Source organism: Moraxella sp. K1664 (assembly GCF_039693965.1).
Lineage (GTDB): Bacteria > Pseudomonadota > Gammaproteobacteria > Pseudomonadales > Moraxellaceae > Moraxella.
The window spans coordinates 2,016,468-2,074,138 of sequence record NZ_CP155576.1; the positions used below are offsets into that span (position 1 = coordinate 2,016,468).

Below are 57,671 nucleotides of genomic sequence, written 5' to 3' on the forward strand. Positions count from 1 at the left end.
GGGTAAAGACGTGGCAGGCTGTGAAGGCACGCCAATCATCGGTCTTGACGTGTGGGAACACGCTTATTACCTAAAATACCAAAACAAACGCCCAGACTACATCAAGGCATTTTGGAATGTGGTAAACTGGGACAAAGCCCAAGAAAACTTTGATAAGGCATAATTTATAAACATGATTATTTTTAAATAATTATTGCTTTAAAAATAAAAACAAGCTCAAATTGGGCTTGTTTTTTATTGGTAATTAATATTATTGATTAATGATGTCTTTGAGTGAAGTTGTAGGGGTGTGCTGTGCATGCCCTGAATATCAACGTATCATCAAGGGTGTGTGCAACACACCCCTACGAGTCCTGTGGTAAGATAAACACTTGGGCGAATCTGAACCGACCCCCAAATCTTAGACATAAGATTAAAGGTTAGGTTGTTGCAAGTGGTTGTATTAACCCTAATTGGACTAAGTTTCTGTACTTAACAGGACTTAGTCCTTTTAATTTGCTCTTTATTCTATCATGATTGTAGTAGTGTATGTACTCATCAATCACTTGTTTAAGTTCATCTGTTGATGTAAATGTGGTTGTCTCATAAAATATCTCTTGTTTTAGCGTACCAAAGAAGCTCTCTATCACAGCATTATCCAAACAATTGCCTTTTCTTGACATGCTTTGGGTTAAGCCTTGTTCTTTTAGGGTTTGTTGATACTGGTGCATTTGATAGTGCCAGCCTTGGTCTGAATGAATGATGGGTTTGTCATCCATCTTTTCTTGGCTTAGCTTGGATAGGGCATCATTTAACATCTCTTTGACCAACTCATACGTTGGTCTGTCCTTCATCGTATAACTGACAATCTCACCATTAAACAAGTCGATGATGGGCGATAGGTAGAGTTTTCTTTGAATGACACTGCCATCATTTGCCTTGTCTTGTACTTTAAACTCTGTGATGTCTGTTGCCCACTTTTGATTGGGTTTGTCTGCTTTAAAGTCTCTTTTGAGTATATTGTCCTGAATGGTATCTTTGCCCATTGTGCCTTTGTAAGTATTAAACTTACGTTGACGACGAACCAATGCTTTGAGTCCAAGTTTAGCCATCAGTCGTTGCACTCGTTTATGATTAATGACCATGCCTTTTTGGGCAAGCTGATTGTTAAGCTCTGATGTGATTCTACGATAACCATACCTGCCCTTGTGTTGGTGGTAGATGTGGTTAATGTGTTCTTTTAAGTCAAGGTCTTTGTCAGGCTTTGTACTTTGACGAATGTGGTAATAAAACACACTTCTTGGCAAGTTTGACACTGCCAATAAGTCAGCAAGTTTGTGCTTATGCCTTAATTCTTGGATGATCAGGACTTGTTCTTTGTTTGTACTGATTGTTCCTTTTGACGAATTAAGGCATCTAGCTTTTTTAGATAGTCATTCTCTGCTCTAAGATAGGCAAGTTCATCAAGCAAATCATCCACACTTTTTTCGTGGTCTTGTTTGGTTTTCCAAGTTGATTTGGTTTTATTAGCGTTGTGTTTGTTTGACATTGCTTTTTTGCCTTTGGGTTTGGGTATTAGTCCCATTATACCAAAGGCTTGGTAGGACTTTAACCAAGTTGACAGTAAAGAAGGTTGTGGCAGATTAAGCTCTATGGCAAGTTGTGTAAGCGATTTGCCCTGTTGTATGGCTTGAACGGCATTAAGCTTAAAATCTGTGTCATAGACAGCCTTTGTGTGTCGTCTTTTTATGCCATCAATGCCATGTGCTTGATAGAGTTTAACCCATAGCTCTACGGTTGTGTGGTTTAGATTAAAGTGTTTGGCGGTTTGTTTGTAGCCATGATGATTAAGATAATACCCAATCACAGACAGTTTAAAGTCGGTTGTGTATTTTGCCATAAAAAGCACCCCAAAGGTTAGTGTGTCTAACTTTTGGGGTGCGGTTCAGATTTGCCCTTAAAATTATTTAAAAGTTTATTGATCAACAATTAACAATCAACAATCACTTTTTATAAACCTTATGGCAACTGCCACAGTTTTCTGCCATGGCTCCAAAGGCGGTGTGAACATCATCAGCACTTTGGGCAGTGGCAGCGACTGCCACAAGGTTTTGGGTGGCAGCATCAAACTCGTCTTTTTTGGTTTGAAAGCCTGCCGCATCTGACCATACAGCGTCCTGAGAGTCGCCTTTGGCATTGGCATCATTAAAGTGCGTCCACATTTGGACGGTGCTACCACTGATGAATTCAGCTTGCTCTTTAAAGGTGGCGGCATCAAAATTGGCAGGGTTTTCCATCATGCCTTTTAAGATATCATTGGCAGCACGCCAGTCTTGCATTAGGTCTTGGCGGGCTTTGACATCGGGTGATGTTGCTGAGCTAGCACCAGCAGGGGCTTTGTCGCCACAAGCAGTCAGGGCAAGGGCGGTTAGGGCGATGAGACCAAAAGATTTTACCGATTGCAATTTTAGAGATTTCAATTTTGCTGATTTCATGGGGCTTTCTATCAAGGTGGCTTGGTATTTGACAAAAAAGAATTGGCAAAAACCAATTCTTTTTTATTATTCATGAGTTTATACAAACTAATATAAATATATCACAAGCCTTTGATGATTTCAAACGTCATTGCATAAAAGTACACAAAGTTACATTTGATAACAAAGCGGGCGTTTATGATTTACCCATCAAACCAAGCCAATCTCTGGGCTTTAAATAAAAGTCGGTCAGTTCAAACTCTGGCGTGCCTGCCACGGGTTCGTAGCGATATGCCCAGCTTGCCAAAGGGGGCATGGACACCAAAATAGACTCGGTGCGACCATTGGACTGCAAGCCAAACAGCGTGCCACGGTCATAGACAAGGTTGTACTCAACGTACCGCCCACGGCGATACAGCTGAAAGGCACGTTCATCGGCGGTGTAGGGTCGGTGTTTGTTATTTTCAAAAATAGGAATGATGCCATCGATGTAACCTTGTCCCACTGCTTGCATAAAGGCAAAGCATTTTTCAAAATCCCAGCCTTGGGTAGTGGTGTTTAGGTCGTCATAAAACAGTCCACCCACGCCACGGCATTCGCCACGATGTTTTAGGTAAAAATAGTCATCGCACCACGCTTTAAAAGTCGGATAAACATCATCGCCAAAAGGCTGGCACAGCTTGTGAGCGATGGTGTGCCAATGTACGACATCATTCATTATAGGGTAAAAGGGGGTTAAATCAAATCCGCCCCCAAACCACCAAATCGGCTTACCACCATCGGCAGGCGTGGCGACAAACAAGCGAACGTTGGCATGACTGGTTGGGACGTGGGGGTTTTTGGGGTGGACGACCAAAGACACGCCCATCGCCTGTGCGGTCGCTCCTGCCAGTTGGGGGTGGCGTTCACTGGCAGATGGGGGCAGGTTGCGGATGTGAATGTGGCTAAACATCACGCCCGCCTTTTCGATGACCACGCCATCAGAGAGTACGTTTGAGCGACCGCCACCGCCATCGGGGCGTTCCCAGACATCACTGATGAATCTGGCAGAGCTTGCCCCATCAACACCACCTGCGTGTTCTTGGGCTTCTAGGGCTTGACAGATGTTGTCTTGTAAGGTTAATAAAAATCGGCGGACGGCTAGGATTTTATCGTCATCGATGTGTTCGCTCATGATGTTCTCGTGGTTTGTAAATGATGGATAAATAGTAAGGCTTTATTTTAAAAATTCAACAAAAAACTAGGGCGTGCCTACCATTGATAACATTTTTAAAAATAAGATGAAATTTAACACTTTAATTCATTTTTGCATGAAAAATGGCTAAATCTGGTTTTTCATCGTCAAAAGCTCGTTTGATAGAATAACCATCAAACTTCACTTTTTCCTTGAAAAACGGGCGATTTTTCTCATTTTTCATGGCAAATATCAAAGGCGGGCACGCCCTAATACCAAGATTGGGTTTGGTTTGCCATCAACGTCCGTGCATGCGGTTTAACTGATTAAACAGCTCATTAAGATAAGCACGCTCTTCGGAGCTTAGAGAGCGACTGCCTTGTTGGCTGTTTTGGCGGTTGTTGCCACGACTGGGGCGTTCGCCGACGGTGATGGTAAGCTCATGCTCATCGTCACCACGCTTGACTACAGCATCAAGTGTGCTGTCGGGAGCCTTGGCAGAGACGATACCGATGAGTGTGTTGGCGTTGTCAATGGTTTTGCCATCAAGTGACAGCACCACATCGCCTGCCTGTAGACCTGCCTTGCCTGCTGGGCTATCTGTCATGACATTGGCGATGACCACGCCTTCGTGAGTGGTGAGATTGGTGGGGTTCTCCCTGACAGGGGCAATCTCCACGCCAAGCCAGCCACGGCTGACCCTGCCAGTGCTAATTAGCCCGTTCATGACCTGCTCAACAATGGTGGTGGGAATGGCAAAGCCGATCCCCATCGAACCGCCAGAGCGAGAGTAGATGACGGTGTTAATGCCAACCAATGCCCCATTGGCGTCCACCAAGGCACCGCCTGAGTTACCAGGATTGATGGCGGCGTCGGTCTGAATGAAGTCTTCAAAGGTGGTCAGACCCAGTCCAGAGCGACCTGTGGCAGAGATGATACCTTGGGTGACGGTCTGACCCACGCCAAAGGGATTGCCAATGGCAAGTGCAACATCGCCCACACGAATGGGTTCACGGCGAAAAGCGAGTGGAACTAGGTTGTCCATCTCAACCTTAATCACCGCCAAATCACTCTCCACGTCCGCCCCCACGATGGTCGCCCGTGCCTTACGCCCGTCATTTAAGGCGACGGTAATCTCATCGGCTTGTTCGATGACGTGGGCGTTGGTGACGATATAGCCGTCTTTGGAGACAATCACGCCCGAACCCAGACTGCTCGCCCCCCTGTCAATCTCTTGCCCTTGCCCATAGTATTCAAAAAACTGCTCTAACACAGGGTCGCCCATATAAGGGTTTTGCACTCTTTGGGTGGTGTAGATATTGACCACGGACAGGCTGGCTTGGGTGACCGCGTCATGATAAGAATCTACCGTGGGGGCGGTGTCGGGGTTGTTGTGGGCTTTGGGCGTGGCAAGGGTGGGTTGCCATACCTGCTCGCTTGATTGCGTGTTTGGGGCGATTTGTTCGGCTTTGGGAGCTTGGCTTTGGGTGGTTAGGGGCGTGGCGTTGTGCTTGGCGACCAATAGCACCAAAGCTGTGGCTAAGGCTAGGGCAATCAGCCATGGCAGAATAACCCAAATGCTTGCCCCTGTTTGACGGTGAGTGTTGTTCATGATTTTCCTAAAATTGTTTTGATAAAATAAAGTATATGTCAATCTCAACTTAAAATGATAACTTATTGATTGCCCTATAATTATTGTTGGGTTGTAGGGGCGAATTGCAATTCGCCCTTGATAAATCAATCACTTATAAAAAGTTGAGAATGAAGTAAAGTAGGATAATTTTACCAAAATAAACTTCAACAAGTTTTACAAAATCGGATGAATTTTAGGCATTTTTTTAACAATGGTTGCTAGAATATGGCAAATTTTACACCAAGTTTATCCCAAGCTTATTCCAAGGTCTTTTCTAACAAACCAATCAGCCTATTGGTCAAAATCACCGTATCATCATGACTAATATTTAAGGTAGGTAGCAGACGAATGACATTACCGCCTGTAACGTTTAAAATCAGATAAAACTCATCACGAGCCATGTCCACAATGTGCGTACAGTCCACGCCATCAGGCAAACCAAAGCCTATCATCATGCCACGCCCACGCACGTCTATTTGTGGGAAATGCTCACGCACGCTTTGGCGGATAAAATCGCTCTCACGCATGGCATTTTTCATCACTTCATCGGTCAGCTCATCATAGACGGCACAGACCACCCGACAGCCAAAGGGCGTACCGCCAAACGTAGAGCCGTGTGAACCCGCTCCGAACAGGTCTTTGGCTCGCCCTGACACCATACACGCCCCCACAGGAAAGCCGTTGCCCAGTCCTTTGGCGGTGGTCAGTACGTCTGGCTTGACATTGCTATATTGATAAGCAAAATATTTGCCCGTGCGACCGTTACCTGTTTGTACTTCATCAAGCATAAACAGCCAGTCGTTGGTATGGCAGATATTTTGTAGTTTTTCTAAATAATCATCGCTTGGGGTGTGTAGTCCACCTTCGCCCTGAATAGGTTCTACAAATACTGCACAAATGTCTTTGTCATCTATCAAGGCTTCTACGGCAGAGACATCATTAAATGGTACACGGATAAAGTCATCATCCAAGGTAAAAAAGCCTGTCCGAGCCTTAGGATTGGCGGTGGCGGTTACGGTGAGTAGGGTGCGACCGTGAAAGGCGTGTTCCATGACGATGACTTTGGGGTGAGATTTGCTTTGGTTGTGGGCATATAGGCGAGCCAGTTTTAAGGCACATTCGTTGGCTTCGGCTCCCGAGTTGGCAAAAAATACTTTGTCCATGCCCGCCTTTTGACAGAGTATTTCGCCTGCTTTTTCTTGCCAGTCAATTTGGTATAAATTACTGGTGTGAATGAGCGTGTCGGCTTGCTCTTTCATGGCATGGCTGATGGCAGGGTGGCAATGACCAAGCCCACACACGGCGATACCTGTCAGAGCATCCAGATACGCCGTGCCGTCTGCGGTGTACAGATATGAGCCTTGCCCACGCACAAAAGAAATGGGCTGACGGGCGTAGGTTGGCATAAGATAAGACATAAAAAGTCCTTAAATTTTTCTAAATAATAAAATCAAAAATTGTCAAATGAATGGCGTGTAAAATTTGATAAAATTCTCAAAATTTGGGTAAATCACGCTTTGGACAATTCATCGCTAAATGGCGTATCATCGGTTGCCACACGATATGATTCATCCGCCCACGCTCCTAAATCAATGAGTTTACAGCGTTCACTACAAAACGGGCGGTTCGGGTTGTCAGACCAACTGGTCGGTTTTTGACATTGGGGGCAGGGGTAAGTGGTCGGTGTGGTCATGTGATGGTCTTTGATGTGATTGTTTTGTGATAGGGATTTATTTTAACAAATTTTTACCATTTACACAAAACGAGTTTGTGTTACTAGGGCGTGCCCGCCTTTGGTATTTGCAATGAAAAACAAGATTTAGCCATTTTTCATGCAAAAATGGATTAAAGCATTAAAATTTTCATCTTATTTCATAAAAATGTTATCAATGGTAGGTACGCCCTAGGTGTAATGGGTTTTAATATCATTAAAAATTAGCAACTTAGCAAATATTTCATAATTTTTTACAAATAAAACATGACAGTCACAAAAAAGAAAGTTATAATCAGCACCGCACTCTTACTAGTACGATTGATTTATTAAATTATTGTTATAAAATAACTTATATGACGTTTGTGGTATTTGTAGAAATAATTAATGAATCGGTGGGATGGTAAGGTTGCTTGGTGTTTTAAAAAGTGTTTTTTGGCATTGTATGAGCATGCAGATGAATGCAAGACTTAGACAAATGAAAAAACAAGGATTTTAAAACGCACTTTTCTCACAGTGATAGGAGGTATTTGTGAGTGATGTTCAATCTGATTTAACCGAAGAGCAAATCCGAGAATACACAACCAAAAGCTATGAAGAGCTTCATAAGCCTTCATCTGCCTTTGAGTCTCGTGACGCTTATCTAAGACACGAATTGCAAATCATGAAACCCAAAAGATGGGGCGTGAACTTGCCATTTCGTGATTATCGTTTTGAGTTTGAAGATACCATTCCTGCGATGGCGGGGATGATTGGTAAAATCGTCATGGTGGGAGCGATGGCAGCTGCCTTTGCCGCACCGCTTGGTTTGGGCGAAGATTTTGTCTTGCAAAACGTCCGCTATGAGATGATTATTGCTGCAATCTTTGTACTTATTTTCTCAGCATTTTTCCTACCAACGTCCAACTTACCTGGCACACACGGACCGCTCATTCCGCTCATTCCTATTGTGGTGGCGGCAGGGGGGCACCCACTTGCTTTTGGTGTGCTCATCGGGGTATTTGGACTGATTATGGCGGTCTTAAAAGGCGGTAGCCTGATGTCCAAGCTCACCAGTAACGGGGTGGCAGGCGGGCTACTACTCTATCTGGGTTTTGTAGGGCTGATGGCTCAGGTCAAAAACATGATAGCCTGGGCGGATAAAATTGGTCTGCCACACATCGCCTTTATCATCATTTTATCAACCATTGTTATGTATGCCTTGCTAGAACACTGGCAAAAACGTTGGCTTGCGGTGCCTGTCGGCTGTGCGTTGGCGGGCTTTTTGGCATTTATCTTGGGAGCTCCCTTTGAGTTTAAGACCGAGCCAGGGCTGCCGCCACTTAGCCCCACTTACTGGTGGGGTGAGAATACAGGTTGGACGCTAGGTCTGCCCGACGCCAAAGCCTTTATTGTGGTATTTCCTTTTGCGGTGTTGGCGGTTGCCATGTGGCCACCAGATTTCTTGGGACACAAAGTATTCCAGCAAATCAGCTATCCTAAGCACTCTGAACGTACACACATGAATATTGATGACACGACCATTGCGTGCTCTATCCGTCAAATGGTGGGCTCGGCACTGGGTGGGGCGAACTTCACATCATCATGGGGTACATACATCGTGCCTGCATCCATCGCCAAACGTCCGATTCCTGCTGGTGCTGTCTTGACCGCAGTATTTTGTATCGTCGCAGCCATTTGGGGTTATCCCATGGACTTGGCGGTATGGCAACCTGTGCTCTCCACAGCTCTTATTGTGGCGGTATTTGTACCGCTACTAGAAGCAGGTATGGAAATGACTCGTGCAGGTAAGACAACTCAGTCAGCCGCCATCGTGGTGTTCTCATCAGCATTGGTGAACCCTGTGTTTGGTTGGTCGCTAACCATGATGTTGGATAACCTAGGTCTTATCGGTGATAAAAAACGCAGTGTTGAGCTGGGTCTGATGGGGCGTGTGATTATCCCTGTGGCAAGTTTTGTGATTCTATGTATTGCCATGGGCTTGGTGGGTATGTTCCCTGGTGTACCTGCATTACTACCGCAGTTTAGAGTTTAATGGTTTTATAAAACAAAAATCGCTCAATGGATATTGGACGATTTTTTTATTGGGGTGTGTTTGTTTTTTTGTGTTTTTCATTAAAAATGGGGAAAGTTGCCTATTTTTTATGAAAATAATTTAGGGCGTGCCTACCATTGATAACATTTTTATAAAATACACCCGAGAAACTTTAAAATTACCACAAACATAAAGAAGTTTGGGTGTAGGGGCATGCTGTGCACGCCTATAAAAATTGGCATGTTATCAAAGGATGTGCGGAGCCAGTCCCTACAAAGCCTGTGGTAAATATTAAGTTTGTTAGGTGTAAGATGAAAAATTGACAATTTCAATCAATTTTTGCATGAAAAATGGCTATCCAACCACTTAAATTTAAAAATTGAGTGAAACTCTTAAAATTTACCCAGTTAAGTGGTCGGATTGTTTTTTATAATAAAAACTTGTCTGATAAAAAACTCACAGCCTTTGTTTTTTTCTTGAAAAACGGGCGGTTCCCCTGCTTTTTTAACAGGTATTTTTCATTGCAAATACCAAAGGCAGGCACGCCCTAATAAAGTTCAACACGCCCTAATAAAAAATAAATGGATTTCATGGATAGACCTTGCTTTTCATACCAATTTTTTGGGATATAGGGTGTGTCAAAAGTTCGCACATCGGACTAAAAATAAAGATCAAGAATTTTAATTTGAATCAATTAGGATTACAACACCAATCTAACTTTCAAGATTTTATTAAAAAGATGTCAATCTTTCATTTATTTAAATCAAACCTAAACCAACATCACACCTTTTTCGTCTCCCCCACCTTATTCCCCACCAAAAATGCAAGAAGTCCAATCACCAACGCAGGCACGACAGCGTGCAAATCCCATAAAGCGATTTTAAAATAGGCAATGATGACATAGCTTGTCAGACCTGCCACCATAGACCATATCGCCCCTGTGGCATTGGCTTTTTTGTAATACAGCCCAAAGACCAGCACCCACAAAAAAGTCGACTCTAACCCACCAAAGGACAATAAGTTTAGCCAAATCAGCATATCAGGCGGATTTAGCATGGCAACGACCGCCAAAATCACAGTAAAACCAAGCGTGAGCGTGGTGGAGTAGCGTTTGATTTTGGCTTCGTTGTGGATAGCGTCAGGCTTGATAGACAGATACAAATCCTTAATGAGCGTACTTGACGACTGTATCAGCATCGAGTCAATGGACGACATAATCGCCGCCATGGGAGCTGCCAAAAATATCCCCGCCACAAAGGGCGGTAGCACCGTCATCATCAGCGTGGGAATGACTTTATCAGGCACATCAAGCTCAGGCACGACCGCACGAGCCAGCACCCCTGCTAGGTGCATACCCAAGACCAGCACCGTCATCACCACCGTCCCGACAAGTATCCCCCGATGTAGCGAGCGACTGTCCTTATACGCCATCGCCCGCACCGCCGTATGGGGCAGACCAATCAAGCCAAAGCACACCAGCACCCAAAACGACAGCATAAACGTTGCCGACAGCTTATCATCAACGCCTGTGGGGGTCAGTAGACGTGGGTCAATGGCATGCAGGGTTGTCATGGCGTTGTCCATACCCCCTGTGGCGACAAGCGTTGCCCCAAGTAGGAGCATCGTGCCGATGAGCATGACAAGCCCTTGCACCGTATCGGTCAAAACCACCGCCCGAAAGCCACCGATAAAGGTATAAAGCCCAATCACAAGGGCAAACACGCCAATTGACCACTCATAAGGCAGACCCAATGTCGTTTCAAGCAGACGACCCGCCCCAATAAACTGCACCACCATCATGCCAAAAAACGCAAGCAGGAGCGAGACGCACGCAAGCCATACCACGACTTTATTTTGATAACGGGCAAATAGCAGGTCGTTAATGGTAATGCTACCTGTTTGACGGGCGAACATGGCAAATTTTTTGCCGAGTGTACCAAGCGTGAGCCAAATTGCAGGCACTTGTATCATGGATAACAGCACCCAGCCCAAGCCAAATTTGTACGCCGCCCCCGGCCCTCCGATGAATGAGCTTGCCGAGACATAAGTCGCAACTGTCGTCATGGCAAGCACAAATCCGCCCATGGAGCGAGAGCCGACATAGTATTCATTTAAAAATCCGCCCGTTTTGCGTTTTTGATAAGCGTACCACGCCACCCCAAACACAAAAAACAGATACAGGACAAGGGGGATTAAAATTTGGATATTTAGATTCATTAATTTTCCCCTTGTTTGTCATTGTGATTTAACTCGTTGCTTAATTCACCGTCTAAATCCATTTCCTGATAAACCGCCTTTAACACCGCCATGCTGATTAAAATAAAAATCAATGGCAAAAACACACAGCTTAGCTCAAACCACAACGGCAAGCCCAAAACCCCCGTCCCCGTTGGCATAAAATAGGCAAAAACCACCCAACCTGCCATGTACAGGAGCGTAAGATACACCGCCCATTTGGCTTCACGGTTGAGTTGATGGGTAAGTGGGGTGGATGTTGGGGATTGGCTTGGGGTGGGGTGGTTGGCTTGGGGTGGGGTATCTGACATGGTGCGTCCTTACAAATTCTTATAAAACCCTTTAAATAAGAGCAGGATAAAAGCAAAATAAAGGCGAAAAAACGCACAAATTTTAACACAAAATCTGCCACTTTAAAATAAAAAAGACCTTAATCAATATTAAGGTCTTTTTAAGTCTGTTACCAAAACTGGTATGAGTGCCGATTAAGCTTTTAGGGCTTTGATAGCTTTGTTTAGACGGCTCTTATGGCGAGCAGCTTTGTTTTTGTGAATGATGCCTTTGTCAGCCATGCGGTCAATCACAGGAACGGCTTTGGCGTAGGCTTCGGTTGCTAGGTCATAAGACTTAGATTCGATGGCAGATACCACACGTTTGATGTAGGTACGAACCATAGAACGTTGAGATGCGTTTTGGGCACGGCGTTTGACGTTTTGGCGTGCACGTTTACGAGCTTGGGCTGAGTTTGCCATGATAATTTTCCTTACAAAAAGTAAAAATGGATAAAAGTAACTTAGTGTAGGCGATAATTCAGGCAGCCACCGAATTACCCAATAAAATAAAGGAGACACGTTGCCTAACACAATAAAGCCGATATATTAGCAAATTTTTGGGATTTATTCAAGTGCCTTATTAGGTTTTTAAAAATTCTAAAAAACCGCCAAACGGTAAAGTTTTAACATATTGATTTTTAATAATTTTTTAAAATAAAAAGCTCGTATTTTATGGCGTAAAATTCGCCATTTTTGCCATTTTGTGCTATAATGTCGCCTTTATGTGTGTTCCTTGGAAAAATTATGACCGATAGCGTAACCCCCGTTGGGATTGTTGATGAATTAAAGCAGTCCTACCTTGACTATGCGATGAGCGTCATCGTCTCTCGTGCCTTGCCTGATGTGCGAGACGGCTTAAAGCCTGTTCACCGCCGTGTGATGTACGCCATGCACGAGCTGTCCAACGATTATAACAAACCCTACAAAAAATCCGCCCGTGTCGTGGGCGATGTTATCGGTAAATATCACCCCCACGGCGACACTGCCGTGTATGATGCCATTGTACGTCTTGCCCAGCCGTTTTCTATGCGGTATATGATGGTGGACGGACAGGGCAACTTCGGCTCGGTGGACGGCGACCCACCTGCCGCCATGCGTTATACCGAAGTGCGTATGCAAAAACTCACGCACCAAATGCTTGCCGACCTTGACAAAGACACGGTGGACTGGGAGGACAACTATGACGGCTCCGAAAAAATGCCGTCTGTGCTACCTGCTCGTGTGCCAAACCTGCTTGTCAATGGGGCAACGGGCATTGCAGTCGGCATGGCGACCAACATGGCACCGCACAACTTGACCGAAGTTGTGAACGCTTGTCTTGCCTATGCCGATAACCCCATGATTACAGGCGATGAGCTGGCAAGCCACATCAGCGGGCCCGATTTTCCCACAGGTGGTATCATCTATGGGCGGAGCGGGATTTCGGACGCTTATCGCACAGGTAAGGGGCGACTGCACATTCGTGGGCGTTATGTCATTGAAAACATGGAAGGTAACTCAAAAGACCGTGAACGCATTGTCTTTACTGAGATTCCTTATCAAGTCAATAAAGCCAAACTCATTGAGCAAATCGCCCAACTTGTCAATGACAAAAAATTGGACGGTATCACAGGCGTGCGTGATGAGTCCGACAAAGAGGGTATGCGGATTGCCATTGACCTAAGACGTGGCGAAAATGCCGAAGTCGTGGTAAATAATTTATTCCTGCAAACGCCCTTAGAATCCAGTTTTAGCATTAACATGGTTGCCCTTGACAACGGACAGCCACGCCTTATGACCTTGCACGACCTAATCGCCAGTTTTATCCGTCATCGCCAAGAGGTTGTTACACGCCGTACCATTTTTGAGCTGAATAAAGCCAAAGCTCGTGGGCATTTGTTAGAGGGCTTGACCATTGCCCTTGCCAATATTGATGACATCATTGAGACCATTAAAAAGTCCGCCAACCGCTCTGAGGCTCGTGAAAACTTGCTTGGGCATATCTGGCAGGCGGGCAATGTGGTTGCCATGCTAAAAAATGCAGGGGCAACGTCTATCCGCCCCGACATCATCGAGGGCGAGGATTTAAACGCACCGTTTGGGCTTATCAATGACGACAAAGAATACCGCCTATCGCCCGACCAAGTGAACGCCATTTTGGATATGCAACTGCACCGCTTGACAGGATTGGAGCAGGACAAATTGTCCAAAGAATACCAAGAGATTTTGGGCGAGATTGCACGTTTGCAGATGATTTTGGCGGATTTTGACAAACTTATGGGCGTGATTAAGGCGGAGCTTATCCAAATCCGTGATGATTTTGGCGATGAGCGTAAAACCGACATCGTGGACGCACGAGCCGATTTTAGCCGTGAAGACCTAATCCCAGAGCAGACGGTGGTCATGACCGTGTCGCATACAGGCTATGCCAAAACCCAAGCCGTGAGCGACTACCAAGCCCAAAAACGTGGCGGAAAAGGCAAATCAGCGACCGCCATGAAAGAAGATGACGTGATTGAGCATTTATTGGTTACCAGTACGCACGCCCATATTTTGTGTTTTACCAACACAGGGCGAGTGTTTGGCTTGCGTGGTTTTGAAGTGCCGATTGCGTCTCGTGGCTCAAAGGGCAGACCGCTTGTCAATCTGATTAACATTGACCCAAGCGAGAGCGTAACCGCCATTTTGCCTGTGGAGAGTCTAGCCGATGACGGTAAATTTGTGTTTTTTGCCACGGCAAGCGGTACGGTTAAACGTGTGGCGTTGTCGCAATTTGCCAATTTGCGTGCCAACGGACTAAGAGCCATTGACCTTGTGGACGGTGATACCTTGATTGGTGTGGCGATTACGGACGGCGAGCAAGAGATTATGCTGTTCTCCAACGAAGGTAAAGCCATTCGCTTTAAAGAATCCGCCATTCGTGCCATGGGACGTACCGCCAAGGGCGTGCGTGGTATTCGTGTCAATCTCTTAGCTAGTCTTGGCTTAGACGATGACGAGCCGACCGATGACGATACCGATGATAGTGATAATGACAGCGTGGTGTCGGTCAGTCGTGTGGTGTCGCTCGTGGTTGCCCCACAGGCAGGCGAGATTTTGACAGCGTGCGAAAACGGCTATGGCAAACGTACTCCGATTGATGACTATCCGACCAAAGGGCGTGGCGGTCAAGGCGTGATTGCCATTAAGACATCAGAGCGTAACGGTCAGCTTGTCAAGGCGGTGGCAGTAACAGGCGATGAAGACGTGATTTTGATTTCCGACAAAGGCACGCTTGTCCGCACACCTGTCGCCCAAATCGCAACCGCAGGACGTAACGCCCAAGGGGTTAAGCTCATTCGCATTGGCGAGAGCGAAACGCTGGTGGGACTTGCATGCGTGGAGCATGAAGAGCCAAGCGATGATGACAGCGACAGCGAACATGGCGAGATGATAGAAACAAGCCAAGATGGCGAATGATAAAAAAGGCGGATTGATGTCCGCCTTTTTTGTTGGGGTGGGGTTATTGTTTTTTGAATTAATCCACTATCTTATTTTTTAGAAAAAACAAGATAGTATTTTTGGTATTTTGTTTTTATAATGCCGGCAGAATAGCAAACCGTTAAGAGATGACATGAATTTTAGTAATTATATTGTTTATGTAGATGAAAGTGGCGACCATAATTTGGATAACATCAATTCAAAATACCCTATTTTTGTTTTGGCATTTTGTATTTTTAATAAAAGATACTATAACAACCATACTGTTAAAGACATTCAAAACCTAAAATTTAATTATTTTGGGCATGACATGATTATTTTACATGAGCGAGATATTCTAAAACGTAAGGGGGTGTTTAATCAGCCCAATGAGATACACCAAGCATTTTTAAATGATATTAGCGAATTGATGAAAAATAATAAATTTGTTGTCATCGCTTGTGTTATCCGCAAAGATGAACTACCCAAAGCCGATATGGCGGACAACCCTTATCATTTGGCAATGTCAATGGGGCTTGAACGCTTGTATGATTTTTTGGGTGAAAAAAGACAACAGGATACCCAAACTTTTGTGGTATTTGAACAACGTGGATTGAATGAAGATAAGTTGTTAAAAGCTGAATTTGAGCGTGTTTGCCAAGATAAATGTTATACTCAATTCATATCAAAACCATACAAAAAACCGTTCGCCCTGAGCTTGTCGAAGGGTAACGGTTTTTCCTTATCATGGTTCGACAAGCTCACCACGAACGAAAAAACCTTTGTTGTGTTTTGAATAGAATTCACTATATCCATTTCAACTGATTTTGGCATCAAAATACGCCAACTCATCAGGTATGCAACTGGCGGATTTAATTGCACGACCCATTGGTAATCATGTATTAAGACCTGCTCAGACTAACCGAGCCTTTGATGTTATTAAACATAAATTTTATTGCAAGCATGGAGCAAATCATACAGGGCATGAGTATGAAGATTTGGGGTTGAGAATTTATCCCTAAAACAAAAGCCCCAAATTTCTTTGGAGCTTTTGCCGACTAGGAATTACGCTTACGCTACCCTGTCCATAGTTATATCTTACCTTTATTTGTGCATAAGGTCAATGAAAATTACAAAAAAATGTGCATAAAATTGTAAAAATATTTGCATAAAGTAAAAATGTGTGTTAAATCAGTTCCGTAGAGTGCATCCCATGCACCTTTTAAAAGAAAAAGCATAGTGGTGCTTGAACCCCCGCCACTTTAAATATAAATGCGTAGGAAAAACACAACACCCAAAAATCATACCTTATCATCAGACAAATTGCAATTTATCCCCACAAATCCACCAAAGACAAACACCCAAAACCACAACATTTCCCCAACCTGAATTTTTTTCAACTTTTTTTAAAAATATATCAGTTTTTTTCATCAAAAAAATGTGGTTTAATAGGGCGTGTTGAATCTTTGTATTTGCGATGAAAAATGAGAAAAATCGCACGTTTTTCAAGGAAAAAGTGAAGTTTGATAGTCGCTCTATCAAACGAGCTTTTGACGCAGAAAAACAAGATTTAGCCATTTTTCATGCAAAAACATTGTTCATACCTAAAATTTTTTAAAATGTAAAATGTGTTATAAAGGTTCAACACGCCCTACACACATTCCAAAAACAACCCCGCAAGGTGAAAAAATGACCGTACAATTTCAATGCCGAGTGCATACCCAGCGTTTTGATGAAAACTATGAGCCAGCCAGTAGCACCCGTTTGACCACCAACTTTGCTAACCTAGCTCGTGGCGAAAACCGCAAACAAAACCTACAAAACGCCATTAGAATGATTAACAACCGCTTTAATGACCTAGCGACTTGGGACAACCCAACAAACGACCGCTATTCGGTGCTGATTGACATTGTGTCTATTGACATTGACGTGGCAGGCAAGGGCGAATTTTTCTCAGGATTGGAATGGCTAAAAACGTCTGTGGTTGACCACAAAACAGGCAAAACCATTGACGGTATCATCGGCAACAGCTTTTCATCGTTTGTCCGTGATTATGATTTTAGCGTGCTACTTCGTGAGTACAACAAAGACAAGCCTGAATTTACTGTACCAGAAGGTTATGGCGATTTGCATGGCAAATTGTTCAAATTCATGGTTGCGTCCGAAGAGTACAAAGCTCAATCCAAAAAACCGCCTGTCCTGTGCCTAAGCGTTGCGACCACTCGCACCTATCACAGAACCACCAACACGCACCCGATTTTGGGCGTGGAATATGTGCAAAACGACTATTCATTGACTGATGAATATTTTGCCAAAATGGGCTTAAAAGTGCGTTACTTTATGCCACCAAAATCGGTTGCTCCGTATGCGTTTTATTTCGATGAAAATGCCGATTTGTTGAACGATTACACCAACTTAGAGCTGATTAGCACCATTGCGACCATGGAAGCGTTCCAGCGTATCTACCGCCCAGAGATTTATAGTGCCAACTCGGTTGCAGGGCAAGTGTACAAAGGCAGTCTAACTTATGAAGATTATGCCGTGCCAAAAGTGGATTATGACCGTGTGGAGCGTAACGATTTGGCGGTAAAACAAGGCAAACTTGCCGAAGAGCAGTTTATCAAGCCCTACAAAGAGATTTTGGACGCTTGGCTTGCTGAAAAATAAGAGATGAATTTCAATCAGCCGATAAATTTTGGTCGGCTGATTTGAATTTTTTGGTATAATGGAGTTTGGTGATAAATGGTTTTCCGTTCGCCCTTGTATCAACCCAACACCAAACCTAGATTATCTGCTAGAATGTTGTTGGGTTATACAAGCAAAGAGAACACGGGTTCGCCCTTAGTGTCTTAACACTGGTGCTCAGATGGTGTCCTTTGCTTGTCATCTTAACTCTGAATGGTATCTAAGTGCGTTTATTAAAACAGACACTGCATAAACAAGGCAAGAGACAGATGATACACTATATTGGCATAGACATCAGCAAAGCAAAGTTTGATGTTGCATTTATAAACCCAAGCACAAATAAAGTAAAAACCAAGGTTTTTAACAACAACAAAGCAGGCTTTGATTTACTGCTTGCTTGGTTAAAAACCAATGTCAGCAATCATCTTGATGAGCTACACATCATCCTAGAAGCAACAGGGGTTTATCATGAACACCTAAGTGAGTTTCTTGATGATAATAATATCAAGCAAAGCATTGTCAATCCTAACTATGTCCGCAAATTTGCAGACAGTTTGGGGGTAATCCATAAAACTGATAAAAAAGACAGCATTATTTTATCAAGGTATGGTTATAGCCACAAGCCTGAGGTTTGGGTAGCACCTAGCATTGAAGCCAAACAGCTAAAAGCTCTATTGGCTCGCTTAGAAGCACTCAAAGAAGATTTGCAACGAGAGCAAAACCGACAAGAGTTGCTCTTATCACCCAATCTGCCCGATTTGGTTAAAGCATCCATGCAAACAGTCATCAGTGTCCTTCAAGAGGAAATTGCCAAACTCACCAAAGACATTGATGACTTTGTTGACAAACAACCAAGTTTAAAGCAAGACAAAACCTTACTTGAAACCATTGACGGCATTGGTTCTGTTATTGCCAAAGAAGTGGTATGCTTAATACATACCAAACAATTTAAAAAAGCCTCACAGATGGCTTCGTTTTTAGGCTTAATACCCAAACAAAGACAGTCAGGTGTCTTTAAGGGAGCAACCAAACTGTCCAAACAAGGGCAAGTCTCTTTGCGTGCTAAGCTGTATATGTCTGCAATGAGTGCCATTCGTTATAATAGCACCATTAAGGCATTTTATGAACGATTACAACAAAACGGTAAAACCAAAATGCAAGCCTTATGTGCTTGTATGCGTAAATTGGTACATATCTGTTTTGGTGTTATCAAAACCCAAACATCCTTTGAGCAACAAGTATCTTTAAGTTAGTTTGTAAGATACTAGATACCAGATACTTAAAAAACCATTGACTTAGGTGGGGTATCATGGTATCTGAGCCATGCCTGCGGGTGAAAGAAAACCTTTTCATGGTTCGACAAGCTCACCACGAACGGTTTTCTATACCACATCTTTTTAAATAGAAATCATTTTTTAATTTAGGAAAACACAATGAGCAAAATTTTACTTCCCACTTCCACCGCAGGCAGTTTGCCAAAACCGTCTTGGCTTGCCGAACCTGAAAAACTGTGGTCAGAATGGAAATTTGAAGGCGATGAGTTATTACAAGCCAAGCAAGACGCACTTTTGGTATCGCTTGCCGAGCAGACCAGAGCAGGCATTGACATTGTCAGCGACGGTGAGCAGACCCGTCAGCACTTTGTAACCACGTTTATTGAGCATTTGGACGGTGTGGATTTTAACAAGCGTGAAACTGTCCGCATTCGTAACCGCTATGATGCTTCCGTGCCTAGCGTGGTAGGCGATGTGTCTCGCCCAAAATCGGTGTTTGTGGACGATGCCAAATTTTTGCGTCAGCATACCGACAAGCTCATCAAATGGGCTCTGCCTGGTCCGATGACGATGATTGATACCTTGTATGACGGGCATTATAAGAGCCGTGAGAAGCTGGCGTGGGAATTTGCCAAAATCCTAAACGAAGAAGCAAAAGAGCTGGAAGCGGTAGGCGTGGATATTATTCAGTTTGATGAGCCTGCGTTTAATGTGTTTTTTGATGAGCTAAACGATTGGGGCGTGGCGACCTTGGAGCGTGCCATCTCCGGGCTAAAATGCCAAACGGCAGTACATATCTGCTACGGCTACGGCATTAAGGCGAACACCGATTGGAAACAAACTTTGGGCAATGAATGGCGACAATACGAAGAGAGTTTCCCAAAACTGCAACAATCCAAAATTGACATCATCTCGCTAGAATGCCAAAATTCTCGTGTGCCAATGGATTTGATTGAACTGATTCGTGGCAAAACGGTCATGGTTGGGGCGATTGACGTGGCGACCAATGAGATTGAAACGCCTGAACAAGTGGCGGATACTTTGCGTAAAGCCTTGCAATTTGTGGATGCGGATAAGCTCTACCCAAGCACCAACTGCGGTATGGCTCCACTGTCTCGCACGGTTGCTCGTGGTAAGTTGCACGCTCTTAGCGAAGGGGCGAAGATTATCCGTAATGAGTTGGCAGGTAAATAATTGGTAAAAAATGTTGGGGTTTTAAAAATCCCAACCATTATGCCATTTTTATGCGTAGGGGCGAATCACATTCGCCCGTATGATTTTTAATTTATAGTCAAAACCCAAAATTTGATACGCTTGACAAGGGCGAATTGCAATTCGCCCCTACGGATTATGGGTAATTTGTATATCAATTTCAAATGTTGTTTGACTATAATTTGAATGATTTAAAAATAAAAATGGCGTTACACAAAAATAATTTTAAGAAAATAACATGGTATCAATCACAGATTTTAAAGACGCAATGGCAAAACTCACCACCGCTGTTCATGTGGTAACGACAGACGGTGTGGCAGGGCGACATGGCTTTACGGCATCGGCAGTATGTAGCGTTACCGACACGCCCCCAACTTTGCTTGTGTGTATGAATACAAATATCGGTTTTTATGACAATTTTGTCAAAAATGGCGTGCTTATGGTCAATACCTTGACTGCCGAGCAGTCGCACTTGTCTAACACGTTCGCATCACGGCTAAATTCTGACGAGCGTTTCACTCATGGCACTTGGGAGACACTTACCACAGGTTCGCCAATGCTAACTGATGCCTTGATTAGCTTTGATTGCAAGATTAGCGAAGTTAAAGTAGTTGGCACGCATGGGGTATTTATCTGTGAGATTATCGCCATTCGTCAAGGCGACAGCGATAAGGCATTGACTTATTTTAACCGTAATTATCATAAAACTGATGACGGCACGGCATTATAAAGGGTAAACAAAAAAGCATGGCGTAAGTTGTGCTTTTTTGTTTTGGTGGATTTGTTCCAAAAAATAATATTTTTTACTTCATTCTCAACTTAAAATGGTAAATTATTGATTATTGGTTAGGGCGTGTTGAGTATTGGTATTTGCAATGAAAAATGAGAAAAATTGCCCGTTTTTTAAGGAAAAACAAAGGCTGTGAGTTTTCTATCAGACAAGTTTTTATCCGACCGCTTAACCAGGTAAATTTTAAGATTTTAACTTAATTTTTTAAATCAAGTGGTCGGATAGCCATTTTTCATGCAAAAATTGATTGATATTGTCAAATTTTCATCTTATTTTATAAAAATGTTATCAATGGTAGGCACGCCCTAGTAAACCAAGTTTGGTGGTGATATGCCAACCAAGCTAAACCAAAAGGAGTATTTTATCCTTGACAAATATCATGAATAATACACCAAAACCAACATCCCAAAGGTGTCTTATGACTGTCCAAGCCTACAACCCCAAAGCCCCAAATAACCCCGCCCCCACTTCAAGCCCCACCCAGACCAGCCCCGAGCTATTACACATCAGCGAGCCAAGCCAAAGCCACACCAAGCAGTCAGACGGTTCGTGCGGTTGTGGCGGAAATCACGACCACAGCCACGAGCCTGAGTTTTATGATGACGGCATTCGAGTCATGCCCACATCAGACGACCTAAAACGCCTGTCATCGGATGCCGAACTCATACAGCGAGCCATCAGCGAAGAGAATGCTAATCACAGCAATCTTATCGCTTCATCTCGCCAAAGCGTGCCAACCATCACGGTCAATGGCGTGCTTATCAGCGAGCAAGCCATTGGCGAAGAAGTGCAGTATCATCCTGCCGACAGCCAAGATGAGGCGTTGTTTTTGTCTGCCCAAGCGTTGGTCATTCGTGAGCTATTACGCCAAGCGGTCATGGCGGATAATGAATTAAAAGACGAATGGCAAGTCGATGACGAAAACGCCATCTCAAAACTCATCGCCAAAAACGTCCGCCCCAACACGCCAACCGACAGCATTTGTGAGCAGTATTACACCGCCAATCAGGGCGAGTTTACCGCACCGCCCGTCATGAAAGTCCGCCACATTTTGCTCGCCTGTCCGCCCGAAGAAGGCGAAGAACGCATTGAGCTAAAAAAACGTGCCTATGAGCTGATTGACACTATCACAAATAGCCCCAACCCAACAGGCGAGTTCATCGCCCAAGCCATGCAATATTCTGCTTGTCCGTCCAAGACAGACGGGGGCGAGCTTGGTATTCTACAAAAGGGAGCAACCGTACCCGAATTTGAAAAGGCGGTCTTCGCCCTACCCAAAGGGCTTGCCCCAAGCCCCATTGAGAGCCGTTATGGGGTGCATATTGTGGACGTCATGGAGCGTATGGACGGCAAGGCGTTGAGCTTTGATGAAGCGTTGCCCATGATTAGAAATAGACTGTCTCAGCAGGCATTTCATCATGCGTTGATTGATTATTTGTACACCCTAAAACAAAATGCCGACATCGTGGGCATTGACATTAGTGTCAATCAAGAGAATATTTATCGGGGCTAAGAGGGGATTATGATTAGTGTAGAAGACTTACAACACGCCATCAACGCCACGGCAAGCACGCACGCCAAGGCTCACAAGGACACGCTAGCTTTGCCCCTATTATCCGCCATCGGTCATGTGCTGGCACAGGACATCACGGCAGGTTTTGACATTCCCCGCCAACACTTGTCCGCCATGGACGGTTTTGCCTTGGGGGCAGGGTCGGATTTGGCGAGTGGTAGCCCGTTTGTTGTCATTGGCGAGTCGTGTGCAGGCAAGCCTTATCAAGGCATGGTGGACGTGGGGCAAGCGGTGCGAATCTTTACAGGGGCGGTCGTGCCAGATGGGTGCGACAATGTGGTCATGCAAGAGAACACCGATTGGGACGACATCAAACACAGCATTGATAAATCCACCACTTACACCATCACCCTTGCCAAAGACTCATACGCAGGCAACAACATCAGGCACCAAGGCGAAGAAGTCGCCACAGGCGAGTGCGTGCTGAGTGTGGGCAAACGCCTAAACCCTGCCGACATCAGTCTGCTTGCCAATCTTGGCGTGGCGGATGTGGTGGTGTATCGTCCGCTTGTGGTGGGGATTTTGGCGACAGGCGATGAGCTTGTAACTGTGGGCGAGAGCCTGCCAAACCTTGCCAATATTTATAACTCAAACACGCCCACCCTAAAAGCACTTTTAAAAGATTTGCCCATCATCATCAAAGATTACGGCATTATCCCTGACGACTTAGCTAAGACTTGCCACGCCATAGAGCAAGCGGTGCATGAATGCGATGTGGTGGTGTCAAGTGCAGGGGTGTCGGTGGGCGATTATGACTTTTTGACCCATGCCATTGACAAACTGGGCAAAATCACCCATTACAAAGTCGCCATGAAGCCGGGTAAACCCTTTGTCTTTGGCGAGCTTTATGACAATGCCGATAGCCCCAAAACGGTGCTGTATTTTGGGCTACCCGGTAATCCTTTGTCCTGCGTAGTGGGCTGTTTGCAGTTTATCATTCCCGCCTTGTGGCGACTGTCTGGGGTGCGTGATGATGACTTGCCCAAGCGATTAACCTTAAAGGCGACCCTAAGCCACGACATCAAAAAAAGGGCAGGACGTAAAGAATTTATGCGTGGCATTTATCATCAAGATGAGCTTGGTGGATTTGTGGTGCAAGCGGTGGGCGTGCAAGACTCGCACCGTATCAAGCAGTTATCACTTGCCAACTGCCTTATCGTGGCAGACAAAGACAGCGAAGGCTATTTGGCAGGCGATGAGATAACAATAGAGTCATTTGGGTGGGGGTTTTATTGATTAGGGCGTGCCTACCTTTTATAACACTAGGGCACGTTGAACTTTATTAACAAAACAAAAAACGATTTTGGTACAATGCAAGCTCTAACCCAAACAAAGCACCAAAATCGTTATGGCTCGCACCTTACTCACAAATGAACAATGGTACAAGTTAAAGATTATTCTACTACAACTTGGTATCTACAACAAGCACAATCTTAGATTAACCGTAGAAGGCATTTTGTTTCGCATTCGTACAGGCATACCTTGGCGAGATTTACCAGTTTGTTTTGGTTATCATAACACCATTTACAAAACCTTTGTGCGTTGGTCTAAGCTAGGCAAACTCATGAAATTGTTTCAATGCTTATCCGAAGAAGCTGATGCTGAATGGGTATTTATAGATGGCAGTTACATCAAAGCTCATCAACATGCTTGTAATGTCGCTAACAAGACAGAACAAGGCATTGGCAAAAGTGTGGGTGGAAATACCACAAAAATTCATCTTGTGGTAGATGCTTGTGGGAATCCCATAGACTTTATCATCACAGGTGGACAAGTTCATGATGTTAAGATTGCTCCACAGCTGATAGAACAAAACAAACAAGTTTTACAAAGCATACAGAAGTATTAAGTGCTGACAAGGGTTATGACTGTGATGACCTAAGGGAGCAAATTAAACAAACCAATACAACACCCAACATACCAAAACGCAGTAATAGCAAAAGTAAAGACCAAAACCCAATAGATGACTACTTATACAAATTAAGACACCTAGTAGAAAACGCCTTTGAAAAATGCAAAAGATTTAGAGCGGTTGCTACAAGGTATGATAAGCTACTGGTGTGTTATGAAGGTACAGTAGCTTTGGCTTTTGTTTGTCAATGGGTGAGATTGTTGTGAATGTTCAACGTGCTCTATTTACAATTTAAAATTTTTAGAAGTAAACCAATCGTTTTTACATGAAAAATGGCTATCCGACCACTTAATTTAAAAAATTAAGTTAAAATCTTAAAATTTACCCCAGTTAAGTGGTCGGATTGTTTTTCATAATAAAATCTCGTTTGATAGGATAACTATCAAACTTCACTTTTTTCTTGAAAAACGTGCGATTTTTCTCATTTTTCATTGCAAATACAAAAGGCAGGCACGCCCTAGAGTTTGTTTTTAAAAAGGGTAAATTGATGAACCGACCCCCAAATCTTAGACATAAGATTAAAGGTTAGGTTGTTGCAAGTGGTTGTATTAACCCTAATTGGACTAAGTTTCTGTACTTAACAGGACTTAGTCCTTTTAATTTGCTCTTTATTCTATCATGATTGTAGTAGTGTATGTACTCATCAATCACTTGTTTAAGTTCATCTGTTGATGTAAATGTGGTTGTCTCATAAAATATCTCTTGTTTTAGCGTACCAAAGAAGCTCTCTATCACAGCATTATCCAAACAATTGCCTTTTCTTGACATGCTTTGGGTTAAGCCTTGTTCTTTTAGGGTTTGTTGATACTGGTGCATTTGATAGTGCCAGCCTTGGTCTGAATGAATGATGGGTTTGTCATCCATCTTTTCTTGGCTTAGCTTGGATAGGGCATCATTTAACATCTCTTTGACCAACTCATACGTTGGTCTGTCCTTCATCGTATAACTGACAATCTCACCATTAAACAAGTCGATGATGGGCGATAGGTAGAGTTTTCTTTGAATGACACCGCCATCATTTGCCTTGTCTTGTACTTTAAACTCTGTGATGTCTGTTGCCCACTTTTGATTGGGTTTGTCTGCTTTAAAGTCTCTTTTGAGTATATTGTCCTGAATGGTATCTTTGCCCATTGTGCCTTTGTAAGTATTAAACTTACGTTGACGACGAACCAATGCTTTGAGTCCAAGTTTAGCCATCAGTCGTTGCACTCGTTTATGATTAATGACCATGCCTTTTTGGGCAAGCTGATTGTTAAGCTCTGATGTGATTCTACGATAACCATACCTGCCCTTGTGTTGGTGGTAGATGTGGTTAATGTGTTCTTTTAAGTCAAGGTCTTTGTCAGGCTTTGTACTTTGACGAATGTGGTAATAAAACACACTTCTTGGCAAGTTTGACACTGCCAATAAGTCAGCAAGTTTGTGCTTATGCCTTAATTCTTGGATGATCAGGACTTGTTCTTTGTTTGTACTGATTGTTCCTTTTGACGAATTAAGGCATCTAGCTTTTTTAGATAGTCATTCTCTGCTCTAAGATAGGCAAGTTCATCAAGCAAATCATCCACACTTTTTTCGTGGTCTTGTTTGGTTTTCCAAGTTGATTTGGTTTTATTAGCGTTGTGTTTGTTTGACATTGCTTTTTTGCCTTTGGGTTTGGGTATTAGTCCCATTATACCAAAGGCTTGGTAGGACTTTAACCAAGTTGACAGTAAAGAAGGTTGTGGCAGATTAAGCTCTATGGCAAGTTGTGTAAGCGATTTGCCCTGTTGTATGGCTTGAACGGCATTAAGCTTAAAATCTGTGTCATAGACAGCCTTTGTGTGTCGTCTTTTTATGCCATCAATGCCATGTGCTTGATAGAGTTTAACCCATAGCTCTACGGTTGTGTGGTTTAGATTAAAGTGTTTGGCGGTTTGTTTGTAGCCATGATGATTAAGATAATACCCAATCACAGACAGTTTAAAGTCGGTTGTGTATTTTGCCATAAAAAGCACCCCAAAGGTTAGTGTGTCTAACTTTTGGGGTGCGGTTCATGATTTTGCCCTTTTTTAATCAATTTGCCTTTTTAATAAAATGGCTAGAGCACGTTGAACATTCACAACAATCTCACCCATTGACAAACAAAAGCCAAAGCTACTGTACCTTCATAACACACCAGTAGCTTATCATACCTTGTAGCAACCGCTCTAAATCTTTTGCATTTTTCAAAGGCGTTTTCTACTAGGTGTCTTAATTTGTATAAGTAGTCATCTATTGGGTTTTGGTCTTTACTTTTGCTATTACTGCGTTTTGGTATGTTGGGTGTTGTATTGGTTTGTTTAATTTGCTCCCTTAGGTCATCACAGTCATAACCCTTGTCAGCACTTAATACTTCTGTATGCTTTGTAAAACTTGTTTGTTTTGTTCTATCAGCTGTGGAGCAATCTTAACATCATGAACTTGTCCACCTGTGATGATAAAGTCTATGGGATTCCCACAAGCATCTACCACAAGATGAATTTTTGTGGTATTTCCACCCACACTTTTGCCAATGCCTTGTTCTGTCTTGTTAGCGACATTACAAGCATGTTGATGAGCTTTGATGTAACTGCCATCTATAAATACCCATTCAGCATCAGCTTCTTCGGATAAGCATTGAAACAATTTCATGAGTTTGCCTAGCTTAGACCAACGCACAAAGGTTTTGTAAATGGTGTTATGATAACCAAAACAAACTGGTAAATCTCGCCAAGGTATGCCTGTACGAATGCGAAACAAAATGCCTTCTACGGTTAATCTAAGATTGTGCTTGTTGTAGATACCAAGTTGTAGTAGAATAATCTTTAACTTGTACCATTGTTCATTTGTGAGTAAGGTGCGAGCCATAACGATTTTGGTGCTTTGTTTGGGTTAGAGCTTGCATTGTACCAAAATCGTTTTTTGTTTTGTTAATAAAGTTCAACGTGCCCTAAATAAACTCATCAACCCAACAACCATATCATGGTCGCCACGACATAAATAAGTGCAGATAATACCAGACCAAGCCACATACCTGTATCATTATAGGAACGGACATAACCGCCAATAAATGTACATATCGTGCCAAAAACAATCGCCCCAACCAACCAAAGAATAAAGAATAATATCAATATCATGGGGTTATTTCCTTGATTTAATTTATTAGGTTTTTGTTAAATTTCAATAAAATGTTACCAAATGGTAGGCACGCCCTAACTTTTTATTTGGATTTTTAAATCATACAGCGATTTGGTTTGGTGTTCAAGTGGTTTTATGATGACATATTGTAGTCATGCAAATAAAAATCCCATCATCTCACCCCTACCCCCAAAGTAGTATGCCGTTTGCCTTTTGGGCGATTGGGGCGAACGCACGGTTTTGCTACACTTAGCCCATACCCACAACCGAGGCAACGCCTTACGAAGCCATGAAAACGTCCGTCCCCACCTACCACGCTAAAGCCCCCTTTGCCGACATGGGCGGGCAAGGCTTACACACCCAACTTGCCCCCACGCCGCTTGTGGACGGATTTAACAGACAGCTGACCTACCTACGCCTATCCGTTACCGACTTTTGTAACTTTCGCTGTGATTACTGTCTGCCGAATGGCTATCAAGGCAAACGCCCTGATGACGAGCTGACACTTGCCGAGATTGACACGCTTTTTGGTGGCTTTGTCAGCCTTGGCACAAAAAAAGTGCGTCTGACAGGCGGAGAGCCGTCCGTTCGCCGTGATTTGGCGGATATCATCACCCTTGCTAGACAGCATGGCATTGCCAAAGTCGCCATCTCATCAAACGGCTACAAACTTGCCAAACATCTATCATCTTGGCAAAACGCTGGGCTTAATCAATTAAATCTTAGCATTGACAGTTTTGATAAAGACATATTCAAAAAAATCACAGGCTTTGACATATTGCCCACGCTATTAAATGACGTGGATAGATTATTAGAAACGACTGATATCAAATTAAAAATGAACGGTATTTTAATGCACGATACCGCTTATGATAATTTATTATCCGCCCTTGATTTTGTCAAAGAGCGTCCTGTTACTTATCGCTTTATTGAATTTATGCAAACCAGTGATAATGCCGATTTGTTTTTTGCTCAAAATCAAACCGCTTATTTTATCAAAGACCACCTTATCACACACGGCTGGCAACCAAAACCCAAAGCCCAAGACGATGGACCTGCCATTGAATATACCCACCCTGATTATGCAGGCAGTATTGGCATTATTGAGCCATATGCCAAAAACTTTTGTGATAGTTGTAATCGGTTAAGAGTCAGCAGTCTTGGTAAAGTGCATTTGTGCTTATTTGATTCTCAAAATTATGACATTCGCCCTTATCTTGCCACACAAGACAAAAAAGGGCTAATGACAGCACTAAAAGGCTTAATGCCAATAAAACCTGAACATCATTATTTAGACAGTCATAGCGGTATTATGAATAATCTCTCATTGGTGGGCGGTTAGTCATATCTTATGATATGATGTTGCTTTTCATGTATAAGGTGTTCAATCATGACCGCAGAGACAATCACACAACTAGATGATTTGCCAAGACTTATCGGCACATTAACCGATGTACGAGCAGGCAAGGTAGAGCCGTTCGTGCGTGGCGTGAGTGCCATTAACAAAATAGCGATTGAAGGTAGTATGAAGGTGAATCTGCTGGGTCTGTCCGAAGATGAGCAGGCGGAGCATAAATTTCACGGCGGACACCTAAAAGCCCTGCACCAAATGCCCATCACGACCTATGACGCCATCAATCAAGAATTTAATTTGAACGTACCCATCGGCTCATTGGGCGAGAACCTAACCGTGATGACATCAGGCGAGCCGATGTGCGAGGATAATGTCTGCATTGGTGATATCTATCAGTTTGGCGAGGGCGATGACAGCGTGCAAGTGCGTCTGATACAGCCGCGTCGTCCCTGCTACAAGATTAACGACAAACTTGGCAACGCAGGCGTGTCCTATTTCGTGGCACGAGAGGGTATTGCAGGGTGGTATTATCAGGTGGTGCGAACAGGGGTACTTCATGCGGACATGCCTGTTTATCTCATTGACCGCCCTTATCCTTTTGCTAATTTGACAGCGTTATGGTCATTGATTAACCAAAAATCTGGCATTGAGGCACAGACGGCGGATAAATGGCTTGGTATTGACTGCCTAGAAATCAGCTGGAAAAAGAAAATTCACGACAAACGTAAAGCTCATTGATATTTCATTTATTTTTATTTAAAAGGGCAATCCTATGTGCGAACTTTGCAACAACCTCAACCACATCGCTCCGCCAAAAGCGGACAAGCCATTTATTCCGCTCAACATTGCCGTGCTGACCGTCTCCGACACTCGCACGCTGGACGAAGACACGTCAGGGCAATATCTGGCGGACAGTATCAAAAAGGCAGGGCATACGCTCATCGACCGCAAGCTCACAACAGACGACATCTACCAAATCCGTGCCGTGATGAGTGCGTGGATTGCCGACCCTGATGTTCATGCCGTCATCAGCACGGGCGGTACGGGCTTTTATCATCGGGACAATATGCCAGAGGCGGTGTCGGTGCTGTTTGACAAAGAAGTGGCGGGCTTTGGCGAGATGTTTCGCCTGCTCTCCAAAGACGACATTGGTATGTCCACCTTGCAATCTCGGGCGGTGGCAGGCATGGCAAACAGCACAGCGATTTTTTGCTTGCCAGGTTCGACAGGGGCGTGCCGTACGGGCTGGGAAGGCATTTTGTTAGAACAGCTTGATAACCGCACACGTCCTTGCAACTTTGTGCCACATCTTATGCGTCAAAATCCCACGCACGGCTAAGGCATAAATATGAAATGCAAAAAGGTAAAAAAGATAAAGCCATGAGCGTGATTGGTCTATTGATTTTGGCAGGGGGCAATTCTCGACGTATGGGTTCGCCCAAGGCGTTGTTGCCCTTGCCAAATCATCAGACATTGCTTGATTTTCATGTCAATAATGCTAAGACATTAAATCTGCCGATACTCATTGGCGATAATGACAAAGGGTTTTTGGATAAGTCTTTTTTTAATAATGCCAATTCAATCAATTTATCTGTTGTTATCATTGATGACTATATCAAAAATGCAGGGGCGTTGTCTTGTATATTATCCGCTTTTCATTATTGCCAAAATCATTTTTTAAATAATAAAGATGAATTAGAAAATAAAAATTTATCCGATAAATTTTTAATGGTGATGAGCTGTGATAACTTGATTGATGTTAGCCAAATTTTTAATTTATTAAAAAAGGCTGATTTAAACAATCATCATGGGGCGTATTTAAAAGACACATCGGGCGATAAAGATTATCCGTTATTGGGCTGTTATTCGTTGTCTTTATATAATGAATTAAAAGTGTATTTGGATAAGGGCGAGCGGTCTGTGATGAAATTTTTAAAGGATAAAGATATTTGCCAAATATCCATGCCAACAGATTGGCGAAATCTTGCCAATTTTAATACGCCTGATGAATTTAAATTGGCATTGTCGTATTTTAAAAACAACCCACAAAAAGAGCAATCATGAATCTTACCCATTTAGACAAAGACGGCAACATCACCATGGTGGACGTGGGCGACAAAATCGCCACCGCACGCACCGCCACCGCACAGGGCAAGGTGGTGTTCACCCCTGACGTGTACCGCCACATCAAAGACACAGACGGCATGACCAAAAAGGGCAGTATCATTCAGACTGCCCACATCGCAGGGATTATGGCGGGCAAAAAAACGCACGAGCTGATACCCTTATGCCATGCCTTGCCCCTTGACACCATCAAGATGAGCTTTGAGTATGCTGATGATGAGTGTGCCATCGTGGTGGGGGCGGTCGCCAAAGTTACCCACAAGACAGGCGTTGAGATGGAAGCCTTGACCGCCGTATCTGTGGCGTGTCTGACCATCTATGACATGACCAAGGCAATCAGCCATGACATCACGATAACTGACATTCATCTTGTCCAAAAAACAGGGGGAAAATCCGATTATGACAAATAACAATCAACCATTTGATACGATAAGCCTTACTGTGCTGTACTTTGCCAGCCTTGCCGAACAAGCAGGTAAGGATAGTGAGACTGTGCAGGTAGATAGCGATGATTTGGCAGTGATTTATAATGAGCTGTCCGCCCAATACGGCTTTGATTTACCCCAAGACAAAGTGGCGGTTGCCATCAATCACGAGTTTGGCGGTTGGGGTGATACGGTCTCATCAGGCGATACGATTGCCTTTATTCCGCCTGTGGCAGGGGGCTGATATGAAAACGGTTCATGATAATGCGTTAATCACAAGCCTGCCTGTGGAGCAAGCCTATGAGCTTGCCCGAGTGGACGGTTTTGCTTTGTCGGATTGCCCCATTGATGATAGATTGTTAAAATCGTATCTACTAAATGACACCGCAGGGGCGTTGGTAACGTTTGAAGGGTGGGTGCGTAACCATAATAACAAGCGAGCGGTGAGCCGTCTGACTTACTACGGCTATGAACAGCTCGCCATCAATCACGGGGCGAAGCTCATCCGTGAAGCCAAAGCCAACTTTGACATCACGCACGCTGTCGCCATTCACCGCATTGGCGAGCTTGGCATTGGCGATATGGCGGTGTGGATTGGGGTGTGTGCGTCTCATCGCACGCCCGCCTTTGATGCTTGCGAATGGCTATTAAACGCCATCAAAGCCGACATTCCTGTGTGGAAGCAGGAGTTCTATGATGATGACAGCGGTTTGTGGTTGTCTAATAATGGCTAGGGACGACGAATAGTTACGTATCGGGGTGGTAAAATCGCCCTGATTTATTTTGATAAATCCCAACCCATTTTGATAAATATGGTACAATGTGCCACCATATTTATCAATTAACCCCATGTTCAAGCTCACTTTTTTAGGCACATCAAGCGGTGTGCCAACCCGTGAACGCAACGTCTCTGCTCTTGCCTTAGAATGCATTGCCAACGCCCATGCCAAACGCCATGCTTGGCTACTCATCGACTGCGGAGAAGGTACACAGCATCAGCTCATAAAAAGCCATCTGTCGCCCAATGGCTTATCCACCATACTCATCACTCACACGCATGGCGACCACTGTTATGGGCTGGGCGGACTTTTGGCGAGCCTTGGCATGAACAGACGCACCAAGCCTTTGACGCTCATCGCCCCAAAAGCCATCGCCAAACTGCTGGATACGCTAACCATCGTGAGCGAACTGTATTTTAATTATCCCATTGATTTTATTGCCATTGAGGATAATTTGGAGCGTGAGCTATCCCTTGATTTGGGCGATAATCATCGCATTGATATACGCCTGCACACGCTATCGCACCGCATTGCATCGTTTGGGTTTGAGATTAACCAGACGCTTGACAAAGACAAACTTTTGACCGATAAATTAAAAGCCGATAACATCGCCAATAGGTATTGGCATGAGATTTTGAAGGCGGATACGCCCCTAACACTTGATGATAATACCATCAATCCGCATGACTACAAAGTCAATATCCAAAGCACCACCAAAATCGTCATCGCAGGCGACAACGACACGCCAAGCCTACTGACCCAAGCCGTCAAAGACTGCCACGCCCTCGTCCATGAGGCGACCTATACCGATGATGTCATGCAAAAAATAGTGAACAAACCTGCCGAGCTGGGCGGATTTGACCCCAAGCATTCTAGTGCCAAAATGGTTGCTCAATTTGCCCACGCCTGCCACGTTCCCATGCTGATATTGACCCATTTTAGTGCCAGATATGCCCCTTTTGATAATGACACTGCCAAACAGCCCAACATGGGGCATATCCGCAAGGAAGTGGAGCGGTATTATGACGGCAAACTGGTGCTGGCAAAGGATTTTTTGCAAGTGGCAGTGGGTTTGGATACTATCAATTAACCTAATAAAACCAACCATTTATGAATAAACACATACTCTTAACTCCCCTAAATATCGGCAATCAAACCATTGCCAATCGCCTTATCGTTGCCCCAATGGCAGGGGTAACGGACAACCCTTTTCGCCGTCTTGCTAAGTCCTTTGGGGCAGGTCATGCCGTCAGTGAGATGATTATCGCCGATACCGCCCTATACGCCCACCAAAAGTCGCTGTATCGTGCCAACTTTTCGGGTGAGATTGCCCCTATATCCGCCCAAGTGGCAGGGGCGGAGCCTGATAAGCTCGCCCAAGCGGTACGATTTCAGGTAGAAAATGGGGCGTGTATCGTGGATATTAACATGGGTTGCCCTGCCAAAAAAGTGTGTCGCAAATTGTCGGGGTCGGCACTTTTGCAAGACTTGGATTTGGTAAAAAAATTGCTTGACAGTGCGGTGGAATCGGTTGCCGATTTGGGCGTGCCAATTACCCTAAAAACACGCTTGGGCTTTGCCAATGGACAAGAAAATATCCTAACGGTCGCCAAAATTGCCGAAAACGCAGGCATCTCCGCCCTTGCCATACATGGACGCACCCGAGAGGATTTTTATACAGGCAATGCCCGTTATGAGCTTATCAAAGAGGTCAAGGCAACTGCCAAAATCCCTATTATTGTGAATGGCGATATTGACAGCCCCCAAAAAGCCAAATGGGTGCAAGAGTACACAGGGGCGGATGCGGTCATGATAGGGCGAGCAGGGCAGGGGCGACCGTGGATTTTTCGGGACATTGCTCATTATCTTGCCACAGGCGAGCTTTTGCCATCGCCTAGCGTGAGTGAACTGCGTGAGATTGTGCTGGCTCACTTGGACGAGCTGTATCAATTTTATGGCGAATATTCAGGCTGTCGCATTGCCCGAAAACACATCGCTTGGTACACAGGCGGACTTGCCAATTCCAACGCCTTTCGTGAGGCGATGTATCGTGAAGAGACGACAAGCGGACAATATAAAGTGGTTGATGAGTTTTTAAAAGTCACACAGATGGATAAATAATCCCATTATTCATTATTTTTGTAAAATAATCATGGTTTTTTGTGGCATTATCCCCATATTAATAGGGCGTGCCTACCCTTTATAGCACAATTTACATGTTAAAATTTATAAAACAAACCATCTGTTTTTGCATGAAAAATGGCTATCCGACCACTTAACTGTTTGATTTTAAGATTTTTTTACTTCATTTTTAAAATTAAGCGGTCGGATGTTTTTTGCGTCAAAATCCTTGTTGATATTGCAATATCAACTGCGGGCTTTTTCTTGAAAAACGGGCGATTTCCCCTATTTTCATGGCAAATACAAAGGGCAGACACGCCTTAATCAAAGCATTCATCAAGTAGGACTTTATGTTTAATAAAACCTTTGAAAATACTCGCCAAGCGGTAGAAGATTTTGCCCACAAAGAACAGCACGAATACATCACGGTTGAGCATTTGCTACTGGGGCTTATCAGCGACCCCGAAGCACGAGAGATTTTGACGGCGTGCGGGGTGGATTTGGACTTTTTGGCAAATGAGTTGAAGCGGTATTTGCAAGTCTATATCCCACGCATTACAGGCACGCACGCCACACCGATGATGACCAAAGCCTATCAGCGAGTGCTACAACGGGCGATTTGGCACGTGCAGACCAGTGGGCAGGGGCGAGCGGTGTCGGGCATTGATGTGTTGGTGGCGATATTTAAAGAGCGAGATTCACAGGCGGTGGCACTGCTCAAATCGCAGGGCATATCGGGCTTGTCGGTCATGCGGTATCTGTCGCATGGCATGAATGAGCCTAACGATGAGCAGGACGAGAGCGAAGAAGATGAGAGTCCCAAAGCCCAAAAGTCCGCCCCCAAAAAAGACCCGCTCAAAGAGTTCGCCCAAAATCTCAACGAGCGAGCAAAACAAGGCTTGACCGACCCACTCATCGGACGCATGGCAGAGATAGAACGCACCGCCCAAATCCTATGCCGTCGTCGTAAAAATAACCCCCTGTTGGTGGGCGACCCTGGGGTGGGTAAGACCGCCATTGCCGAAGGCTTGGCATGGCTCATCACCAGTGGCAAAGCCCCAAAAGCCCTAGCCGATACCATCATTTATAGCCTTGACATCGGTTCATTGGTGGCAGGGACGAAGTTTCGTGGCGATTTTGAAAACCGTATCAAGGACTTATTAAAAGCCATTAAAAAACAGCCCAATGCCGTGCTATTTATCGATGAGATTCACACCATCATCGGGGCAGGTTCATCGATGAATAGCACCATGGACGTATCCAACCTTATCAAGCCTGCCTTAGCCAATGGCGAGTTACGCTGTATCGGCTCAACGACCTTTGCCGAATACCGCCAAGTCTTTGAAAAAGACCATGCCTTATCCAGACGTTTTCAAAAAATAGACATCAAAGAACCAAGCATAGAAGACAGTATTGGTATCTTACAAGGCTTAAAAGCCCAGTACGAAGCCTTTCATCGGGTCAGCTATACCGATGACGCCATCAAATCGGCGGTGGAGCTGTCCGCCAAGCACATCCATGACCGCTTTTTACCCGATAAAGCTATTGATGTCATTGATGAAGCAGGGGCGAGAATGCGACTGCAACATGGCGAGAAGTTGGACAATGCTGACAATGACACACAAACAGCCATCATCGGTACGGTGGATGTGGCACAAGTCGAAGAAATCGTCGCTAAAATCGCCCGCATACCGCCCAAATCAGTGAGTCGTGATGATGTGGAAGTGTTGAAAAACTTAGAGCGAGATTTAAAACACGTCGTCTTTGGGCAAGATGAAGCGATTGGCAAATTAGCCGACAGTATCAAGCTGGCTCGGGCAGGACTCAAATCCGCCGAAAAACCCATCGGGGCGTTCATGTTCGCAGGCCCGACAGGGGTTGGCAAAACCGAAATCGCCCGTCAGCTTGCCTTTGCCTTGGGCGTGGAACTTATCCGTTTTGACATGAGTGAATACATGGAAGCCCACACCGCATCACGACTCATCGGAGCACCGCCGGGTTATGTCGGCTATGATCAAGGCGGGCTTTTGACCGAAAAAGTCAATCAGCACCCCCACTGCGTGCTACTGCTCGATGAAATCGAAAAAGCTCACCATGATGTTTTTAACCTACTGCTACAAGTCATGGACCACGGCACACTGACTGACAATAACGGCAGAAGCGTGTCCTTTAAACAAGTTATCCTTATCATGACGACCAATGTCGGGGCGGAGAGTATCAGTCGTACATCGATGGGCTTTACCGAGCAAGACCACAGCAGTGATAACAGCGAAGCGATGAAACGTACCTTTACCCCAGAGTTTCGCAACCGTCTGGATGCGGTGGTGCAGTTCGCTCCGTTATCTAGTGAGACCATCGGTTCGGTAGTGGATAAATTTATCATCGAACTACAAAGCACTTTGGATGATAAAAATGTGGTATTAGAAGTCAGCGATGACGTGCGTACATATCTGGGCGAGAAGGGCTATGATAAACTCATGGGAGCAAGACCGATGGCACGACTGGTAACCGATGAGCTTAAAAAACCCCTTGCCGAGATGATACTCTTTGGCGAGCTGGCACAGGGTGGGGTGGTCAGAGTGCGACTGTCTGATGACTCATCCGATGACTCAACCAATGATAAGCATTCAAAACTTATCTTTGATGTGGTAAAATCAGCAAGCCAAACCCAAACGTCAGAAATGGCATAAATGACCAATCTTGGCGATTGTTCAATGGTTTTTTAAACAGACTTCCTGCAAAACTCCAATTGAAGAAAACCGTTCGTGGTGAGCTTGTCGAATCATAACGGTTTTCCGTCACCCGCAGGCATAGCTTAAGGCGAACGGAAAACCTAGTTTTGCAGGAAGTTTAACCAAGGTGGATTGTCATTCGCCCTTGGTTATGTAAAGCTGATAGTAGTATTTAAATAGCCAAGCCATTCCCCAACCACGGCAAAACCACCAAACATCCATCAACACAAGGTAATCATCATGACAGCGACCAAACTAGACGGCAAAGACGTTGCCAGCCAAATCGAAACTTCCCTAAAAGAGCGAGTGCAAACACTCAAAGACAAAACAGGACGTACGCCCATTTTGGCGACTATCCTAGTCGGCGATGACCCAGCGTCAGCGACTTATGTGCGTATGAAAGGCAATGCCTGTAAGCGTGTGGGCATGGAGTCTATCCGTGTGGAAATGCCAAGCGAGACGACCACCGATGAGCTACTCGCCAAAATCCGTGAATTAAACGCCAATCCCGATGTGCATGGTATCTTGCTACAACACCCTGTGCCTGCTCAGATTGATGAGCGTGCCTGCTTTGATGAGATTGCCTTATCTAAGGACGTGGATGGCGTGACTTGTCTGGGCTTTGGGCGTATGGCGATGGGTGAGCGTGCTTATGGCTCTGCCACACCACAAGGTATCATGCACCTGCTAAATCACTATAACGTACCACTGGCAGGCAAGCACGCTGTGGTGGTGGGGCGTAGTGCGATTTTGGGTAAGCCGATGGCGATGATGCTCCTAAATGCCAACTGCACCGTAACCATTTGCCACTCTAAGACCGCCAATCTAGCCGACCATGTCCGCCAAGCCGACATCGTCGTGGGAGCGGTGGGTGTGCCAGAGCTTATCAAAAAAGATTGGGTAAAACAAGGGGCGGTGGTCGTGGATGCAGGCTTTCATCCGACTGAGACAGGCGGTGTGGGCGATATTGAGCTTGATGGTATTGAGAATATTGCCAGTTTCTACACACCTGTACCAGGGGGTGTAGGGCCGATGACCATTAACACCCTAATCCGCCAAAGTGTCGAAGCAGGCGAGTTAGAAGCAGGTTTATAAAATAGAGCCAAAAAGCTAAAATTACCACAGGTTTATGATGTGTGGGCGTAGGGACGTGTTAAACACGTCCTTTGTAATTTTATGTGCTAAGCTACTTATAAAATAAAAACCACAAATGTAAATTCGTGGTTTCTAAGGTAAATGGGAATTTAGAAGGAAAAAAAGGGGTTAATCAATACGCTCAATACTGACATTGCCCACACCTTTTTGGGTTAGCCCAATGGCTTTGGCGGCACCATAAGACAAATCCAAGATGCGGTTGGCTTGGGCAGGGCGGTCATTGACTTTAACGACGACCGATTTGCCATTGTCTTTATTGGTGACCTTGATGTAGCAGTTCATCGGTAAGGAGCTGTGAGCGGCGGTCATGGCATTCATGTCAAAGGTTTCGCCACTGGCGGTAGGTTTGCCGTGGAACTGACGACCGTACCATGATGCCATGCCTGATTGTTTAAATTTGCTGACGGTATTAGAAGCAACGGCAGAGAGCTGTCCTAGCATGTCTGAGTCTTTTTGGGTGTCGCCCTTAGCATCCTTGATTAAAGAGCTTGATAACGCCAATGAAGTGTTGTCACGAGTGGATTTGACAAGGCTTGATGCGTTATTGTGCTGACGGCTAAGCTCGCCCAATACTTTATCAATATTGGCACTTGTATTTGCCGCATTGACCGCTTGAACAGGAGCGACTGTTCCTAGGGTTGTTGCAAGTGCAATCGCACCAGTTTTTAGATATTTCATGTGAGAACCTATAAAGGAATGCCTGACATTTTTTGTCATTCATACTTATTCATACAAAAGCATGATGGCATTCTGGTGGGTTAATGATTGGTGTTAAGTCAATTTAAGCAAGCCAATCGTTAGTTATCTTAATAAGATGGGGGTTTCTTTTTTATTTTGCAAGGTTGCTATATGAGTCACTTGAAAAAATAAGTTACTTTACAAATTTGCAAAGGTTAAAATGAAATCCGTCCCATAGTATAAAATTAATTGTTGCAAGTTTTATGCCAAATAACCACAATGATGTTAGGGCGTGCCTGCCATTGATAACATTTTTATAAAATAAGATGAAAATTTAACGTTTCAATCAATTTTTGCATGAAAAATGGCTAAATCTTGTTTTTCATCGTCAAAAACTTGTCTGATAGAATGACTATCAGCCTGCGTTTTTTCCTTGAAAAACGTGCGATTTTTCTCATTTTTCATTGCAAATACCAAAGGCAGGCACGCCCTATTGTTTTTTCAAATTTAACAAAATAAAGGAGTTTTTTAACCATTATTTGCTAAAATAACTTCAATAAAAACCATTATTTATGATTTTTTGTCATAAATCTGTCATGCTCTTATCTTAACATGATTTATAACAAAACCGTACATCGTTTTATGACATAAGGTCTTAAAATAGCGACAAAAGGTATTGTATCCTACTGCTTGGTATGAGTATGCACGCAGGTTAGCAGTCCAAAACCTGCCATTAGGGTAATCACCGCCGTACCACCATAACTGATAAATGGCAAAGGCACGCCAACCACGGGCAGTATGCCACTGACCATGCCCATATTCACAAAAATATAGACAAAAAATGACATGGTCAATGCTCCAGCGAGCAGACGACAATAAGTGTCAGGATTGACAACGGCAATATAAAAAGAACGAGCCAACAAGCACAGATAAAAGAACAGCAACAGCCCAACGCCTGCCAGCCCAAATTCTTCGCTAAACGCTGCGATGGCAAAGTCGGTATGACCTTCGGGCAAAAAGTGTAAGTGCGACTGCGTGCCTTCTAGATAGCCTTTACCCGTCAAGCCACCCGAACCGATGGCGGTTTTTGATTGGATGATGTTCCAGCCTGCCCCCAAGGCGTCCGCTTCGGGGTCAAATAGGGTCATGACACGGGTTTTTTGGTAGTCGTGCATGTAAAAATTCCACAAGCCCCACACAAAAGGAATAAACACCGCAATCGCCCCACCAATCATCCACCAAGGCAACCCCGATAAAAACAGCACAAACATGCCACTGGCCGCCACCAAAATAGACGTCCCCAAATCAGGCTCTTTGGCGATGAGTATCACAGGCACAGCGATGATGGCAAGCGTGGTAAAGACCGTGGGAATGCTTGGCGGTAGCTCCTTTCTCGACAGATACCACGCACACATCATCGGCATGCCAAGCTTCATGAATTCAGACGGCTGAACGCTACCAAAGCCGGGGATGTCAATCCAACGCCTTGCCCCCATGCGAACTTCGCCAATAATCTCAACGAGCACCAACAAAATCAGCCCCAGTACATAAAAAATGGGGCTTAGCGTGCGATAAAAAGTTGGGGGAATCTGTGCCATGACTGCCATGACCACAAAGGCAATGCCATAACTCACCATTTGTCTGATGACCATGGCGGTGTTTTGCGTGGACGCACTGTATAGCACCGTCAAACCCACAAAGCAGATACTGAACAAAATCAGGGTCAGCCACGGGTCGATGTGAATGCGTTGCCACACGCTCGGCTCTAAATCTCGCCCAACGAAGTGATGGCTTTGGCGTGAAAATCGGTACTGTTCTTCTCTCATGGCAAATCGTGGTGCGGTTGGATAAACTTTTGATAAAATTTATCAAAAAATTGCTGATAGTTGGCGGATTTCATGATAAATTAATAAGATGGTCGCATGACTGCTCAATATCAGTGACCGACATTTTTATCAAAACGTACTATTTTAATTCATCTTGATGATTTTTAACAGTAAAATTTTGTGTTAGGGCAAAATTTTATAAAATAAGGAAAAATTATGGCTATCATCGTGACACTCATCATATTGGCAGTTATCATCGGCTTTTTAATAGCGGTGTATAACGCACTGGTTCGCCTAAGAAACCAAGTGGCAAACGGACTGGCACAGATTGATGTTCAGCTCAAACGTCGCCACGACCTAATACCCAATCTTGTCAATGTCGCCAAACGCTACATGACCCACGAAGAGCAGGTACTAACCCGAGTGACCGAAGCCAGAAACATCGCCAAAAGTGGATTGGATGCCCTTAAAAATACAGGGCTGTCAGGCACGGACGGGCTTGCCAAACTGGCAAATGCTGAGAGTAACCTGTCTCGGGCGTTGGGCAGTTTTTATGCCGTGGTAGAAAATTACCCCGAATTAAAAGCTGATTCTGCCCTAAAAGAGCTGTCTGATGAGATTAAAAACACCGAAAATCGCATTGGATTTGCCCGTCAGTTTTATAATGACAGCGTGATGTTTTATAATAACAAACGTGAAAGTTTTCCTAATAATTTAGTGGCAAATTGGTTTGGATTTATGCCAATAGCACAATTAGAATTTGCCGATAAATCCGCCATTGATGTTGCACCAGCAGTCAGTCTTTGATGTATTGGTGATGTATGCCACAGCGAATTTATCAAAACTTTTTTGAATTACAACGCCATTACAAAAGAAACAGCATGGTGTTATATGCGTTATTTGTCATGGCGATGATGATTCATGTATTGCTTGCCTTATTATTTTTTATGATAATATGGTATGTCATCTTTGGTGATTTGGGTGGTTTTGCGTGGTTTTGGGTGCTGATTCTTGTACCCAGCTATTTTATCATGAGTGTTTTATATCATTATAATAAAATCAGCCATGATAATGACTTTTTATTAAAAGACATTGATGTCACACGCTTATTTATTAATATGTCAGGCGTGGATTTGCCTGTTAATCATTTTAATGATGATAAAGATAATAATAAAAAGAAAAAAAGACAACAGGTAATTTATGCCAAAGACATCAAGGACTTTGAGCCAAAATATCGGCGGTATTATGAATTTGCTGAGCAGTTAGCCATTGCGTCAAATATTACTTTACCCAAATTATACGTCATGGATGAGACGGGGGTAAATGCCTTTGTGGCAGGGGTTAATCAAGCAAATATGATGCTCGTTGTCAGTAAAGGGGCGTTAGAATTAGATAATGAAAGCCTTTATGGACTTATCGGGCATGAATATGGGCATATTTTACATGGCGATGCCAAATTAAATGTGCAAATGTATGTCTTAATGTCGGGGCTGTCATGGCTTTATGATGTTGCCGATGGCTTAGAATGGCTATCCAAATGGCGACAAAAACCCAAGGCCAAACGCTATCAATACCAAGATGATAAAGGCGAACACCAAGAATATGTGATTGTGATGGGTACGGGGCGATTGTCCATAGAGTTTATTTCTTTGGTGATTCGCTTATTGGGTTTTTTGGGTATGGCAAGTAGCGAATGGATAAAACAACATTTTAATCGTCAGCGTGAGTTTTTGGCGGATGCGACATCGGTGCAATTAACCCGTAGCGATGGCGTGGCAAAATTATTACAAACCTTACAGCGAACGCCGTATTTGGCACACGCCCAAAAACGCTATACCACGCATTTGAGTTATTTTTTCTTCCTAAACCCCCAAGATGCCCAGACATCTATTAATTGGCGTGAGCGAATGGGGCATATGGGTAGCACGCACCCGAGCAATCATGAGCGAATACTGGCGTTGAATGAGCATTATTATGATGACTTTGCCAAGATGGCGATTGATGATTTGGATGTGGATGTATTACAACAAACTCATGATAAAATGATGCTCATCAATTGGCATAAAAAATCAGGCGTGAGTGATTATACATTTGTGGAGTTTGTATTGTGTGATGATAAAGATATAGGTAAAGATAAAAATGCTCATTTATTTGTGAATTCTGGTGATAATAAAAAAGCGATTGACATTGCTATTTATAATAATGACATTGAAATATCACAAGATAAAGTGGTTAATGGCAGATTGGTTGTGAATAAATCATGGCAAGCCCAAAGCGAGATGATATACCCCAAGCAAGCCAGAGCCGATTATGAATTAAAAAATATTCATCATGTTAATATGACTCATGTCAAAAACATGACATTACCCCTTGTCATCGCTCGTTATTTGCGTAATGATGACCTACATCGCCCCATGAGTAAATTGTTTTCGCTGTTTTATGCGATTATCTTTTGTCATGATAATGATGGGTTTTATTTGTCCGATACACTGGATTTGGCAGATATTTTTTATATAAAATCAGGTAATAATGATACCATAAAAATAGATAAGTCTTTATTAAAAACCGTGGCAGAGATGGATAGGCGTATTGATAATGGCTTATTAATTCTGATTTATCATAGTATTATCAAGGATTTGGAGCATGATGATAAAAGAACTTTATTAAAAAATGACGTTCATCATCTATTGGGATTTATCAACAAGCCACATCATCCAGATAATCATCATAATGATTTAAGCCTATTATGGCAGGGCGTGCATTTATATCGCTTATTGGCGATATTTGCCGATGATATGGATATTACTGATAAGCCATTGTTACAAAAGCTGACATTCATGTATCATAAATATGACATGGACATGAATGATTGGATAATGATAACAGTAATGATATATATGGTTATGGCTCATTATGATGATGGCGATGACATAAAATGCCGTGCAAGCATACAACGGCTGATTCGGCTTATCAATCATGAGATTGTGATTAATGAGATGGACATGACAAAATTAATGCAAGCCATGAATGCATTTAGTGCGATAGATATGGTGTTGTGGCTGTTAAAATATCAGCAGAAAAATACATTGACGGCTAAGCGATATATTGATACACTACATACCGCTTTATTGGGCGATGGGATATTGTGTGAGCGTGATTATGAAATATTATTAACCTTACATCAATATTGGTGTCCTGATGATGAATTTGTTTTGTATTGATTTTATCCTAATTCTAAATTAACTTAAAAAATAATATTGGCAAAACGCCCCATATAACATGAATACCCTGTCCGACTGTCCGCCAAAGCTTGCCCAAAGTCGCCATATCCTAGCATTGGCGGGCATACCTTTGTGGGCAAAAAGACATTCAGTGGTGGGGCAGAGTAGGGCAGAGATTATAACCCTACCGCCTGCGTATGACCGCTTGCAACCCAATCCACGCTTGACTCATTTGTTGCCCGACGAGTTGCCTGCCAAGCCACATGCCAAGCCAAACACTACGCCAAACATCAAGCCAATATCTGACAAATCGCAAATCTTATCTGCCGTGGATGTCAGAGCGTTGCTCAGTCCTGCCAGTTTATCAGCCGATAATCCGTCATCTGCCGAATTAGCACCAGCCACGCCCGAATCACAAAGAGAGCTGGGGGGTAATACAACAGGCGAGCAAGCCCAATCCACAGCCCAGCCCCCAGTCCAACCAAATCCCATAACCAACCTTGCCCAAGCTCAGCCCTTTACTCCGCCTGCCCATCTTGACATCCGCTTCGCTCTACAAGGCGTGCGGTTCGGGCAGTGGGTGCTGATTGTGGATATGCTGATGATGAGCCGTGATGAGCAGTCGCTGTGGCAGTCGCTCAAAAATGCCCTAAGCAATCAAGCCAGTCATCAGCCCATTACCGCCTTTTATCGTGAGATTGGTTATCCATTGGTCAAAAACGAATTTCGCTCGGACGTGGGGCTAAATCCCGCCCAATATACCTTTGACGGCTTTGTCATTGGGCTTTGTGTGTCGCCCACCCATCATCAAGCGGTGCAAGTGGCGTTTTTGACAGATACGCCCGCAGGTGTTATCGCCCAAACCGCCCAGACCCTGCCGAGTATTCGCCAAATGATGACGAACCCTGCCCTAAAAAAGCAGTTTTGGCAAACGGTTGTGGGCTAAGTTGTGGCTAAATATGCCGATAACTGTTAAAATTTTACCAAAAATCTGCTACAATGCCGTATTCTCACCCACCTTTAAAGGATAGCTATGAACCGTCTTGCCAATTTTTGTGCTGGCCCTGCCACCATGCCCACCGAAGTCCTACAAAAAGCCCAAACCGAGCTGTTAGACTGGCGTGGCAGGGGCACCTCCGTCATGGAGATTAGCCACCGCAGTGCCGATTATATTGAGATTGCCACCAAAGCCGAGCAGGATTTACGCACGCTCATGGGTATCTCGGACGACTATGCCGTGCTGTTTTTGCAAGGCGGTGCGTCATTGCAATTTTCTGCCATTCCCTTTAACCTGCTAAATGGCGGTACGGCTGATTATCTAAATACTGGCACATGGTCAGAAAAGGCTTATAAAGAAGCCAAACGCTATGAAACGCTAGGCTTGGGTAAGATTAACCTAGTCGCACAAGGGGGTGGCAAGGACGTACCCATGCCCGACACTTGGGAGCTAACAGACGGTGCGTCCTATTTTCACTACTGCCCCAACGAGACCATTCATGGCGTGCAGATTTTTGATACGCCAAAAGTAAACGCTCCTATCGTGGCGGATATGTCGTCTTGTATCCTATCTGAGCCGATTAACGTGAATGATTTTGGGCTCATCTATGCAGGGGCTCAAAAGAACATTGGACCTGCTGGCTTGACCCTTGTCATCGTCCGCAAAGACCTAATGGAGCAGGCAAGTGCGTGGTGTCCCAGCATTTTAAATTATAAAAATCAAGCAGATAGCGACAGTATGCTCAACACCCCGTCCACGTTTGCGTGGTATTTGTCGGGCTTGGTGTTTGAATGGCTACTGGCAAATGGCGGGGTAGAAGGCATTGCCAAAACCAACCGAGCCAAAGCCGAGCTACTATATCAAGTCATTGATAATTCTAGCTTTTATGACAATGCCGTCAATCCACGCCACCGTTCTATCATGAACGTGCCGTTTACGCTTGCCGATAGCGAGCTTGATAAAGTCTTTTTGGAAAAATCTAAAAATGCAGGGCTGTTAAATCTAAAAGGTCATCGTGTCGTTGGTGGTATGCGAGCAAGTATCTATAATGCCGTAACCTATGAGCAGGTGCAGGCGTTGGCGGACTTTATGAAAGAATTTGAAAAAACGCACGCTTGATTTTATGATAATTTGACGTAGGGGCGGATTTGGTTCGCCCTTATTTTTACAACCGACCAGTCGGTTTTTATATTTTGGAAAAACTCATGCACATTACCCCCATTCCGATTTTAAATGACAATTATGTTTGGCTTATCGCGAAGGACGACAACGCCATTGCCGTGGATATTGGCGATGATAAGCCCGTGCTGGATTATCTAAATCAGCATAATCTCAACCTATCTGCCATTTTAATCACCCATCATCACGATGACCACATTGGCGGTGTGGCAAGTGTCAAATCCGCTTATCCCAATGCCCGTATTTACGCCCATAAGTCGCACCTTAACGCCATTGGCATGACCCCTGATGTGGCGTGCGATGAGAATAGCGAATTTGAACTGCTCGGCTTGACTTTTAAAGTATGGAAAACGGCAGGACATACCGACACGCATTTGTCCTATTTGTGTGATATGGACGACAAGACCCATGTATTTTGTGGCGATACGCTATTTAGTGGCGGTTGTGGACGGGTGTTTACAGGGACGATTGGGAAGTTATTTGATAGCATGGAGCGGTTTGATACCTTGCCTGCTGATACGCTGTTTTATCCCACGCATGAATATACGCTCTCCAATCTCAACTTTGGCTTGTCGGTATGTGATGAGACGACCAAAAAAGAGATTTTGAGTTATAAAAATACTGTGGAAAATGAATTAAAAGACAATATTCCGTCCTTGCCAACATCTTTAAAGCAAGAACGGCTAATCAACGTCTTTTTGCAAACCGATAATCCAGCGATGATAAATAACATTAAGCAAATTTATCCCTTAAATCATGATGATAAATTATCGGTGTTTTCGGCACTGCGTGAATTAAAAAATAAGTTTTGATAATAGGCGTTATTAAAAAACATTTTACCATTTTTAAATTTGGGCGAAACACATTCGCCCAACATTCATAGATTTTTATTTATCACTCTTCTTCTGTCTCATAAGTAAATGATTTAAACAATAAAAATATCCCAAAAGCGACAATCACACTAAGTAACGGCAATGACAATAATAAGCATAAAGCATAAATCATTGCAAAAAACATAAATAGCATGGAGACACCAACCAGTATTTGTAGGCTTAAATTCGCCATAGGGTGTAGCCAGTGCATTTTGTCATTATGGGCAAATAGATGAATACCAATCGGCAAACAAATAATAACCCACAATAAAGGCGTATATGCCATAATGGCATCTTTAAATTCCAAATCCTGAGTTAATAAGACCACACTCGGATAAAATACCGCCAATATCAAAAACACAAATACCGCCACCCAATACGCCTGTATGACAAAAGGATTGCCATAGCGATTGGCTCGCATGAGCGACCACCACAGTCCAAATCCTGCCAAATGAGCCAAGAAATAGCTTGGTTTGTCATACAGCTCGGTAATATTCGTTACGCCGTCTATGACAACTTCATGTTCTTTCCAAACCCGATAAAATGAAAATGACAGAATGCCAAAAATTAACGGCAATGAAATATATAAACTTCTTAAAAAATGAGCATTGGGCTGATAGACATAATCTTGATAAGAAAACTCACTGGGATTGGTAAATAAATGCCAACGTAATTGCCAAAAAATCATCATGGCAAATACAAATAAAGCAATCGGCAAAACATGGCGATTTAACCATGACAAATCGCCAGCAATGATTAAAGAGAATATTGAACCTATTAAAAACACCCCACCAAAAGCAAATGCCAGATAAATGGGTCTAAATACGCCTTTATTGACACATTGATTTAATAAGCCATATTCTTTATCATGATTTAGGATATTGTGATACAGGTTATTACCATTTGAGTTTTCTTGTTCTTGATTGGCGTGTCGGGTTAATAATTCATTGACCTTTTGTAAATCATGGTTTAATACAAGCAGATATTCAGGATAAAAAGATTTTTTGATAAAATGCCATAAAAACACCGCCCGATTTCTGGGTTTTGGCGAATAATAATAATTATATAAGACAGGGTAATTATCCATTAAAAATTCATGGAATTTACCATAAGTCGAAAAGGGCGGTGCTTGGTATTGATACCGCTCTTGTAAATCAATCAACCGAGACCACGGATAACGCTCTATTTGCCATGATTGTATGATTTCATGCCACGCAAATGTCCCAAACGCATGGCGATAGCTTTTGGGATATTCGGCATTTGACCATGTCAAAAAGTCCAACAATGCCTGTTCATAATCCATACGTTCATCAAGGGCGAATGTGTACAAACTGTCGGTTTGGGCGTAGAGTACGTCAAGTAGGGCTTGGTCTTTGTCTGCCACGTCATCATCATTGTCAATGTCATACCACAACGAGCTAAAATGTGGGCTGTTGTCCACGTCCTGCCAATCATCATCGCTGTTATGGCTGTCATCGGCTGTCTTATCATAAGGCGTATCGTGCGAATGCTCGTCATCGTCCGCCAATGGCGATTTATCCAGTAGCGACTCATCAAACGCACTGATATAATTTGTGATGATAAGCCCGTGTTGGCTAGGCTTGGCTATGTCCTTTGTGTCATCATGATTGTTATCAAGATGATTAGCCTTGTCATCGTCCGCACATTCATCGCCCACGCTGTCATCTTGCCAATCATCATCTTGATAATCATCATCGTCATCATTGGCATAATAATAGCGTGTGGCAAGGGCGGTTTCATAGGCTTCACGCAACGCCTTAAAGCCGTCTGGATTTTTGTCGGGTTTGTTGTGTTTGAGCTGTTTGGCATAAGCCTTTTTAATGGCGGATTCGTCATCGGTCGGCTCTATGCCCAGTATTTGCCATGCCGTCATCACCAGTCGTCCCTGCTTTCTATGTTATCCAAAAATTCACCAAATTTGACTTGGGCGTGGCGGATTTTGTCGGTGTCTTGGCTGTCAAGCACGCTCTCAAACCATGCGATGAGTCGCCCCACTTCGTCCCTGTCATGTCCTAGCCGTTGAGAGTACAAGCGTTCGGATCGTGCGATGAGCGTGCGACTTTCTAGCGTGTCTCGTGGGTGGATTTTTAGGGCGGAAAGTTTGTCTTTAGACGCTTTTAGCTCGGTGTCGGTTAGGCGTTTTGCCCCATTTTCTATCACAAGATTGTGCTGATTGCCCCCTGCGTCTATGTCCACTTCCAAAAGCCCGTTCACGTCATAAGAAAAACGCACGTCTATGGATAGCTCGGTGGCTTTGCCTTTGTAGGTGTGGGGGACTTTGACGGTGATTTCGCCCAGTTTGATATTATCCTTGACCAGCCGAGCTTCGCCTTGATAAATGCCAAATCGCACTTCGGTTTGGTCATTATAAACAGGGCTAAAATTTTGCACACGACTGGTAGGAATGACCGTATTTCGCTCAATGATAGGGGCAAAAATGCCGTCCCGTCTCTCGGTTTCACTTATCTGCATACTGGTCTGCACCCCAAGCGAATAGGGCGATACGTCTGTCAGAACCAGCTCATCTAAGGCAGAATCTTCGGCGATAAGTCCCGCCTGAATGCTCGCCCCAATGCCAATGGCTTCATCAGGATTTAGGCTTGCGGTGGGAAAACGCCCAAGCAGACGGGCAATCATCTTTTTAAACATGGGCATACGAGTAGAACCGCCAACCAACACAATCGCGTCCAACTCTCGCACTTTTAGCCCTGCATCTCGCACCGTGCGTTCTATGGGAGCGGTGATTTTGGCAAATAGGGACTGGCAGAGTGTCTCAAACTCATCGTCATTTAGTGTATAACTGTACTCTTTTTCATCAAGCGTTAGACGAATCTCGGTGCTATTTTGGGTGGATAAGGTGCGTTTGGCAGACTCACAAGCATCGTACAGCAGAGCGTAATGACGTTGCCAAAAGTCGGCAGGCGTGCCTTGTTTTTCGTGATGAGCGATAAAATCTTTGATGATGATGTCGGTAAAATCTTCTCCGCCCAACAGGTTATCCCCTGCGGACGCTTTGACTTCCATGACCCCTGCAAACAGTTCAAGCAAGGTAACGTCAAACGTCCCCCCGCCCAAATCCAGCACCAAAAATTTGCGTTCATCATCGTCATCATACTCATGCAAGCCATACGCCATAGCGGCGGCGGTCGGCTCGTTGATGAGACGGACGACATTTAGCCCTGCAAGTGTTGCCGATGTTTTGGTGGCTTCTCGTTGGTGGTCGTTAAAATAGGCAGGCACTGTGATGACCACGTCCGTAACGTCATGTCCCAGATGTGTTTGTGCGTCTTGTTTGAGTGATTTTAGGATAAGTGCCGACAGCTCTTCGGGGCTAAACTTTTGGCTATGTTTGCCTGTGGTGAGCGTGTAGGTTTTTTGGCTTCCCATAAAGCGTTTAAAGGTGCTGGCGGTGGCGGTCGGGTGGCTAATTAGACGTTCTTTGGCAGGTTCACCAACTAAAATCCGCCCGTCATCGTCCACGCTCACCACAGACGGCGTTAGCACCTTGCCAAGTGCGTTTGGGATAAGTGTGGGTTTGCCGTCTTTAAAATAACTGATGAGACTGTTGGTCGTCCCCAAATCAATACCGACTATCATAATAATCCTATTTTTAAAATGAAAATAAGAATTATAACAGATTTTTGGCGGTAAAATGGGTTATTTTAAGAGTTTGGGATTGTTAAATAAAAATATATTTTAAAATTTGAATGTGTAGGGGCGAATTGCAATTCGCCCAAAAATCAACATCTTATCAAAGGGCAAATGTGATTTTCCCCTACAAATTTATCCAAAGGTATAGTTAATGAATAATACCAAAAGTTTAAATCATGCCATTTTACCAAAACTATGCCGTCAGATAAATTACCGCCCAAAATATGCCTAAGACAGCACAAGCAATAAGTAGATTTTTAGCCAATTCTTTATGATAACTTATCATCGCTTGTTTGTCTTTTCTGATTTGAAAAATGCTAAACAAGTATTTTAAAAATCCCCTGACAAAAAACGCCCCAATCATACCGACAAATATATGCCCTAGATGATAGGTTTTAAAAGATATGGGTATAATTTTATTGCCCTTAATCTGATATTCAGAATGGCTCATATACATAGCACTTTCATTGATAAACAGATAGTTGCCATTATCCAACTGTTTTAAACAATCTTCTATGCAATCCTTGTCAGGTATGGTTAATGGCAGTTTGGGATTGGTTTGATATTCTTGCCACGTTTGACGATAATAGCCATTATCGGCATCTGTACCAATTATCATAAATCCATCATGGGGCGTATCATTGAGCTGATAACGCTCTGTGTTTAATTCGCTGATACCATGAGAAATGACACCTGCTAAAACAAACCATAGGATAATTAAGCCTATGGTTTTGATAGTGGCATAAAGGAATAATAAAAAGGCTTTTAGCATAATAATGTAAAACTAGGCAAGTTTTTCTTGGAGTAATGCCAAAATTCCTTTTAAGGTTTTTAATTCATCATCTTTTTGGGCAAGTAATTCATCTTTATGAGCGATAATGAGTTGCAATTTTTCAATTTCAGCTTGTGATTTATCTCCGCTATAATAATTGCCTTGAAAATTATTGTATCCACCATTCAACTCATAGATAATATTATGTTCTTTATTTGGGATTAAATCAAAGATATTAACTTCCAAAATATCAGCAATCTGTTGTAGGCGGTCAATGCTAATCCTAGTTTCACCACGTTCAATCTTAGAATAACCACTTGGGGAGATTTCCAACGCATTTGCAATCTCTTCTTGTGTAAACCCCTTGGTTTCTCTTATGTCTTTTATTTTTTCAAAAACCAGCATACAATTCTCCACTTTTTCGCCAGTAAATTTCACTTTTTGGAATGGTTAAGCATATCACGAAATGATAAAATCATCAATATATTCAATCTTGGAGAAATTTACCATGAAAAAACCTTCTTTGGCTATTGTGGCGGTTTTGCCATTATTTTTAACAGCGTGTTCTGACCCAACATGGAATAAAGCAGGTGTTAATCTATACGAAACCCAAAACCAGTTGGCAAAATGTCAATATGAAATTGGATTGGCAAAGGTCAGTAAAGACGAAAAAACTGCTTTACTAAATCAATGCATGAAATCAAAAGGATTTAGATATAACTAATCTAATTTGAAAATTCCAACCATTAAATTTTACCTAATAAAAAACTGGACAATCAACCTTGTCCAGTTTTTTATGCCAAATTGACAATCACTCAACTTGACTCACATCTCTCACTGCCCCTGTATCGGCACTTGTCGCCATAGCGGCATAGGCTCGCAAGGCTTGGGACACATAGCGTTCACGGTCTACAGGTTTCCACGCTTGTTTGCCACGCTCGTTCATGGCGGCACGGCGTTTGGCAAGCTCATCGTCCGATACGTCCAGATGAATGGTGCGGTTTGGAATGTCAATCTTGATGATGTCAAACTCTTCCACAAGCCCAATCGCACCACCTTCGGCAGCCTCAGGGCTTGCGTGTCCGATAGACAGCCCCGATGTACCACCGCTAAATCTGCCGTCCGTGAGCAACGCACACGCCTTGCCTAGACCTTTGGATTTTAGATAAGACGTGGGGTAGAGCATTTCTTGCATACCAGGCCCGCCTTTGGGGCCTTCATAGCGGATAATGACGATGTCGCCTGCCACGATTTTGTCCGCCAAAATTGCTTCTACTGCACTGTCTTGGCTTTCAAAGACTCTGGCACGCCCTGTAAAGGTCAAAATGCTCTCGTCCACGCCTGCGGTTTTGACCACACAGCCACGCTCGGCAATGTTGCCAAACAGCACCGCCAAACCGCCGTCTTGACTGTACGCAAATTCTTTGGAGCGGATACAGCCCGATTCACGGTTCAAATCAAGATTGCCCCAGACTTTGTTTTGGCTAAATGCCTGCGTGGTGCGTACGCCAGCAGGGGCGGCAATGTACAGCTCTCGGGCGGTTTGGTTATCAGGGTTCATTACGTCCCATTTGGCAAGGGCGTCCGCTAGGGTCGGGCTATGCACGGTTGGCACGTTGGTGCGGATTAGTCCTGCTCTATCAAGCTCCGCCAAAATCCCCATCACGCCCCCTGCACGGTGCACGTCTTCCATGTGGTATTTTTGCGTGGCAGGGGCGACTTTGGATAGGCACGGCACGGCACGAGATAGACGGTCAATGTCCGCCATTTTAAAGTCCACGCCTGCTTCATTTGCCGCCGCCAATAGGTGCAAAATGGTGTTGGTACTACCGCCCATGGCAATATCAAGGCTCATGGCGTTTAAAAATGCATCTTTGGTAGCGATAGAGCGTGGCAAAACGCTATAATCATCTTGTTCATAATGGCGTTTGGCAAGCTCAACAATCAGCCGACCTGCTTCCAAGAAAAGCTCTTTACGCTTGGCGTGCGTGGCAAGTAGTGAGCCGTTGGCAGGCAATGACAGCCCCAATGCTTCGGTTAGGCAGTTCATGGAGTTGGCGGTAAACATACCCGAGCATGAGCCACAAGTTGGGCAAGCAGAACGCTCCACATTTGCCACGTCTTCATCGCTGATAAGGTCATCGGCGGCATCAATCATCGCATCGACTAGGTCAAGTTTACGTATCTTTTTACCACTCTCATCGGTAATGGTCTCGTGCGTCATGTGTCCGTCATGTACTTCGCTTGCCAGCACCTTGCCAGCTTCCATAGGGCCGCCTGAGACAAAGACCACAGGGATATTTAGGCGTAAGGCAGCCATGAGCATACCAGGGGTGATTTTATCGCAGTTGGAGATACACACAAGGGCATCTGCACAGTGGGCGTTTACCATATATTCCACGCTGTCGGCAATCAAATCACGGCTTGGCAAGCTATACAGCATACCGCCATGCCCCATGGCAATGCCGTCATCCACGGCAATGGTGTTAAATTCTTTGGCAACGCCCCCTGCCTTTTCAATCTCACGGGCGACAAGTTGCCCCATGTCTTTTAGATGAACATGACCCGGCACAAACTGCGTGAATGAGTTGGCAATGGCAATGATTGGCTTATTAAAATCATCGTCCGTCATGCCTGTGGCACGCCATAAGGCTCTTGCCCCTGCCATGTTGCGACCGTGTGTGGAAGTTTTTGAGCGGTATTGTGGCATAATTTTTTTTCCTAAATTGGCGGTTGGCTAAAAGGGTTATTTTAGCACTTTTTAAAGGATAATATTTGACAAATTTTATTTATAATTTTTATAAATTTACAAACTTTTAATTATAAAAATACAATCATTTAACTTTAAAATGCACCAATGGCAGTAAGGTGTGTATTACGCACCCTGCCATACGACAAATGAATTGTTTAAAAGTTAGCATTGGTGCAAATTGGGATAATTGACCATAAATCAGCATTTTACAAAAATCCCTTGCCAAATTCGCCATTTTGGGCTACATTTGCACTTTTATTTATCCAATCTGCATCAAACCAATTTAGCCCATTCATCTAAGTGCCTGCCATGACCACATCTTACAAATCCGCCATTGTCTTTTTTGTCACCCTTGTCCTATTTTTGATGAGTTTTTATTATCTTATCCAAGTGTGGCTTATGGTATTTGCGTCCATTTTGGTGGCGGTGTTTTTGCTAAGTTTGGCACGGCTCACCTGCCAAATTCCCAAAGTGGGCGACTACTTTGCCAAACTGCCCCACGGCGTGCAAGTCGGTGCGGTAACGGTGGCGGTGCTGTCGGTGGTGGCAGGGTTTTTGGCGATGTTTGGCTCGGAGCTTGTCGCCCAATTTCAAGACATGAAAGAGCTTGCCCCCAAGTCCTTTGATGCCATAAAAGAGTACGCCAAGGGCTATCCTGTCATCTATGAATGGCTGACCCAAAATGCGTGGGCAGTGGAATTTCAACAAGACCCCAAGGCATTTTTTGCCAAATTCCAAGAAAACATTGTCGGCGGATTGCCTGCATTTTTTGGGGGTATGTTAAGCGGTTTGGGGACGTTTTTTGTGATTTTGGTGGTGGGGCTGTTTTTGGCATTATCGCCAAGCGTGTACACCAAAAGTGCCATTGCCCTTGTGCCAAAGCCGTATCGAGACAAGGGCGAATACCTGCTAAAACGCAGTTATGGAGCGATAGAGCAATGGCTCATCGGGCAGTTTGTGGTCATGGCGTTTGTGGGTGTGGCGACAGGGGTGGCGTTGTGGCTTATGGGCATTCCGTTTGCGTTGGCAATGGGCGTGATTGCCTTTGTGCTGGATTTTGTGCCTGTGATTGGTCCTTGGCTGTCGGCGGTGCCGATTTTGCTCCTTGTGCTGATTGTCTCGCCTGATTTGTTACTGTGGACACTTGTTATGATTGTCGTGGTTCAGCAGTTAGAAAGCTATGTGGTCGCCCCAATGGTGCAACAACGACTCATCGACCTGCCCCCTGTGGCTCTGCTACTTTCGCAAATCATCATGGGAACGCTTACTGGCGTGCTTGGCATTGCCATGGCGACACCGCTTATGGTGGTAGCGATTGTGTGGGTGCAGGTGGTGTATGTGAAGTTTGTCTTACAAGATTATTCAATCAAAGTGCTTGACCAAAACGAAAACGACATGAAAACCGACCCCTATGCCGATTATGACGCTTATAAGGCAAAAAGCGAGCCGAAAGTGGTGGTGTTATCTCCAAAGCAAGAAACGGACGACACGGACGAGAAATCTTAATTGTGAAATTTTTAAAAATAATCATTCTTAACCCCTTGCAATTTGTACAAAATTTAAGATAATATACCGATTGATAATTGTTATCGTTTCTTACTTTTTTATCCGTTTTGTATAACTTTTTGTTATGATCAATGCTGTTTAAACCCAAAAACAGCGTTTTTCTTTTGTGGGCTTGTGATGATGACTTTTGAGCATTCTAATAAATACAAGGTGTTGGCGGCGGCTGTGGCGATTATTTTGCATGGCGTGGCAGGCGTGGGTTTGGCGACCATGCAAATGCTCCATATCGAGCCACCCAAAATCACGCCACCGCTTGAAATTCAGATGATTAAGCTTAATAACGAAGAGTCGCCCGAGCCACCAACTCCCATACCTGCTCCTGAGCCAACGCCCACCCCTGCACAGTCTGTGGCAGCACCTGCCCCACCAAAGGCAAGTCCACCACCACCAAAAGCTCCCAAGCCTGAGTCTAGACCTGAACCCAAAAAAGAATCTGTTAAACTCGAATCCAAAGAACCGCCCAAGGTTACAGAGCCACAGGTGGACATCATCGCTCAGGAGCGGGCTCAAAAAGCCTTTGAACTACAACAGCAAAGAGAGCGAGAACAGCGTGAGCGTGAGCAACAAGAAAGAGAACGCCAAGCTGAGCGAGACAGACAAGCTGAGTTAGCACGCCAACAAGCTGAGCGAGACAGACAGGCAGAATTGGCACGCCAAAAAGCCGAAGCCGATGCCAAAGCCCGTGCCGAAGCGGACGCAAGAGCAAAAGCCAAGGCAGAAGCCGATGCTCGTGCCAAAGCCGAAGCCGATGCCAAAGCCCGTGCCGAACAAGGTCAAGGCAGGGGCGGTGATGGTAAAGACACCAAAACCGACAATAAAACTGGCAATAAAGACACGACAAAAAGTGGTGGTACTGGCGGCGGCGAGCTAAAAGGTCAAAATCTTGGCACTGTCTCCAATGCCAGTTGGCAAAGACCGCCGAATTTTCGTGGGCTTGATTTTAGTGAAGTGTCGGGTACACCACCACCTTTTACAGTAACACTGACGGTAGATGCCACTGGTAAAATTACGAATATATCTGGTATTAATACGGGTAATGCAAACCTAAACAGACAAATCAGGCGAGCATTAACACAAGCCAGATTACATCCCTTTAAATCAGCAAGTGGTCAGCCGATGTCAGGTACTGCAAGCTATGGGATTAATTTTAATGAAAAAAATTAGCATACAACAATTTTACTTAACCCATTCTTTATAAGGAATGATTATGGATTTTGCACATTATTGGCAATATACTGACATGGTCAGTAAAACATTATTTTTTATCTTGATTGCTTTGTCATTGGTTTCATGGTTTGTGGGTATTACTCGCCTGCTTAGCTCTCGCCAAATGGCAGGCGTGATTGGCGATGAGCTCACTGCCGAGATTGATAACGTCAGCAAAGATTTTGGCGAGCTTGATTTTAATCAACGCAAAATCATCACCGAGCAGAGCCTGTTACAGAACATCGCTCGCTACCGTTTTGAGCTTGAAAAGGGCTTATCGGTACTGGGTACGACCGCTGCCATTGCCCCATTTATCGGGCTGTTTGGGACGGTGTGGGGGATTTTTCATGCCTTGCATTCTATCGGTCAGAGCGGGCAGGCAGGACTTGCCCAAGTGGCAGGGCCGGTGGGTGAAGCCTTGATTATGACAGGTTTAGGTCTGGCGGTGGCGATTCCTGCGGTGGTGTTTTTTAACATCATCACACGTATCAATAAGCGTGCCATTCATCACGCCAACGATACCGCTCACGCACTGCTTGCCCGTGTGGCTCGCTAAGGGGGCGATATGGCATTTGAGCTAGGCGACAACGACAATGGGGGCATGAATGAGATTAACCTTATTCCCTTGATTGACATCATGCTGGTACT

55 protein-coding genes and 1 pseudogene (2 of these 56 cut by a window edge) are annotated in these 57,671 nt (G+C 44.1%); 32 read left to right on the plus strand and 24 right to left on the minus strand.

What is annotated here, in order from left to right; translation table 11 throughout:
* Nucleotides 1-163: the 3' portion of a superoxide dismutase [Mn] gene (sodA, locus tag AAHK14_RS09945; RefSeq protein ID WP_065254994.1), read on the plus strand. 452 nt of this gene lie to the left of the window's left edge; 163 of the gene's 615 nt are visible here — the last part of the coding sequence; its start codon lies beyond the left edge, outside the window; its stop codon occupies nucleotides 161-163.
* Nucleotides 164-419: 256 nt separating this feature from the next.
* On the opposite strand, the gene AAHK14_RS09950 is transcribed toward sodA, so the two are convergent.
* The 8 genes from AAHK14_RS09950 to AAHK14_RS09985 all read right to left on the minus strand — a co-directional run bounded on the left by AAHK14_RS09950 (nucleotide 420) and on the right by AAHK14_RS09985 (nucleotide 6,953).
* Complete coding sequence (locus tag AAHK14_RS09950) at nucleotides 420-1,370, minus strand: IS3 family transposase (protein WP_115246899.1); 951 nt, start codon at nucleotides 1,368-1,370, stop codon at nucleotides 420-422.
* The gene (locus AAHK14_RS09955; protein WP_065256690.1) at nucleotides 1,343-1,879 is read right to left on the minus strand and encodes a helix-turn-helix domain-containing protein; all 537 of its coding nucleotides are present in this window, start codon (nucleotides 1,877-1,879) and stop codon (nucleotides 1,343-1,345) included. Before AAHK14_RS09955 ends, AAHK14_RS09950 begins: the two co-directional genes overlap by 28 nt.
* Nucleotides 1,880-1,982: 103 nt before the next feature.
* Complete coding sequence (locus tag AAHK14_RS09960) at nucleotides 1,983-2,474, minus strand: cytochrome c (protein ID WP_065254868.1); 492 nt, start codon at nucleotides 2,472-2,474, stop codon at nucleotides 1,983-1,985.
* A 175-nt stretch (nucleotides 2,475-2,649) separates the two neighbouring features.
* On the minus strand, nucleotides 2,650-3,627 hold the full coding sequence (hemF, locus tag AAHK14_RS09965) for an oxygen-dependent coproporphyrinogen oxidase (protein ID WP_065254867.1): 978 nt from the start codon (nucleotides 3,625-3,627) through the stop codon (nucleotides 2,650-2,652).
* Nucleotides 3,628-3,748: 121 nt separating this feature from the next.
* Nucleotides 3,749-3,871 carry a hypothetical protein gene (locus AAHK14_RS09970; protein ID WP_255518667.1) on the minus strand — a complete coding sequence of 41 codons (123 nt, stop codon included), beginning with the start codon at nucleotides 3,869-3,871 and terminating at the stop codon, nucleotides 3,749-3,751.
* Nucleotides 3,872-3,925: 54 nt separating this feature from the next.
* A complete protein-coding gene (locus AAHK14_RS09975; RefSeq protein ID WP_065254866.1) occupies nucleotides 3,926-5,239 on the minus strand; it encodes a trypsin-like peptidase domain-containing protein in 1,314 nt (437 codons plus the stop codon).
* 278 nt (nucleotides 5,240-5,517) lie between these two features.
* Nucleotides 5,518-6,678, minus strand: a complete 1,161-nt coding sequence (locus AAHK14_RS09980; RefSeq protein ID WP_065254865.1) for an aspartate aminotransferase family protein — start codon at nucleotides 6,676-6,678, stop codon at nucleotides 5,518-5,520.
* Nucleotides 6,679-6,770: 92 nt separating this feature from the next.
* Nucleotides 6,771-6,953 carry a DNA gyrase inhibitor YacG gene (locus AAHK14_RS09985; RefSeq protein WP_062501262.1) on the minus strand — a complete coding sequence of 61 codons (183 nt, stop codon included), beginning with the start codon at nucleotides 6,951-6,953 and terminating at the stop codon, nucleotides 6,771-6,773.
* A 550-nt stretch (nucleotides 6,954-7,503) separates the two neighbouring features.
* On the opposite strand from AAHK14_RS09985, the gene AAHK14_RS09990 reads away from it, so the two are divergent.
* Nucleotides 7,504-9,006, plus strand: coding sequence for a DUF3360 family protein (locus AAHK14_RS09990; protein WP_227514636.1), 1,503 nt, complete (start codon nucleotides 7,504-7,506; stop codon nucleotides 9,004-9,006).
* A gap of 780 nt (nucleotides 9,007-9,786) precedes the next feature.
* On the opposite strand, the gene panF is transcribed toward AAHK14_RS09990, so the two are convergent.
* From panF to rpsT, 3 genes are all read right to left on the minus strand, one after another.
* Nucleotides 9,787-11,223 carry a sodium/pantothenate symporter gene (gene panF / locus AAHK14_RS09995; RefSeq protein ID WP_194092733.1) on the minus strand — a complete coding sequence of 479 codons (1,437 nt, stop codon included), beginning with the start codon at nucleotides 11,221-11,223 and terminating at the stop codon, nucleotides 9,787-9,789.
* The gene (locus AAHK14_RS10000) at nucleotides 11,223-11,552 is read right to left on the minus strand and encodes a YhdT family protein (RefSeq protein ID WP_083108123.1); all 330 of its coding nucleotides are present in this window, start codon (nucleotides 11,550-11,552) and stop codon (nucleotides 11,223-11,225) included. The genes panF and AAHK14_RS10000 overlap by 1 nt, the downstream gene beginning before the upstream one ends.
* A 174-nt stretch (nucleotides 11,553-11,726) precedes the next feature.
* Nucleotides 11,727-11,993, minus strand: coding sequence for a 30S ribosomal protein S20 (gene rpsT, locus AAHK14_RS10005; protein WP_062500380.1), 267 nt, complete (start codon nucleotides 11,991-11,993; stop codon nucleotides 11,727-11,729).
* Between the two features lie 324 nt (nucleotides 11,994-12,317).
* Here rpsT and gyrA point away from each other — a divergent pair, with 324 nt between their 5' ends.
* Both gyrA and AAHK14_RS10015 read left to right on the plus strand, forming a co-directional pair.
* Nucleotides 12,318-15,011, plus strand: coding sequence for a DNA gyrase subunit A (gene gyrA / locus AAHK14_RS10010; protein ID WP_065254862.1), 2,694 nt, complete (start codon nucleotides 12,318-12,320; stop codon nucleotides 15,009-15,011).
* A gap of 154 nt (nucleotides 15,012-15,165) precedes the next feature.
* Nucleotides 15,166-15,807 carry a DUF3800 domain-containing protein gene (locus AAHK14_RS10015; RefSeq protein WP_065254861.1) on the plus strand — a complete coding sequence of 214 codons (642 nt, stop codon included), beginning with the start codon at nucleotides 15,166-15,168 and terminating at the stop codon, nucleotides 15,805-15,807.
* A 518-nt stretch (nucleotides 15,808-16,325) separates the two neighbouring features.
* Here AAHK14_RS10015 and AAHK14_RS10020 read toward each other — a convergent pair.
* Entirely contained in the window at nucleotides 16,326-16,589 is a 264-nt protein-coding gene (locus tag AAHK14_RS10020) for a hypothetical protein (protein ID WP_194092734.1), read from the minus strand.
* A gap of 111 nt (nucleotides 16,590-16,700) precedes the next feature.
* Between AAHK14_RS10020 and AAHK14_RS10025 the strand changes: the two genes are divergently transcribed.
* From AAHK14_RS10025 to AAHK14_RS10055, 7 genes and pseudogenes are all read left to right on the plus strand, one after another.
* Nucleotides 16,701-17,678 (plus strand): DUF1852 domain-containing protein, encoded by a 978-nt coding sequence (locus tag AAHK14_RS10025; protein WP_062500562.1) that lies wholly within the window; start codon nucleotides 16,701-16,703, stop codon nucleotides 17,676-17,678.
* Between the two features lie 242 nt (nucleotides 17,679-17,920).
* Nucleotides 17,921-18,949 carry an IS110 family transposase gene (locus AAHK14_RS10030; RefSeq protein WP_083108321.1) on the plus strand — a complete coding sequence of 343 codons (1,029 nt, stop codon included), beginning with the start codon at nucleotides 17,921-17,923 and terminating at the stop codon, nucleotides 18,947-18,949.
* Between the two features lie 180 nt (nucleotides 18,950-19,129).
* The gene (locus AAHK14_RS10035; RefSeq protein WP_062500560.1) at nucleotides 19,130-20,164 is read left to right on the plus strand and encodes a methionine synthase; all 1,035 of its coding nucleotides are present in this window, start codon (nucleotides 19,130-19,132) and stop codon (nucleotides 20,162-20,164) included.
* A gap of 256 nt (nucleotides 20,165-20,420) precedes the next feature.
* Nucleotides 20,421-20,912, plus strand: coding sequence for a flavin reductase (locus AAHK14_RS10040; protein ID WP_065255217.1), 492 nt, complete (start codon nucleotides 20,421-20,423; stop codon nucleotides 20,910-20,912).
* Between the two features lie 478 nt (nucleotides 20,913-21,390).
* On the plus strand, nucleotides 21,391-22,485 hold the full coding sequence (locus AAHK14_RS10045; RefSeq protein WP_227514653.1) for a peptidylprolyl isomerase: 1,095 nt from the start codon (nucleotides 21,391-21,393) through the stop codon (nucleotides 22,483-22,485).
* 9 nt (nucleotides 22,486-22,494) lie between these two features.
* Complete coding sequence (gene glp, locus AAHK14_RS10050) at nucleotides 22,495-23,781, plus strand: gephyrin-like molybdotransferase Glp (protein WP_065255218.1); 1,287 nt, start codon at nucleotides 22,495-22,497, stop codon at nucleotides 23,779-23,781.
* 112 nt (nucleotides 23,782-23,893) lie between these two features.
* Nucleotides 23,894-24,663 (plus strand): annotated as a pseudogene (locus AAHK14_RS10055) (IS5 family transposase).
* A 319-nt stretch (nucleotides 24,664-24,982) separates the two neighbouring features.
* Here the strand turns inward: AAHK14_RS10055 and AAHK14_RS10060 are convergent.
* From AAHK14_RS10060 to AAHK14_RS10075, 4 genes are all read right to left on the minus strand, one after another.
* Nucleotides 24,983-25,933: an IS3 family transposase gene (locus AAHK14_RS10060; protein ID WP_156731740.1), complete on the minus strand. Its 951-nt coding sequence runs from the start codon at nucleotides 25,931-25,933 to the stop codon at nucleotides 24,983-24,985.
* Nucleotides 25,906-26,442 (minus strand): helix-turn-helix domain-containing protein, encoded by a 537-nt coding sequence (locus AAHK14_RS10065; protein WP_065256690.1) that lies wholly within the window; start codon nucleotides 26,440-26,442, stop codon nucleotides 25,906-25,908. The genes AAHK14_RS10060 and AAHK14_RS10065 overlap by 28 nt, the downstream gene beginning before the upstream one ends.
* A gap of 110 nt (nucleotides 26,443-26,552) precedes the next feature.
* Nucleotides 26,553-27,322, minus strand: a protein-coding gene (locus tag AAHK14_RS10070; RefSeq protein WP_345952322.1) for an IS5 family transposase whose coding sequence is annotated in 2 segments (ribosomal slippage) — nucleotides 26,553-26,834 and nucleotides 26,837-27,322 — 768 coding nt in all. Because the reading frame shifts where the segments join, the coding sequence is not laid out codon by codon here.
* 95 nt (nucleotides 27,323-27,417) lie between these two features.
* On the minus strand, nucleotides 27,418-27,591 hold the full coding sequence (locus AAHK14_RS10075; RefSeq protein WP_156065081.1) for a hypothetical protein: 174 nt from the start codon (nucleotides 27,589-27,591) through the stop codon (nucleotides 27,418-27,420).
* A gap of 338 nt (nucleotides 27,592-27,929) precedes the next feature.
* Between AAHK14_RS10075 and moaA the strand changes: the two genes are divergently transcribed.
* The 11 genes from moaA to folD all read left to right on the plus strand — a co-directional run bounded on the left by moaA (nucleotide 27,930) and on the right by folD (nucleotide 38,222).
* The gene (gene moaA, locus AAHK14_RS10080) at nucleotides 27,930-28,934 is read left to right on the plus strand and encodes a GTP 3',8-cyclase MoaA (RefSeq protein ID WP_227514680.1); all 1,005 of its coding nucleotides are present in this window, start codon (nucleotides 27,930-27,932) and stop codon (nucleotides 28,932-28,934) included.
* Between the two features lie 48 nt (nucleotides 28,935-28,982).
* Nucleotides 28,983-29,684: an MOSC domain-containing protein gene (locus AAHK14_RS10085; RefSeq protein ID WP_065255786.1), complete on the plus strand. Its 702-nt coding sequence runs from the start codon at nucleotides 28,983-28,985 to the stop codon at nucleotides 29,682-29,684.
* Nucleotides 29,685-29,718: 34 nt separating this feature from the next.
* Nucleotides 29,719-30,285 carry a molybdenum cofactor biosynthesis protein B gene (gene moaB / locus AAHK14_RS10090; RefSeq protein WP_065255785.1) on the plus strand — a complete coding sequence of 189 codons (567 nt, stop codon included), beginning with the start codon at nucleotides 29,719-29,721 and terminating at the stop codon, nucleotides 30,283-30,285.
* 14 nt (nucleotides 30,286-30,299) lie between these two features.
* Nucleotides 30,300-31,010 (plus strand): NTP transferase domain-containing protein, encoded by a 711-nt coding sequence (locus tag AAHK14_RS10095; RefSeq protein ID WP_227514679.1) that lies wholly within the window; start codon nucleotides 30,300-30,302, stop codon nucleotides 31,008-31,010.
* Nucleotides 31,007-31,480: a cyclic pyranopterin monophosphate synthase MoaC gene (gene moaC, locus AAHK14_RS10100; protein ID WP_065255784.1), complete on the plus strand. Its 474-nt coding sequence runs from the start codon at nucleotides 31,007-31,009 to the stop codon at nucleotides 31,478-31,480. The genes AAHK14_RS10095 and moaC overlap by 4 nt, the downstream gene beginning before the upstream one ends.
* Entirely contained in the window at nucleotides 31,470-31,739 is a 270-nt protein-coding gene (locus AAHK14_RS10105) for a MoaD/ThiS family protein (RefSeq protein ID WP_065255783.1), read from the plus strand. The genes moaC and AAHK14_RS10105 overlap by 11 nt, the downstream gene beginning before the upstream one ends.
* Before the next feature lies 1 nt (nucleotide 31,740).
* Complete coding sequence (locus tag AAHK14_RS10110) at nucleotides 31,741-32,229, plus strand: molybdenum cofactor biosynthesis protein MoaE (protein ID WP_065255782.1); 489 nt, start codon at nucleotides 31,741-31,743, stop codon at nucleotides 32,227-32,229.
* 115 nt (nucleotides 32,230-32,344) lie between these two features.
* On the plus strand, nucleotides 32,345-33,364 hold the full coding sequence (locus AAHK14_RS10115; RefSeq protein ID WP_065255781.1) for a ribonuclease Z: 1,020 nt from the start codon (nucleotides 32,345-32,347) through the stop codon (nucleotides 33,362-33,364).
* Between the two features lie 20 nt (nucleotides 33,365-33,384).
* Complete coding sequence (gene dusB, locus AAHK14_RS10120; protein WP_065255780.1) at nucleotides 33,385-34,395, plus strand: tRNA dihydrouridine synthase DusB; 1,011 nt, start codon at nucleotides 33,385-33,387, stop codon at nucleotides 34,393-34,395.
* Between the two features lie 350 nt (nucleotides 34,396-34,745).
* The gene (gene clpA / locus AAHK14_RS10125; protein ID WP_065255779.1) at nucleotides 34,746-37,085 is read left to right on the plus strand and encodes an ATP-dependent Clp protease ATP-binding subunit ClpA; all 2,340 of its coding nucleotides are present in this window, start codon (nucleotides 34,746-34,748) and stop codon (nucleotides 37,083-37,085) included.
* Nucleotides 37,086-37,367: 282 nt separating this feature from the next.
* Nucleotides 37,368-38,222: a bifunctional methylenetetrahydrofolate dehydrogenase/methenyltetrahydrofolate cyclohydrolase FolD gene (gene folD / locus AAHK14_RS10130; protein WP_065255778.1), complete on the plus strand. Its 855-nt coding sequence runs from the start codon at nucleotides 37,368-37,370 to the stop codon at nucleotides 38,220-38,222.
* A 168-nt stretch (nucleotides 38,223-38,390) separates the two neighbouring features.
* On the opposite strand, the gene AAHK14_RS10135 is transcribed toward folD, so the two are convergent.
* From AAHK14_RS10135 to rodA, 3 genes are all read right to left on the minus strand, one after another.
* Complete coding sequence (locus tag AAHK14_RS10135) at nucleotides 38,391-38,960, minus strand: septal ring lytic transglycosylase RlpA family protein (protein ID WP_065255777.1); 570 nt, start codon at nucleotides 38,958-38,960, stop codon at nucleotides 38,391-38,393.
* 342 nt (nucleotides 38,961-39,302) lie between these two features.
* Nucleotides 39,303-39,425, minus strand: a complete 123-nt coding sequence (locus AAHK14_RS10140; RefSeq protein ID WP_255518641.1) for a hypothetical protein — start codon at nucleotides 39,423-39,425, stop codon at nucleotides 39,303-39,305.
* Nucleotides 39,426-39,643: 218 nt separating this feature from the next.
* A complete protein-coding gene (rodA, locus tag AAHK14_RS10145) occupies nucleotides 39,644-40,786 on the minus strand; it encodes a rod shape-determining protein RodA (RefSeq protein WP_079325285.1) in 1,143 nt (380 codons plus the stop codon).
* 216 nt (nucleotides 40,787-41,002) lie between these two features.
* Between rodA and AAHK14_RS10150 the strand changes: the two genes are divergently transcribed.
* From AAHK14_RS10150 to gloB, 5 genes are all read left to right on the plus strand, one after another.
* Nucleotides 41,003-41,593 (plus strand): LemA family protein, encoded by a 591-nt coding sequence (locus AAHK14_RS10150; protein WP_065255775.1) that lies wholly within the window; start codon nucleotides 41,003-41,005, stop codon nucleotides 41,591-41,593.
* 14 nt (nucleotides 41,594-41,607) lie between these two features.
* Entirely contained in the window at nucleotides 41,608-44,007 is a 2,400-nt protein-coding gene (locus tag AAHK14_RS10155) for a M48 family metalloprotease (protein ID WP_065255774.1), read from the plus strand.
* 58 nt (nucleotides 44,008-44,065) lie between these two features.
* A complete protein-coding gene (locus AAHK14_RS10160) occupies nucleotides 44,066-44,953 on the plus strand; it encodes a hypothetical protein (RefSeq protein ID WP_065255773.1) in 888 nt (295 codons plus the stop codon).
* 87 nt (nucleotides 44,954-45,040) lie between these two features.
* Nucleotides 45,041-46,123, plus strand: a complete 1,083-nt coding sequence (serC, locus tag AAHK14_RS10165; RefSeq protein ID WP_065255772.1) for a 3-phosphoserine/phosphohydroxythreonine transaminase — start codon at nucleotides 45,041-45,043, stop codon at nucleotides 46,121-46,123.
* 86 nt (nucleotides 46,124-46,209) lie between these two features.
* On the plus strand, nucleotides 46,210-46,995 hold the full coding sequence (gene gloB / locus AAHK14_RS10170) for a hydroxyacylglutathione hydrolase (protein ID WP_065255771.1): 786 nt from the start codon (nucleotides 46,210-46,212) through the stop codon (nucleotides 46,993-46,995).
* A gap of 82 nt (nucleotides 46,996-47,077) precedes the next feature.
* Here the strand turns inward: gloB and AAHK14_RS10175 are convergent, their stop codons facing one another.
* The 4 genes from AAHK14_RS10175 to AAHK14_RS10190 all read right to left on the minus strand — a co-directional run bounded on the left by AAHK14_RS10175 (nucleotide 47,078) and on the right by AAHK14_RS10190 (nucleotide 51,937).
* Nucleotides 47,078-48,949: a J domain-containing protein gene (locus AAHK14_RS10175; RefSeq protein ID WP_227712960.1), complete on the minus strand. Its 1,872-nt coding sequence runs from the start codon at nucleotides 48,947-48,949 to the stop codon at nucleotides 47,078-47,080.
* Nucleotides 48,949-50,673: a molecular chaperone HscC gene (locus tag AAHK14_RS10180; protein ID WP_065255769.1), complete on the minus strand. Its 1,725-nt coding sequence runs from the start codon at nucleotides 50,671-50,673 to the stop codon at nucleotides 48,949-48,951. Before AAHK14_RS10180 ends, AAHK14_RS10175 begins: the two co-directional genes overlap by 1 nt.
* A 247-nt stretch (nucleotides 50,674-50,920) precedes the next feature.
* Complete coding sequence (locus tag AAHK14_RS10185) at nucleotides 50,921-51,499, minus strand: hypothetical protein (protein WP_065255768.1); 579 nt, start codon at nucleotides 51,497-51,499, stop codon at nucleotides 50,921-50,923.
* A gap of 12 nt (nucleotides 51,500-51,511) precedes the next feature.
* The gene (locus AAHK14_RS10190; protein ID WP_156065075.1) at nucleotides 51,512-51,937 is read right to left on the minus strand and encodes a helix-turn-helix transcriptional regulator; all 426 of its coding nucleotides are present in this window, start codon (nucleotides 51,935-51,937) and stop codon (nucleotides 51,512-51,514) included.
* A 70-nt stretch (nucleotides 51,938-52,007) separates the two neighbouring features.
* On the opposite strand from AAHK14_RS10190, the gene AAHK14_RS10195 reads away from it, so the two are divergent.
* On the plus strand, nucleotides 52,008-52,223 hold the full coding sequence (locus AAHK14_RS10195; RefSeq protein ID WP_065255766.1) for a hypothetical protein: 216 nt from the start codon (nucleotides 52,008-52,010) through the stop codon (nucleotides 52,221-52,223).
* An 87-nt stretch (nucleotides 52,224-52,310) separates the two neighbouring features.
* Here AAHK14_RS10195 and ilvD read toward each other — a convergent pair whose 3' ends face one another.
* Entirely contained in the window at nucleotides 52,311-54,209 is a 1,899-nt protein-coding gene (gene ilvD / locus AAHK14_RS10200) for a dihydroxy-acid dehydratase (RefSeq protein ID WP_065255765.1), read from the minus strand.
* 351 nt (nucleotides 54,210-54,560) lie between these two features.
* Here ilvD and AAHK14_RS10205 point away from each other — a divergent pair, with 351 nt between their 5' ends.
* The 4 genes from AAHK14_RS10205 to AAHK14_RS10220 all read left to right on the plus strand — a co-directional run.
* Complete coding sequence (locus tag AAHK14_RS10205) at nucleotides 54,561-55,757, plus strand: AI-2E family transporter (protein WP_065255764.1); 1,197 nt, start codon at nucleotides 54,561-54,563, stop codon at nucleotides 55,755-55,757.
* A gap of 177 nt (nucleotides 55,758-55,934) precedes the next feature.
* Nucleotides 55,935-56,981, plus strand: coding sequence for a cell envelope integrity protein TolA (tolA, locus tag AAHK14_RS10210; RefSeq protein ID WP_065255763.1), 1,047 nt, complete (start codon nucleotides 55,935-55,937; stop codon nucleotides 56,979-56,981).
* 43 nt (nucleotides 56,982-57,024) lie between these two features.
* The gene (locus AAHK14_RS10215; protein ID WP_065255762.1) at nucleotides 57,025-57,579 is read left to right on the plus strand and encodes a MotA/TolQ/ExbB proton channel family protein; all 555 of its coding nucleotides are present in this window, start codon (nucleotides 57,025-57,027) and stop codon (nucleotides 57,577-57,579) included.
* Nucleotides 57,580-57,588: 9 nt separating this feature from the next.
* Nucleotides 57,589-57,671, plus strand: partial view of a biopolymer transporter ExbD gene (locus tag AAHK14_RS10220; RefSeq protein ID WP_065255761.1) — the start only. 319 nt of this gene lie beyond the right edge of the window; only the first 83 of its 402 coding nucleotides appear in the window; its start codon is at nucleotides 57,589-57,591; its stop codon lies off the right edge, out of view.

Coding starts and splice junctions, on each gene's coding strand:
- tolA (WP_065255763.1), top strand. CDS start 55,935: ATGATGACTTTTGAGCATTCTAATAAATACAAGGTGTTGGCGGCGGCT.
- gyrA (WP_065254862.1), top strand. CDS start 12,318: ATGACCGATAGCGTAACCCCCGTTGGGATTGTTGATGAATTAAAGCAG.
- AAHK14_RS10065 (WP_065256690.1), bottom strand. CDS start 26,442: ATGGCAAAATACACAACCGACTTTAAACTGTCTGTGATTGGGTATTAT.
- AAHK14_RS09955 (WP_065256690.1), bottom strand. CDS start 1,879: ATGGCAAAATACACAACCGACTTTAAACTGTCTGTGATTGGGTATTAT.
- AAHK14_RS10150 (WP_065255775.1), top strand. CDS start 41,003: ATGGCTATCATCGTGACACTCATCATATTGGCAGTTATCATCGGCTTT.
- gloB (WP_065255771.1), top strand. CDS start 46,210: ATGCACATTACCCCCATTCCGATTTTAAATGACAATTATGTTTGGCTT.
- folD (WP_065255778.1), top strand. CDS start 37,368: ATGACAGCGACCAAACTAGACGGCAAAGACGTTGCCAGCCAAATCGAA.
- ilvD (WP_065255765.1), bottom strand. CDS start 54,209: ATGCCACAATACCGCTCAAAAACTTCCACACACGGTCGCAACATGGCA.
- AAHK14_RS10215 (WP_065255762.1), top strand. CDS start 57,025: ATGGATTTTGCACATTATTGGCAATATACTGACATGGTCAGTAAAACA.
- rpsT (WP_062500380.1), bottom strand. CDS start 11,993: ATGGCAAACTCAGCCCAAGCTCGTAAACGTGCACGCCAAAACGTCAAA.
- AAHK14_RS09970 (WP_255518667.1), bottom strand. CDS start 3,871: ATGAAAAATGAGAAAAATCGCCCGTTTTTCAAGGAAAAAGTGAAGTTT.
- AAHK14_RS10135 (WP_065255777.1), bottom strand. CDS start 38,960: ATGAAATATCTAAAAACTGGTGCGATTGCACTTGCAACAACCCTAGGA.
- AAHK14_RS10085 (WP_065255786.1), top strand. CDS start 28,983: ATGACCGCAGAGACAATCACACAACTAGATGATTTGCCAAGACTTATC.
- AAHK14_RS10185 (WP_065255768.1), bottom strand. CDS start 51,499: ATGCTAAAAGCCTTTTTATTATTCCTTTATGCCACTATCAAAACCATA.
- AAHK14_RS10110 (WP_065255782.1), top strand. CDS start 31,741: ATGAAAACGGTTCATGATAATGCGTTAATCACAAGCCTGCCTGTGGAG.
- AAHK14_RS10175 (WP_227712960.1), bottom strand. CDS start 48,949: ATGACGGCATGGCAAATACTGGGCATAGAGCCGACCGATGACGAATCC.
- AAHK14_RS10075 (WP_156065081.1), bottom strand. CDS start 27,591: ATGATATTGATATTATTCTTTATTCTTTGGTTGGTTGGGGCGATTGTT.
- AAHK14_RS10045 (WP_227514653.1), top strand. CDS start 21,391: ATGACTGTCCAAGCCTACAACCCCAAAGCCCCAAATAACCCCGCCCCC.
- AAHK14_RS09980 (WP_065254865.1), bottom strand. CDS start 6,678: ATGTCTTATCTTATGCCAACCTACGCCCGTCAGCCCATTTCTTTTGTG.
- AAHK14_RS10195 (WP_065255766.1), top strand. CDS start 52,008: ATGAAAAAACCTTCTTTGGCTATTGTGGCGGTTTTGCCATTATTTTTA.
- AAHK14_RS10115 (WP_065255781.1), top strand. CDS start 32,345: ATGTTCAAGCTCACTTTTTTAGGCACATCAAGCGGTGTGCCAACCCGT.
- AAHK14_RS10205 (WP_065255764.1), top strand. CDS start 54,561: ATGACCACATCTTACAAATCCGCCATTGTCTTTTTTGTCACCCTTGTC.
- AAHK14_RS10035 (WP_062500560.1), top strand. CDS start 19,130: ATGAGCAAAATTTTACTTCCCACTTCCACCGCAGGCAGTTTGCCAAAA.
- moaA (WP_227514680.1), top strand. CDS start 27,930: ATGGGCGGGCAAGGCTTACACACCCAACTTGCCCCCACGCCGCTTGTG.
- AAHK14_RS10180 (WP_065255769.1), bottom strand. CDS start 50,673: ATGATAGTCGGTATTGATTTGGGGACGACCAACAGTCTCATCAGTTAT.
- AAHK14_RS10140 (WP_255518641.1), bottom strand. CDS start 39,425: ATGAAAAATGAGAAAAATCGCACGTTTTTCAAGGAAAAAACGCAGGCT.
- clpA (WP_065255779.1), top strand. CDS start 34,746: ATGTTTAATAAAACCTTTGAAAATACTCGCCAAGCGGTAGAAGATTTT.
- AAHK14_RS10015 (WP_065254861.1), top strand. CDS start 15,166: ATGAATTTTAGTAATTATATTGTTTATGTAGATGAAAGTGGCGACCAT.
- AAHK14_RS10095 (WP_227514679.1), top strand. CDS start 30,300: ATGCAAAAAGGTAAAAAAGATAAAGCCATGAGCGTGATTGGTCTATTG.
- AAHK14_RS10155 (WP_065255774.1), top strand. CDS start 41,608: ATGCCACAGCGAATTTATCAAAACTTTTTTGAATTACAACGCCATTAC.
- panF (WP_194092733.1), bottom strand. CDS start 11,223: ATGAATCTAAATATCCAAATTTTAATCCCCCTTGTCCTGTATCTGTTT.
- glp (WP_065255218.1), top strand. CDS start 22,495: ATGATTAGTGTAGAAGACTTACAACACGCCATCAACGCCACGGCAAGC.
- rodA (WP_079325285.1), bottom strand. CDS start 40,786: ATGAGAGAAGAACAGTACCGATTTTCACGCCAAAGCCATCACTTCGTT.
- AAHK14_RS10160 (WP_065255773.1), top strand. CDS start 44,066: ATGAATACCCTGTCCGACTGTCCGCCAAAGCTTGCCCAAAGTCGCCAT.
- AAHK14_RS10105 (WP_065255783.1), top strand. CDS start 31,470: ATGACAAATAACAATCAACCATTTGATACGATAAGCCTTACTGTGCTG.
- AAHK14_RS09960 (WP_065254868.1), bottom strand. CDS start 2,474: ATGAAATCAGCAAAATTGAAATCTCTAAAATTGCAATCGGTAAAATCT.
- moaB (WP_065255785.1), top strand. CDS start 29,719: ATGTGCGAACTTTGCAACAACCTCAACCACATCGCTCCGCCAAAAGCG.
- AAHK14_RS10020 (WP_194092734.1), bottom strand. CDS start 16,589: ATGGCTAAATCTTGTTTTTCTGCGTCAAAAGCTCGTTTGATAGAGCGA.
- AAHK14_RS10000 (WP_083108123.1), bottom strand. CDS start 11,552: ATGTCAGATACCCCACCCCAAGCCAACCACCCCACCCCAAGCCAATCC.
- serC (WP_065255772.1), top strand. CDS start 45,041: ATGAACCGTCTTGCCAATTTTTGTGCTGGCCCTGCCACCATGCCCACC.
- AAHK14_RS09975 (WP_065254866.1), bottom strand. CDS start 5,239: ATGAACAACACTCACCGTCAAACAGGGGCAAGCATTTGGGTTATTCTG.
- AAHK14_RS10040 (WP_065255217.1), top strand. CDS start 20,421: ATGGTATCAATCACAGATTTTAAAGACGCAATGGCAAAACTCACCACC.
- moaC (WP_065255784.1), top strand. CDS start 31,007: ATGAATCTTACCCATTTAGACAAAGACGGCAACATCACCATGGTGGAC.
- dusB (WP_065255780.1), top strand. CDS start 33,385: ATGAATAAACACATACTCTTAACTCCCCTAAATATCGGCAATCAAACC.
- AAHK14_RS09985 (WP_062501262.1), bottom strand. CDS start 6,953: ATGACCACACCGACCACTTACCCCTGCCCCCAATGTCAAAAACCGACC.
- AAHK14_RS10025 (WP_062500562.1), top strand. CDS start 16,701: ATGACCGTACAATTTCAATGCCGAGTGCATACCCAGCGTTTTGATGAA.
- hemF (WP_065254867.1), bottom strand. CDS start 3,627: ATGAGCGAACACATCGATGACGATAAAATCCTAGCCGTCCGCCGATTT.